This window comes from uncultured Prevotella sp. (assembly GCF_946407605.1).
GTDB lineage: Bacteria > Bacteroidota > Bacteroidia > Bacteroidales > Bacteroidaceae > Prevotella.
Genome location: NZ_CAMJOS010000008.1, coordinates 1 through 57,671, shown reverse-complemented (window position 1 = coordinate 57,671; position 57,671 = coordinate 1). Strand labels below are relative to the sequence as shown.

Annotated in this window: 54 protein-coding genes and 5 pseudogenes (1 of these 59 running past the window's edge); 23 read left to right on the top strand and 36 right to left on the bottom strand. The window is 50.8% G+C overall.

Translation table 11 applies throughout. The features are described 5' to 3' along the window. Positions 1 to 988: the 5' portion of a signal recognition particle protein gene (ffh, locus tag Q0R57_RS05455; protein WP_294744421.1), read on the bottom strand. Its footprint begins 356 nt before the window's first position; 988 of the gene's 1,344 nt are visible here — the first part of the coding sequence; its start codon is at positions 986 to 988; the stop codon falls past the left edge of the window. 196 nt (positions 989 to 1,184) lie between these two features. On the opposite strand from ffh, the gene Q0R57_RS05450 reads away from it, so the two are divergent. Beyond that, positions 1,185 to 2,600, top strand: a complete 1,416-nt coding sequence (locus Q0R57_RS05450; protein ID WP_294744419.1) for an alanine/glycine:cation symporter family protein — start codon at positions 1,185 to 1,187, stop codon at positions 2,598 to 2,600. A gap of 44 nt (positions 2,601 to 2,644) precedes the next feature. Here Q0R57_RS05450 and Q0R57_RS05445 read toward each other — a convergent pair whose 3' ends face one another. The 5 genes and pseudogenes from Q0R57_RS05445 to Q0R57_RS05425 form a co-directional block, all read right to left on the bottom strand. Continuing rightward, the gene (locus Q0R57_RS05445) at positions 2,645 to 3,199 is read right to left on the bottom strand and encodes a 5-formyltetrahydrofolate cyclo-ligase (protein WP_366516830.1); all 555 of its coding nucleotides are present in this window, start codon (positions 3,197 to 3,199) and stop codon (positions 2,645 to 2,647) included. Positions 3,200 to 3,235: 36 nt separating this feature from the next. Then, positions 3,236 to 3,802: pseudogene (locus Q0R57_RS05440) on the bottom strand (epoxyqueuosine reductase QueH); the annotation flags it as partial. A gap of 17 nt (positions 3,803 to 3,819) precedes the next feature. Beyond that, positions 3,820 to 4,587, bottom strand: a complete 768-nt coding sequence (locus tag Q0R57_RS05435; protein WP_294744417.1) for a TerB family tellurite resistance protein — start codon at positions 4,585 to 4,587, stop codon at positions 3,820 to 3,822. Positions 4,588 to 4,611: 24 nt separating this feature from the next. Continuing rightward, entirely contained in the window at positions 4,612 to 5,232 is a 621-nt protein-coding gene (locus Q0R57_RS05430) for a cytidylate kinase-like family protein (RefSeq protein WP_294744415.1), read from the bottom strand. A gap of 73 nt (positions 5,233 to 5,305) precedes the next feature. Then, positions 5,306 to 6,868, bottom strand: coding sequence for an FAD-dependent protein (locus Q0R57_RS05425; protein ID WP_294744413.1), 1,563 nt, complete (start codon positions 6,866 to 6,868; stop codon positions 5,306 to 5,308). 126 nt (positions 6,869 to 6,994) lie between these two features. Between Q0R57_RS05425 and Q0R57_RS14735 the strand changes: the two genes are divergently transcribed. From Q0R57_RS14735 to thrC, 5 genes are all read left to right on the top strand, one after another. After that, on the top strand, positions 6,995 to 7,390 hold the full coding sequence (locus Q0R57_RS14735; protein ID WP_366516828.1) for a zinc ribbon domain-containing protein: 396 nt from the start codon (positions 6,995 to 6,997) through the stop codon (positions 7,388 to 7,390). Between the two features lie 213 nt (positions 7,391 to 7,603). Then, positions 7,604 to 10,081 (top strand): bifunctional aspartate kinase/homoserine dehydrogenase I, encoded by a 2,478-nt coding sequence (gene thrA / locus Q0R57_RS05420; protein ID WP_294744411.1) that lies wholly within the window; start codon positions 7,604 to 7,606, stop codon positions 10,079 to 10,081. A gap of 121 nt (positions 10,082 to 10,202) precedes the next feature. Next, positions 10,203 to 11,438, top strand: coding sequence for a cofactor-independent phosphoglycerate mutase (locus Q0R57_RS05415; protein ID WP_294744409.1), 1,236 nt, complete (start codon positions 10,203 to 10,205; stop codon positions 11,436 to 11,438). A gap of 12 nt (positions 11,439 to 11,450) precedes the next feature. Then, positions 11,451 to 12,050, top strand: coding sequence for a porin family protein (locus Q0R57_RS05410; RefSeq protein WP_294744406.1), 600 nt, complete (start codon positions 11,451 to 11,453; stop codon positions 12,048 to 12,050). 39 nt (positions 12,051 to 12,089) lie between these two features. Further along, the gene (thrC, locus tag Q0R57_RS05405; protein ID WP_294744404.1) at positions 12,090 to 13,445 is read left to right on the top strand and encodes a threonine synthase; all 1,356 of its coding nucleotides are present in this window, start codon (positions 12,090 to 12,092) and stop codon (positions 13,443 to 13,445) included. Here the strand turns inward: thrC and Q0R57_RS05400 are convergent. Together Q0R57_RS05400 and Q0R57_RS05395 are read right to left on the bottom strand one after the other, a co-directional pair. Then, positions 13,434 to 14,162: an ABC transporter permease gene (locus Q0R57_RS05400; RefSeq protein ID WP_294744402.1), complete on the bottom strand. Its 729-nt coding sequence runs from the start codon at positions 14,160 to 14,162 to the stop codon at positions 13,434 to 13,436. The two genes, thrC and Q0R57_RS05400, sit on opposite strands and share 12 nt — an antisense overlap. 3 nt (positions 14,163 to 14,165) lie before the next feature. Then, positions 14,166 to 14,717 (bottom strand): ATP-binding cassette domain-containing protein, encoded by a 552-nt coding sequence (locus Q0R57_RS05395; protein ID WP_294744400.1) that lies wholly within the window; start codon positions 14,715 to 14,717, stop codon positions 14,166 to 14,168. Between the two features lie 85 nt (positions 14,718 to 14,802). On the opposite strand from Q0R57_RS05395, the gene Q0R57_RS05390 reads away from it, so the two are divergent. From Q0R57_RS05390 to bcp, 4 genes are read left to right on the top strand one after another with little or no spacing between them, the layout of a single operon-like run. Continuing rightward, the gene (locus Q0R57_RS05390; protein WP_294744398.1) at positions 14,803 to 15,786 is read left to right on the top strand and encodes an agmatine deiminase family protein; all 984 of its coding nucleotides are present in this window, start codon (positions 14,803 to 14,805) and stop codon (positions 15,784 to 15,786) included. A gap of 29 nt (positions 15,787 to 15,815) precedes the next feature. Further along, complete coding sequence (locus Q0R57_RS05385; RefSeq protein WP_294744396.1) at positions 15,816 to 16,673, top strand: carbon-nitrogen hydrolase; 858 nt, start codon at positions 15,816 to 15,818, stop codon at positions 16,671 to 16,673. A 10-nt stretch (positions 16,674 to 16,683) separates the two neighbouring features. Continuing rightward, entirely contained in the window at positions 16,684 to 17,004 is a 321-nt protein-coding gene (locus Q0R57_RS05380; RefSeq protein ID WP_294744394.1) for a TfoX/Sxy family protein, read from the top strand. Positions 17,005 to 17,021: 17 nt separating this feature from the next. Beyond that, positions 17,022 to 17,477 (top strand): thioredoxin-dependent thiol peroxidase, encoded by a 456-nt coding sequence (gene bcp, locus Q0R57_RS05375; RefSeq protein WP_294744392.1) that lies wholly within the window; start codon positions 17,022 to 17,024, stop codon positions 17,475 to 17,477. Here the strand turns inward: bcp and Q0R57_RS05370 are convergent. From Q0R57_RS05370 to rlmN, 14 genes and pseudogenes are all read right to left on the bottom strand, one after another. Further along, the gene (locus Q0R57_RS05370; RefSeq protein ID WP_294744390.1) at positions 17,471 to 17,977 is read right to left on the bottom strand and encodes an NUDIX domain-containing protein; all 507 of its coding nucleotides are present in this window, start codon (positions 17,975 to 17,977) and stop codon (positions 17,471 to 17,473) included. The two genes, bcp and Q0R57_RS05370, sit on opposite strands and share 7 nt — an antisense overlap. Further along, positions 17,967 to 18,251 (bottom strand): TIGR03905 family TSCPD domain-containing protein, encoded by a 285-nt coding sequence (locus tag Q0R57_RS05365; protein ID WP_294744388.1) that lies wholly within the window; start codon positions 18,249 to 18,251, stop codon positions 17,967 to 17,969. The genes Q0R57_RS05370 and Q0R57_RS05365 overlap by 11 nt, the downstream gene beginning before the upstream one ends. A 15-nt stretch (positions 18,252 to 18,266) precedes the next feature. Continuing rightward, on the bottom strand, positions 18,267 to 19,040 hold the full coding sequence (locus Q0R57_RS05360; RefSeq protein ID WP_294744386.1) for a TIGR03915 family putative DNA repair protein: 774 nt from the start codon (positions 19,038 to 19,040) through the stop codon (positions 18,267 to 18,269). A gap of 493 nt (positions 19,041 to 19,533) precedes the next feature. Beyond that, positions 19,534 to 20,844, bottom strand: a complete 1,311-nt coding sequence (locus Q0R57_RS05355) for a putative DNA modification/repair radical SAM protein (protein WP_294744384.1) — start codon at positions 20,842 to 20,844, stop codon at positions 19,534 to 19,536. Beyond that, the gene (locus Q0R57_RS05350) at positions 20,838 to 21,476 is read right to left on the bottom strand and encodes a uracil-DNA glycosylase family protein (RefSeq protein ID WP_294744382.1); all 639 of its coding nucleotides are present in this window, start codon (positions 21,474 to 21,476) and stop codon (positions 20,838 to 20,840) included. The genes Q0R57_RS05355 and Q0R57_RS05350 overlap by 7 nt, the downstream gene beginning before the upstream one ends. Before the next feature lie 15 nt (positions 21,477 to 21,491). Further along, positions 21,492 to 22,280 carry a cytochrome c biogenesis protein CcsA gene (gene ccsA / locus Q0R57_RS05345; RefSeq protein WP_294744380.1) on the bottom strand — a complete coding sequence of 263 codons (789 nt, stop codon included), beginning with the start codon at positions 22,278 to 22,280 and terminating at the stop codon, positions 21,492 to 21,494. Next, complete coding sequence (locus tag Q0R57_RS05340) at positions 22,277 to 23,143, bottom strand: cytochrome c biogenesis protein ResB (RefSeq protein WP_294744378.1); 867 nt, start codon at positions 23,141 to 23,143, stop codon at positions 22,277 to 22,279. The genes ccsA and Q0R57_RS05340 overlap by 4 nt, the downstream gene beginning before the upstream one ends. 29 nt (positions 23,144 to 23,172) lie before the next feature. Continuing rightward, positions 23,173 to 24,030, bottom strand: a complete 858-nt coding sequence (locus Q0R57_RS05335) for a hypothetical protein (RefSeq protein WP_294744376.1) — start codon at positions 24,028 to 24,030, stop codon at positions 23,173 to 23,175. A 93-nt stretch (positions 24,031 to 24,123) separates the two neighbouring features. Further along, positions 24,124 to 24,498, bottom strand: a complete 375-nt coding sequence (secG, locus tag Q0R57_RS05330; protein WP_294744374.1) for a preprotein translocase subunit SecG — start codon at positions 24,496 to 24,498, stop codon at positions 24,124 to 24,126. An 8-nt stretch (positions 24,499 to 24,506) separates the two neighbouring features. Then, complete coding sequence (locus tag Q0R57_RS05325; protein WP_294744372.1) at positions 24,507 to 25,271, bottom strand: tetratricopeptide repeat protein; 765 nt, start codon at positions 25,269 to 25,271, stop codon at positions 24,507 to 24,509. Between the two features lie 38 nt (positions 25,272 to 25,309). Next, positions 25,310 to 25,765 carry an LptE family protein gene (locus Q0R57_RS05320; protein WP_294744499.1) on the bottom strand — a complete coding sequence of 152 codons (456 nt, stop codon included), beginning with the start codon at positions 25,763 to 25,765 and terminating at the stop codon, positions 25,310 to 25,312. Positions 25,766 to 25,795: 30 nt separating this feature from the next. Further along, positions 25,796 to 27,007, bottom strand: a pseudogene (locus Q0R57_RS05315) (sigma-54 dependent transcriptional regulator); the annotation flags it as partial. A gap of 60 nt (positions 27,008 to 27,067) precedes the next feature. Further along, a complete protein-coding gene (gene pdxA / locus Q0R57_RS05310) occupies positions 27,068 to 28,177 on the bottom strand; it encodes a 4-hydroxythreonine-4-phosphate dehydrogenase PdxA (RefSeq protein WP_294744370.1) in 1,110 nt (369 codons plus the stop codon). A 14-nt stretch (positions 28,178 to 28,191) separates the two neighbouring features. After that, a complete protein-coding gene (gene rlmN, locus Q0R57_RS05305) occupies positions 28,192 to 29,265 on the bottom strand; it encodes a 23S rRNA (adenine(2503)-C(2))-methyltransferase RlmN (RefSeq protein ID WP_294744368.1) in 1,074 nt (357 codons plus the stop codon). Positions 29,266 to 29,392: 127 nt separating this feature from the next. Between rlmN and Q0R57_RS05300 the strand changes: the two genes are divergently transcribed. From Q0R57_RS05300 to Q0R57_RS05285, 5 genes and pseudogenes are all read left to right on the top strand, one after another. Next, positions 29,393 to 33,031, top strand: coding sequence for a DUF4922 domain-containing protein (locus tag Q0R57_RS05300; protein WP_294744366.1), 3,639 nt, complete (start codon positions 29,393 to 29,395; stop codon positions 33,029 to 33,031). 1 nt (position 33,032) lies between these two features. Then, positions 33,033 to 33,530: pseudogene (locus Q0R57_RS14730) on the top strand (MFS transporter); the annotation flags it as partial. Between the two features lie 516 nt (positions 33,531 to 34,046). Continuing rightward, positions 34,047 to 34,826 (top strand): annotated as a pseudogene (locus tag Q0R57_RS14725) (MFS transporter); the annotation flags it as partial. A 6-nt stretch (positions 34,827 to 34,832) separates the two neighbouring features. Continuing rightward, positions 34,833 to 36,011: a hypothetical protein gene (locus Q0R57_RS05290; RefSeq protein WP_294744364.1), complete on the top strand. Its 1,179-nt coding sequence runs from the start codon at positions 34,833 to 34,835 to the stop codon at positions 36,009 to 36,011. A gap of 84 nt (positions 36,012 to 36,095) precedes the next feature. After that, complete coding sequence (locus Q0R57_RS05285; RefSeq protein WP_294744363.1) at positions 36,096 to 36,689, top strand: hypothetical protein; 594 nt, start codon at positions 36,096 to 36,098, stop codon at positions 36,687 to 36,689. A gap of 37 nt (positions 36,690 to 36,726) precedes the next feature. Here Q0R57_RS05285 and Q0R57_RS05280 read toward each other — a convergent pair whose 3' ends face one another. Continuing rightward, positions 36,727 to 37,635 (bottom strand): serine acetyltransferase, encoded by a 909-nt coding sequence (locus Q0R57_RS05280; protein WP_294744362.1) that lies wholly within the window; start codon positions 37,633 to 37,635, stop codon positions 36,727 to 36,729. A gap of 109 nt (positions 37,636 to 37,744) precedes the next feature. On the opposite strand from Q0R57_RS05280, the gene Q0R57_RS05275 reads away from it, so the two are divergent. Further along, positions 37,745 to 38,314, top strand: a complete 570-nt coding sequence (locus Q0R57_RS05275) for a M15 family metallopeptidase (protein ID WP_294744361.1) — start codon at positions 37,745 to 37,747, stop codon at positions 38,312 to 38,314. Positions 38,315 to 38,360: 46 nt separating this feature from the next. Here the strand turns inward: Q0R57_RS05275 and Q0R57_RS05270 are convergent, their stop codons facing one another. The 4 genes from Q0R57_RS05270 to pelA form a co-directional block, all read right to left on the bottom strand. Beyond that, on the bottom strand, positions 38,361 to 40,568 hold the full coding sequence (locus Q0R57_RS05270; protein WP_294744360.1) for a glutamine synthetase III: 2,208 nt from the start codon (positions 40,566 to 40,568) through the stop codon (positions 38,361 to 38,363). Between the two features lie 90 nt (positions 40,569 to 40,658). Next, complete coding sequence (locus tag Q0R57_RS05265; RefSeq protein ID WP_294744359.1) at positions 40,659 to 43,829, bottom strand: efflux RND transporter permease subunit; 3,171 nt, start codon at positions 43,827 to 43,829, stop codon at positions 40,659 to 40,661. A gap of 13 nt (positions 43,830 to 43,842) precedes the next feature. Further along, complete coding sequence (locus Q0R57_RS05260; RefSeq protein ID WP_294744358.1) at positions 43,843 to 44,961, bottom strand: efflux RND transporter periplasmic adaptor subunit; 1,119 nt, start codon at positions 44,959 to 44,961, stop codon at positions 43,843 to 43,845. 151 nt (positions 44,962 to 45,112) lie between these two features. After that, the gene (gene pelA, locus Q0R57_RS05255; protein WP_294744357.1) at positions 45,113 to 46,246 is read right to left on the bottom strand and encodes a pectate lyase; all 1,134 of its coding nucleotides are present in this window, start codon (positions 46,244 to 46,246) and stop codon (positions 45,113 to 45,115) included. Between the two features lie 234 nt (positions 46,247 to 46,480). On the opposite strand from pelA, the gene Q0R57_RS05250 reads away from it, so the two are divergent. Beyond that, on the top strand, positions 46,481 to 48,574 hold the full coding sequence (locus Q0R57_RS05250) for a PP2C family protein-serine/threonine phosphatase (RefSeq protein WP_294744356.1): 2,094 nt from the start codon (positions 46,481 to 46,483) through the stop codon (positions 48,572 to 48,574). 112 nt (positions 48,575 to 48,686) lie between these two features. Here the strand turns inward: Q0R57_RS05250 and Q0R57_RS05245 are convergent, their stop codons facing one another. Both Q0R57_RS05245 and Q0R57_RS05240 read right to left on the bottom strand, forming a co-directional pair. Further along, entirely contained in the window at positions 48,687 to 49,304 is a 618-nt protein-coding gene (locus Q0R57_RS05245) for a CatA-like O-acetyltransferase, family 2 (protein WP_294744355.1), read from the bottom strand. 2 nt (positions 49,305 to 49,306) lie between these two features. Beyond that, the gene (locus Q0R57_RS05240) at positions 49,307 to 51,625 is read right to left on the bottom strand and encodes a glycoside hydrolase family 3 N-terminal domain-containing protein (protein ID WP_294744354.1); all 2,319 of its coding nucleotides are present in this window, start codon (positions 51,623 to 51,625) and stop codon (positions 49,307 to 49,309) included. Positions 51,626 to 51,900: 275 nt separating this feature from the next. Here Q0R57_RS05240 and Q0R57_RS05235 point away from each other — a divergent pair, with 275 nt between their 5' ends. The 5 genes from Q0R57_RS05235 (at position 51,901) to Q0R57_RS05215 (ending at position 54,106) form a co-directional block, all read left to right on the top strand. Continuing rightward, the gene (locus Q0R57_RS05235; protein WP_294744353.1) at positions 51,901 to 52,203 is read left to right on the top strand and encodes a DUF4160 domain-containing protein; all 303 of its coding nucleotides are present in this window, start codon (positions 51,901 to 51,903) and stop codon (positions 52,201 to 52,203) included. Between the two features lie 12 nt (positions 52,204 to 52,215). Next, a complete protein-coding gene (locus tag Q0R57_RS05230) occupies positions 52,216 to 52,464 on the top strand; it encodes a DUF2442 domain-containing protein (protein WP_294744352.1) in 249 nt (82 codons plus the stop codon). 172 nt (positions 52,465 to 52,636) lie between these two features. Beyond that, on the top strand, positions 52,637 to 53,149 hold the full coding sequence (locus Q0R57_RS05225; RefSeq protein ID WP_294744351.1) for a hypothetical protein: 513 nt from the start codon (positions 52,637 to 52,639) through the stop codon (positions 53,147 to 53,149). A gap of 157 nt (positions 53,150 to 53,306) precedes the next feature. Continuing rightward, positions 53,307 to 53,459, top strand: a complete 153-nt coding sequence (locus Q0R57_RS05220) for a hypothetical protein (RefSeq protein WP_294744350.1) — start codon at positions 53,307 to 53,309, stop codon at positions 53,457 to 53,459. A 203-nt stretch (positions 53,460 to 53,662) separates the two neighbouring features. Continuing rightward, positions 53,663 to 54,106: a GAF domain-containing protein gene (locus Q0R57_RS05215; RefSeq protein ID WP_294744349.1), complete on the top strand. Its 444-nt coding sequence runs from the start codon at positions 53,663 to 53,665 to the stop codon at positions 54,104 to 54,106. Here Q0R57_RS05215 and Q0R57_RS05210 read toward each other — a convergent pair. From Q0R57_RS05210 to Q0R57_RS05180, 7 genes and pseudogenes are all read right to left on the bottom strand, one after another. Next, the gene (locus tag Q0R57_RS05210) at positions 54,103 to 54,885 is read right to left on the bottom strand and encodes a ZIP family metal transporter (protein WP_294744348.1); all 783 of its coding nucleotides are present in this window, start codon (positions 54,883 to 54,885) and stop codon (positions 54,103 to 54,105) included. The genes Q0R57_RS05215 and Q0R57_RS05210 overlap by 4 nt on opposite strands. Before the next feature lie 107 nt (positions 54,886 to 54,992). Next, positions 54,993 to 55,154, bottom strand: a complete 162-nt coding sequence (locus Q0R57_RS05205) for a rubredoxin (RefSeq protein WP_294744498.1) — start codon at positions 55,152 to 55,154, stop codon at positions 54,993 to 54,995. A 90-nt stretch (positions 55,155 to 55,244) separates the two neighbouring features. After that, a pseudogene (locus tag Q0R57_RS05200) lies at positions 55,245 to 55,871 on the bottom strand (MBL fold metallo-hydrolase); the annotation flags it as partial. Between the two features lie 67 nt (positions 55,872 to 55,938). Then, complete coding sequence (locus Q0R57_RS05195; protein ID WP_294744347.1) at positions 55,939 to 56,100, bottom strand: rubredoxin; 162 nt, start codon at positions 56,098 to 56,100, stop codon at positions 55,939 to 55,941. A gap of 142 nt (positions 56,101 to 56,242) precedes the next feature. After that, positions 56,243 to 56,413 carry a transcriptional regulator gene (locus Q0R57_RS05190; RefSeq protein WP_294744346.1) on the bottom strand — a complete coding sequence of 57 codons (171 nt, stop codon included), beginning with the start codon at positions 56,411 to 56,413 and terminating at the stop codon, positions 56,243 to 56,245. Between the two features lie 13 nt (positions 56,414 to 56,426). Continuing rightward, entirely contained in the window at positions 56,427 to 56,825 is a 399-nt protein-coding gene (locus Q0R57_RS05185) for a pyridoxamine 5'-phosphate oxidase family protein (protein WP_294744345.1), read from the bottom strand. Between the two features lie 27 nt (positions 56,826 to 56,852). Next, positions 56,853 to 57,314, bottom strand: a complete 462-nt coding sequence (locus tag Q0R57_RS05180; protein ID WP_294744344.1) for a ferritin-like domain-containing protein — start codon at positions 57,312 to 57,314, stop codon at positions 56,853 to 56,855. 170 nt (positions 57,315 to 57,484) lie between these two features. On the opposite strand from Q0R57_RS05180, the gene Q0R57_RS05175 reads away from it, so the two are divergent. Next, positions 57,485 to 57,671, top strand: a 187-nt coding sequence (locus tag Q0R57_RS05175) for a hypothetical protein (RefSeq protein WP_294744343.1), incomplete at its 3' end; no start/stop codon positions are given.

Sequence of the window (57,671 nt, the reverse complement as noted above, 5' to 3'; positions counted from 1 at the left end):
TGAAGTCGAACTTGTTCTTGCGGATCTTCTTCTCCAACTCGCGGGCCTGCTTCTCGTCGAACTGCATCTGAGCACGTTCTACCAGCGATACCACGTCGCCCATACCCAGGATACGGTCGGCCATACGCTCGGGGTGGAACACATCGATGGCCTCCATCTTCTCGCCAGTACCCACAAACTTGATGGGCTTGGTGACTACGGTGCGGATAGAAAGGGCAGCACCACCACGGGTGTCACCATCGAGTTTGGTGAGCACCACGCCGTCGAAGTCGAGACGGTCGTTGAACTCCTTGGCAGTATTCACAGCATCCTGACCCGTCATCGAGTCTACCACGAACAGCGTCTCGTCGGGGTTGATGGCCTGCTTCAGGTTCGATATCTCGTTCATCATCTCCTCGTCGACAGCCAGACGACCAGCGGTATCGACGATGACCACGGTATAGCTCTCCTGCTTGGCCTTGCGGATAGCATTCTGAGCAATCTCAACGACGTTCTTGTTGCCTTCCTCGGTATAGACATCCACGCCAACGGTCTCGCCCACCACCTTCAACTGCTCGATGGCAGCAGGACGATAGACGTCGCAAGCCACCAGCAGGGGCTTCTTGTGCTGACGTTCCTTGAGCATCTTGGCCAGCTTTCCTGAGAACGTGGTCTTACCAGAACCCTGCAGACCTGACATCAGGATGATAGCGGGACGGCCCTCGAGGTTGAGCTCTGCGGCCTTGCCACCCATGAGTTCTGTCAGCTCATCGTGCACAATCTTCACCATCAGCTGGCTGGGCTTGATAGCTGTCAGAACGTTCATACCCATGGCCTTCTGCTTCACGGTATCCGTGAAGTTCTTGGCCACCTTGTAGTTAACGTCAGCATCCAACAGGGCACGACGCACGTCTTTCAGCGTCTCGGCAACGTTAATCTCGGTGATTTTTCCCTCACCTTTCAGTATCTTGAACGACCGTTCAAGTCTCTCAGATAAATTCTCAAACATATTATACTAGTTTATTTGGGCTGCAAAATTACACAAAAAAAATGAGACCCACAAATATTGGGTCTCGTTTTTATTTTAAAATCTTTTGGTGTTTCACTCACTTATTCGTATCTTTGAGCTTCGCTCTAAAATACTCACGCTCGAGAAAACTCAAAATTCTTTTGGTTTTCTTCTCGCTTATTCGTATCTTTGCAGCATGAATGAAGTGATTACTGCTATTAACGATGCACTGTGGAGCTATTTGCTGATTGGTGCGCTGATAGGTTGTGGCGTGTGGTTTACATGGCGCACCCGCTTTGTGCAGTTCCGCATGGTGGGTGAGATGCTGCGTCTGCTAACGGACTCGGCTGTGGATACTATAGAGACACAGGTGAAAGAGAAAACAAGGAGTCGCCACATCTCCTCGTTTCAGGCCTTTGCCGTGAGTGTGGCCACACGAGTAGGAACGGGCAACCTGGCTGGTGTAGCTTCGGCAATAGCCATTGGAGGTCCTGGGGCTGTGTTCTGGATGTGGGTCATCGCCCTCATCGGCTCGGCAACGGCTTTTGTGGAGTCTACACTGGCGCAGCTCTTCAAAAAGCGACACAAGGACTCGTTTATCGGCGGTCCTGCCTATTATATAGAAAAAGGTCTGAAGATGCGCTGGCTTGCCGTCACGTTTGCCGTGCTGATAACCTGTCAGTTTGGTCTATCAAACAACTCCATCCAGGCCAACACCATCTGTGGCGCTATGCAGGAGGCCTTCGGCTTTTCGCCTGTCTGGGTGGGAGCCGTCTTGGCGGCAATGGGTCTGTTCATCGTGTTTGGCGGCATTCAACGCATTGCCCAGGTGAGTGCCGTCCTAGTGCCAACTATGGCTGTAGGATATGTCATACTGGCGTTGGTCATCATCGTGATGAACATCGACATGATTCCCCATGTGCTGAAGGTGATTGTGGAAGATGCCTTCGGCATTCATCAGATAGCTGGCGGCGGCATTGGCGCTACGATTATGTATGGTGTGAAGCGAGGCCTGTTTTCTAACGAGGCTGGCGAGGGTAGTGCGCCCAATGTGGCGGCAACGGCCTCAACATCGCATCCTGTGAAGCAGGGGTTGATTCAGGCGCTGGGCGTGTTTACCGATACTCTGTTGGTATGTTCGTGTACGGCATTCATCATCCTCATCAGCGGCCTCTATCAGGTGCCCGAGCTCAACGGCATCGCCCTCACGCAGTCGGCCCTGCAGGGCGAGGTGGGCGCCGCTGGTCCTGTGTTCCTGGCCATCGCCATCTTCCTCTTCGCCTTCTCGAGCATCATCGGCAATTATTATTATGGTGAGGCCAACATCCGCTTCATCACACCCAACACGAAGGTGATGACCGTCTATCGCATCTTCTCGGCAGGAGTGATGGTAGTCTTCGGCGCCCTGGCCAGCTTCGAGCTAGTGTGGAACATTGTGGACCTCTTCATGGCATTCCTCACAGCCTGCAACCTGGTGGCCATCGTGCTTCTGGGCCGCTATGCCTTCCGTCTGCTCGACGACTATCGCCAGCAGAAACGGAGGGGCATCAAAGAGCCCGTCTTCCATCGCAGCACGTTGCCTGAGATAGAAGACGAGATAGAGTGCTGGTAACCAACATACCAACGACAGAAACACACGAATACTGATAGTCCGTGTTAAAGGACAGAAGCATCCATCAGGACATCATGCGATTCGGACGGCACCTCAGCAACACGTTGGAAGGGGAAACAAATACCTATCTTATAAAGATGAGGATGAGCGCTAAGGAAGCGGTCATAATAGCCTTTGCCGCGCCCTAAGCGATGGCCGGCAGCATCGAAGGCCATACCCGGAACAAGGGCTACGTCAATCTTTTCGTAGTCATCAAAGACTTCTCCTATAGGTTCCATGATATGAAAAGCTCCTTCTTGAAGATCGGCACGAGATGTGTAGCGACGAAGTTCCATCGTCTCATCACCAGTCACCTTAGGCAATAATACCGTTTTTCCTTCTGCCACCAGTTGGTCGATAAAAGGACGTATATCCACTTCATCGGGCAGAGGCCAATAAGCCAAGATGATTGAAGGTTTGAGATTTCTTGCCTTGCAAGCGTCCTTCGGCCGAGCGGAGATTGGAGATTTGAGATTTGAGATTTGAGTTTTGAGTTTTTCCACAACCTCTGCCGACATATTAGCCAACTGGGCCTGATGCTGCTTCTTCGCCTCTCTCATCTGAGCACGCAGCAAGGGCTTAGTGTTCGCGCCGTTTCTGGCCGAGAACTCACATCCGCAATACTGCTGATTATAAAAGTGGTTCTCTTTGAGCAATTGATTACGACGTTCCTGCAAGCCACCCTTGCGCCAGTTCTGTGCCCAAAATACTGTTCCGGGCACTTCGGACATTGCTTTCTGTCCTGCACGTTCTATCTGTTCCAGACTCTTCCAGCGACTGGAGGCCAACGTGGTGGCGAAATAGCGGAAGCCCAGCTCTTGAGCCTTACGAGCCGTCTCGGAGAGTCGCAACGTGAAACACTGTTCACAGCGAAGTCCCCGTTCGGGTTGGTTCTCCAACCCACAGATGTCACTACGCCATGCTTTGTGGTCGTAGTCGCCGTCAATCCAACGGATGCCCAGACTCTCGGCATGACGTTTGCTCTCGTTTTTTCGAATCTCGTACTCCTCACGAGGCCAGATATTAGGGTTATAATAGAATATGGTGGGGCGCACGCCATTGTTCATCAGCCACTCAACAATGGCTGAAGAGCATGGTGCACAACAAGCATGCAATAGCACCTTGTCACAACCTTCAGGAATCAAAATAGATGGCTGTTTCAAATCTCAAACCTTAAACGTCAAAGCCCACGGGCCTTCCATATACGATCCTTGGCGGCATTAATCTCCTGGAATTTCTTTTCTGCGGCACGACGCACATCATCGCCCAACTTGGCCACTCTATCAGGATGGTGCTCCAATGCCAGTTTACGATAGACTCGCTTCAACTCAGCATCAGAGACATCAGGACTGACACCCAGTACCTTATAAGCATCCTCGAGCGAGTTGCCCTCCAAGTGCAACATAGCATCGACCTCCTGAGGCGACATCTGCATCCATTGTGCTACCTCTTTCAGGGCTTGAATCTCCACCTGGTCAACACGGCCATCGGCCTGGGCTATCATCACCAGGAAGTTGAGCAGCTGCAGGCGACCCGAATAGTCGACATGATAGGCTATCTGCTGACAGGCCTGCTGAATGTTCTGACGATAGACGTTGGTGCCCTGCCTGTCCTGCTCACGAAACAACTGGCGCATCATCTCATCGCCCTGCTGGGCTGCATCCTCGCCAAAGTTCTGGCGCAGCATGCCGCGCACCAGTTCCATCTCAGAATGCATCACCTTACCGTCGGCCTTGACGATATAGGCCGCCAGCACCAGCATGGAGATAAAGAAACTATTGCGATTGCCTTGTTGCGACTGCTCGTCAGTAAGGCGCATGGTCTCACCATCGCCGTTACGCTCGGTAGCCACATCAAACAAGGCCCCAACCACAAATCCGATAATACCCCCGAGGGGTCCAAAGGCGCTCCATCCGAGATAGCCGCCTATCCATTTTCCAAAAGCCACTTTCTTAAGAGTAATAAATTAAATTCAGCCAATGACATTCATCAGGAAGTCAACGGCCCCGTTCACCCCGAACTGCTTGACGTTCAGCGAGATGTCGTAGTTGCGAGCATCCTGCCAGTCGCTACCTGTGAAAGTCTTGGTGTAGAGCTCACGGCTGTAGTCGTTGTCGACTATCATGGCGGCAGCATCGTTCTCGGCAATATCGTATTTCTTACCGATACGCTTCTTACGACAGTCATCATCGGCATGAATAAAAATCTTCAATGCGTTGGGGTGATGACGGAAAATATGGAAGCCACAGCGACCGATGAGCACACACGACTCCTGAGCAGCAATCTTGCGGATGACCTCGGCCTGCGCCTCGAAGAGCTGACGCGAGGTCTGGTCGTGTTCCTGTCCGTTATACTCCACACCAGCCATATACGAGCGATAGAACTGGGTAAAGTCATCGCGCCACAGCGGATTGCGGGCTTCGATCTTCTCTACGGCCTCCTCTACAATATTATATTTACGGGCCATCTCGTTCAGTATCTGCTTGTCCAGCAGCTTCACGTTGAGCCTACGAGCCAACTCGGCCCCAATCTCGTGTCCACCAGTGCCGAACTGTCGGCTGATGGTGATGACAAAATGTTCCTCCCTATTCATAAGCGTATAGATTTAGTTGGTTTCTAACTTCTTTTCGGCAAAGATACGGAAAAAAAATGAAATGCACAAGCATTCAACCAATTTTTTCCATATACAAGGCACACATTTCTGCACAACGCTCACCATCGACGCCTGCCGACACGATACCTCCAGCATAGCCGGCACCCTCACCACAAGGAAAAAGTCCCTCAACCTGAACATGTTGCAACGTCTCATTATCACGAACGATGCGGACAGGCGATGAGGTGCGCGTCTCGACAGCAATCATCACAGCTTCGTTGGTAAGGAAGCCATGCGCCTGCTTGCCAAAGGTTCGGAAGCCCTGCTGAAGACGTGAGGAGATAGGTTTTGGCAACCAAAAATGCAGGGGTGACGACACCAGGCCTGGGGCATACGAGCTGCGAGGCAGGTCGTAGCTGAGCTTGCCATTCACAAAGTCGGCCATACGCTGGGCGGGGGCTGTCTGCTTCATATTGCCCTGTTGCCAACACGTCCGCTCCAGTTCTTCTTGATAATGCATCATAGCCAGCGGGTCATTGCTCATTCCACTTTCAACATCTTCCGGGCGAATTTCTACCACCATCCCCGAGTTACTCCATCGTGTACCTCTATTAGCGGGACTCATGCCATTGACCACGATCTGCTCAGGACCTGTAGCAGCAGGAATGACGAAACCACCAGGACACATACAGAAGGAATAGACGCCACGACCATCGGCCTGCGTCACAAAGGAATATTCGGCAGCAGGCAACCACTGGCCCCTACCCTCCTTACGATGATACTGTATCTGGTCTATCAGCTGTGAGGGATGTTCCAAGCGCACACCCACAGCGATACCCTTTGCCTCAACATGAATCTGAGCCTCTGCCAGATAGCGATAGACATCGCGTGCCGAGTGACCCGTTGCCAGAATGACGGGACCATGATATGCTTTCTCACCAGCCACACAACCTATCACCTTCTGTCCTTCAAGCAGCAGCTGTGTCATCTTTGTTTGAAAGTGCACCTCACCACCACAACGGAGGATGGTGTTGCGCATGGCTTCGATAACCTGAGGCAGGCGGTCGGTACCGATATGAGGATGGGCATCAGCCAAGATATTGGTCGAGGCACCATGCTGACAGAACACACGGAGAATCTTTTCCGTGTTACCGCGTTTCTTCGAACGAGTGTAAAGCTTTCCGTCAGAATAGGCACCAGCGCCACCTTCACCAAAACAGTAGTTGCTCTCGCCGTCTACCTGTTGGGTACGACTGATATTGGCCAGATCTTTCTTACGTTCATGCACATCCTTGCCCCGTTCCAAGACAATAGGACGATAACCTAACTCGATGAGGCGCAAGGCGGCAAATAAACCACCAGGACCGGCACCCACCACGATGACCTGCGGACGCTGGCTGACATCCTGATAGTCAACAGGTTCGAACTCATTTTCAGTAGGCATCTCGTTGACGTAAGCACGCACTTTCAGATTGACGAAGATGGTGCGCTGACGGGCATCGATAGAACGTTTCAAGATGCGCACAGCCTTCAAAGCGCCTAACGCCAGTCCATATTCGTCGGCCACATATTTCCTCAAAGCATCCGCGCTGGCCGCCACCTGCGGCAAAACGCGTAGTTGGTATTCATTTGTCATAGAATGCAAAATTACAACTATTCCACCAAAAACTATCGCCTTTTAACTCCCTTTAACTCCTTTTATGACGTTATCTCCTCGGAAATGTTGTATCTTTGCACCATTATTATATAATAGTAACTGCTTATGAAATGTCCTAAATGCTCGCATCCCAATGAAGAGGGTGCATTGTTTTGCAACCATTGTGGTTCCAGTCTGATTGAAGGAAAGAAGGATTGGAATAGTATTTTATTACTGGCATGGTGTGTCTCACTGATTTTCTTTTTTGTCGCTCACTTTATCAACAGCTGGCTTATCACTCCCTATGTTTTACAAAACTATGACATGACAACCGGTATCAAATATATCCAGATATCCCAAACTATCATCAGCATCTGTTCTACATTGACTAGCTTGATCATTCCTTTTGCCATTCCAAAAATGACTTATAAGATTATTGCTTTCATAATAGTTATACTGACAGTTATTGGTAGCATCATTGTAAATTGTGCCAATCTCTCTGCGTATTTAAGCAACTATTAAGCAGATTATAAGAAAAAAAACAACTTTTTTCTTTGCATTTTGCTCAGTTTGCACTACCTCTGACCTTCGGTCGAAGGTAGGCTGCATCTCGGAAAAACAAAAAAATTCGAGATTTTCTTGGTTTTTCGCTCGATTTGCACTACCTTTGCAGCGCCAATGGAGTAAGCCCCGCTTGTTGAGGGGTACCGTTGGAAAGATAAATTGCATAGGAATATGAAAGTAATGAAATTCGGCGGAACGTCCGTAGGTTCCGTAAAAAGCATTTTGAGCTTAAAAGAAATTGTGGAGGCAGAGGCTCGGACGCAACCTGTCATTGTAGTAGTAAGCGCACTCGACGGCATCACGGATAAACTGATTGCGATGTCGCAGATGGCAAAACAGGGCGACGAGCACTATCGCGAGGAATTCGACGCGATGGTGAGACGCCACCACCTGATGATAGACACTATCATCCATGACATCAAAAAGCGCGTAGACTTATTTAATAATGTAGACCAGCTCTTCGACCAGTTGAAGAGCATCCTCTACGGTGTGTACCTCATTCACGACTTGTCGGAGAAGACTGAGGACACCATCATCTCGTATGGTGAGCGTCTCAGTTCGCATATCGTGGCTGCTATGGTGAAGAACGGCGTTCGTATGAACAGTCGTGACTTTATCCGTACTCAGAAGAAACAAGGCCATCATGTGCTCGACTCCGACATCACCAAGCAGTTGGTGAAGAAAGCATTCAGTTCTGTACCTAGCAGTGACACAGCATCAAACAAAATCTACGTTGTGCCTGGATTCATTGCCCGCGACAGCAACAGCAATGAGACCACCAACCTGGGACGTGGCGGTTCTGACTATACTGCATCAATTATTGCAGCTACGCTCGATGCCGACATTCTGGAGATATGGACTGATGTGGACGGCTTTATGACGGCTGACCCGAAGGTTATTAAGAGTGCCTACACCATCAACGAGCTGTCGTATATAGAGGCCATGGAACTCTGTAACTTCGGTGCCAAGGTCATCTACCCACCGACCATCTATCCTGTCTGCGTCAAGAATATACCTATTAAGGTTAAGAATACCTTCAACCCCGAACACCCGGGAACACTTATCAAGGCTAAGATTGAGAACGACGAGAAGCCCATCAAGGGTATCTCAAGCATCAAGGGCACGTCGCTGATTACTGTGACAGGTCTGTCGATGGTGGGTGTGATTGGTGTGAACCGTCGTATCTTCACCACCCTTGCCAACAAGGGTATCTCAGTATTCATGGTGTCGCAGGCTTCGTCAGAGAACTCCACCTCTATCGGTGTGCGTGACGAAGATGCCGCTGCAGCAGCCGAAGTGTTGAACGCCGAGTTCGCTAAGGAGATTGAGACGGGTGCCATGTTCCCCATGCAGGTGGAGAGTGGTCTGGCCACTATCGCCATCGTGGGTGAGAACATGAAACAAACACCAGGTATTGCCGGTAAGCTATTCGGAACGCTCGGCCGTTCGGGTATCAGTGTGATTGCCTGTGCCCAGGGCGCTTCCGAGACGAACATCTCGTTCGTGGTTGACGGTAAATTCCTGCGCAAGTCGCTAAACGTGCTGCACGACTCGTTCTTCCTGTCAGAATACAAGGTTCTGAATATTTTTATCTGCGGTATTGGCACCGTGGGTGGCATGCTGCTCGAACAGATTCGCACCCAGCAGCAGTTCTTGATGCAGTCGCGCCGTCTGAAGCTGAACGTGGTCGGCATTTCGGATGTCGACAACTTCGTACTCGACCGCGATGGCATCGACCTGGACAACTACGAGAAGATTCTGCGTGCCGGCTTTGCTGCCAACACAGAGCATATGCGTGATGAGATTGTGAAGATGAACATCTTCAACAGCGTCTTCGTAGACTGTACTGCCAGTCGTCAGATTGCGCAGCTCTATCAGACTTTCTTAGAGCATAACATATCAGTTGTAGCAGCCAATAAGATTGCAGCTTCAAGCAACTACGACAGCTATCTGAAGTTGAAACAGACCGCTCGCGACAAGGGTGTATGGTTCCGCTATGAGACCAACGTAGGTGCTGGTCTGCCCATTATTGGCACCATCAACGACCTATGTAACTCAGGTGATAAGATCCTGAAGATTGAGGCTATCCTTTCTGGTACGCTGAACTTCATCTTCAACGAGATTGCTGCCGATGTACCATTCTCAGAAACTGTGAAGCGTGCCAAGGAACAGCGTTACTCAGAGCCTGACCCACGTATTGACCTCAGCGGCACAGACGTTATCCGTAAGCTGGTCATCCTGACCCGTGAGGCCGGTTATAAGGTAGAGCAAGATGATGTGGAGAAGCATCTCTTTGTGCCCGACAGCTATTTCGAGGGCTCTATCGAAGACTTCTGGGCTAAGCTGCCAGAACTGGATGCCGACTTCGAAGCTCGTCGTCAGGTACTCGAAGCCGAAAACAAACGCTGGCGTTTTGTGGCTACGATGGAGGCCGACGAGAAGGATCCGTCATCGTTCAAGACGAGTGTAGCCCTGAAGGAAGTACCTTACGGTCATCCCTTCTATGGACTGGAAGGCTCGAACAACATCGTGCTGCTCACCACCGAGCGCTACAAGGAGTACCCCATGCTCATCCAGGGCTATGGTGCTGGTGCTGCCGTAACAGCTGCTGGTGTGTTTGCCAACATCATGTCAATCGCAAATATTTAACAGCCCACCCCAACCCCTCCCCAAGGGAGGGGCTTTTTATACAAACTCAGACTATGAAGTTATTTTCAATAGACAATGTAACTAATCACCCCTCCCTTGGGGAGGGGAAGGGGGTAGGCCTATGAAACATATCATCATTCTTGGGGACGGCATGGCAGATCACCATGTAGCACGTCTTGGAAACAAGACGCTGTTACAGTATGCACGTCCAGAATATATGAACCGTTTGGCAAAGGCAGGACGCACAGGACGACTGATTACTGTACCAGAGGGGTTCCCTCCTGGCAGCGAGGTTGCCAACACCGCCATCCTCGGCTATGACCTGAACAAGGTGTACGAGGGACGAGGACCTTTGGAAGCTGCATCGATAGGCTATGAGATGGCTGATGATGACTTCGCCATCCGTTGCAATATCATCACACTCGAGAACGGTAAGATTATTACGCATAATGGTGGTAATCTGGAGACAGAAGATGCTCGTGTGCTCATCGATTACCTGAACGAAAACCTCGCCAAGCTCATCAACGAACGAGAGGGATGTGAGCGAGTAAAGTTCATCACTGGCATCCAATATCGCCACCTGCTGGTTATCAAGGGCGGCAACAAGCACATTGTCTGTGCCCCACCCCACGATCATCCCAATGAGGAATGGCGTCCGTTGTTGGTTAAGGCAGAGATACCTGAAGCGCAGGAAACAGCGGATTTGATAAACGAACTGATTCTGAAGTCTCAGGAACTGCTGGCTAAGCATCCATACAATCTTGCGAAAGCTGCCAAAGGTGAGCGCCAGGCCAATAGCATCTGGCCTTGGAGCGGTGGCTATCGTCCTTCGATGCAGACGCTGATGCAGCAATACCCTCAGGTAAAGACGGGTGCTGTCATCTCAGCTGTCGACCTCATCCAAGGCATCGGTAAATACGCTGGTTTGCGCATCATCAAGGTACCTGGCGCCACAGGACTGGCTGACACGAATTACGAAGGCAAGGCTCAGGCCGCTATCGAAGCCCTGCAGAAAGATGACTTCGTCTTTGTTCACGTAGAAGCTACCGACGAAGCAGGACATGATGGTGACCTCGACTTGAAACTCAAGGCCATCGACTACTTGGATCAGCGTCTTATCAAGCCCATCTTCGAGGCTACAGAGCAGATGCAGGAGTCCGTTTGCATCGCAATCCTACCCGATCATCCTACCCCCGTTGAGCAGCGCATCCACGTTAACGAACCCGTACCCTTCCTTATATATTATAAAGGTATAGAGCCTGACGAGGTAGAATACTACGATGAGGAGTCGTGTGTCTCGGGTGGCTACGGACTGCTACGCCTTCAGGAGTTTATGCAGGCATTTATGAACAACTAATTCTAAAACGATATGAAGAAACTATTATTACTGGCCATCGTCTTGCTGTCATCTGCAGGCATCATGGCCCAAGAGAGAGAAGGAACGTTGACTGTCCAGCCTCGTGTGGGAATGAATCTCTCAAGTATGACCGACTATAATAAGATGAAGTTCGGCTATGCCTTTGGCATGGAGATGGAATATCAGATAACTGACATCTTCAGCCTCTCTGCCGCTTTAATGTATTCTGACCAAGGTGCAAAAGATGATGAGACGGGAACAGACGAGATTCTCGATATCGACTTTGTCAACGTGCCCATCATGCTCAACTGCTATGTGGTGCCAGGTCTGGCCGTAAAAGCAGGTGTACAACCTGCATTCCGCACGAAGACCACCGTAAAATATGATGGTATGAAGATGGACGTTGACTGGCTCCTCAAGCAATATGGCACCGACACCGAGATGAACAAGTTCATGCTGTCAGTACCCGTTGGCCTTTCGTATGAATACAACCACTTTGTGCTCGACGCTCGATACAACATCGGCGTCACCGACCTGTTCAAAGGTGAAGGCATTATGCGCAACAATGTAATTCAGCTGACGCTGGGTTATAAGTTTGAGGCAAATTTCTAATCTCATCCATCACATCTCAGAAATAAAACGAAAAGAATCATGCAATACTACAGCACCAATGGAAAAGCCCCTCTGGCCGATTTAAACAAGGCCGTCGTCAAGGGTCTGGCTGAAGACCGCGGACTCTATATGCCCGAAGTGATTCACAAGTTGCCAAAGGCATTTCTTGACGATATGCCAAAAATGCGCTTTCAGGACATCGCTTTCAATGTGGCTAGCGCCTTCTTTGGCGATGATGTAGACCTTGACGCCCTACAGGACCTGGTCTACGACACATTGCAGTTCGACTGTCCTGTCGTAAAAGTTAAAGACAATATCTATTCACTGGAGCTATTTCACGGTCCCACACTGGCCTTCAAGGACGTAGGTGCCCGTTTTATGGCACGCCTGCTGCAGTATTTTCTGCGTCAAGGTAGTTCTGTTTGTGGCTGTGGCACAGCCATATACTCGACAGTTAACGTGCTTGTGGCTACCAGCGGCGACACTGGCAGCGCCGTAGCCAATGGTTTCCTTGGCGTGGAGGGCATCCATGTGTATGTGCTCTATCCGAAAGGAAAGGTGAGCCCCATTCAGGAGTGCCAGTTCACCACATTAGGAAAGAATATCACAGCCATTGAGGTCGATGGTGTCTTCGACGACTGTCAGGCACTGGTGAAGAGCGCTTTTATGGATGAGGAACTGAACAAGCATATGATGCTGACTTCTGCGAACTCGATTAACGTAGCACGCTTCCTGCCTCAGGCTTTCTATTATTTCAACGCTGTGGCTCAGCTCATAGCTCAAGGACACAAACCCGAGGATATCGTCATCTGCGTGCCCAGCGGAAACTTCGGCAACATCTGCGCCGCTCTGTTTGGTCATCAGATGGGCATGCCGGTGAAGCGTTTCATCGCCGCTAACAATGCCAACGACATCTTCTACAACTACCTGCAGACAGGACAGTATAACCCCAAGCCCTCGAAGCAGACGCTGGCCAATGCGATGGATGTAGGCGACCCATCCAACTTCGCCCGCATCATCAACCTCTATAGCCAGAACGGTAAACTGTCACCCGAGGAAACACACAAAGTCATCACCAGCCTCATCAGCGGTGCTACCTATAGCGACGAGCAGATTAAGGAGACGATGAGAAAATGCTACAAAGAGACGGGCTATATTCTCGATCCTCACGGTGCTTGTGGCTATCAGGCTCTCGAAGATAGTCTGCAACCAGGTGAGATTGGTATATTCTGTGAGACAGCCCATCCGGCTAAGTTCAAAGAGAAGGTCGATGATATCCTTGGTATCGATGTAGAGATACCTGAGCGCCTCGCAGCCTTTATGAAGGGCGAGAAGCAGAGCGTCCCCATGACGAAGAACTTCGAGGACTTCAAGAAATTCTTGTTAGCAAGATAATTTGGAATAGAGACCGACGGCAACAATGCCTGCTACGATAGAGGCTACGAAAGCAGCTACCATCAGTAGCAATAGCACGAAGACACCTGCGACAGGCGACGCGCCGCCCAATAACATTCCGGCAAACAGCAATGGCATGGCCACCAACAGGGGCTGTGCCATTGTTCGTAACTGCGGTTGAATACTGGCTCTCAGAGCACGACGTATGCCTGGCATCAACGACTCAAGCTTGGTGGCGCCATTGGCTTGCAGATACAGTCGATGCGACTCTGTATGATACAAACAACGCTGATAGGTCTGAAGTGTGAGCGTAATGGAGGTAATCATATAGGCCAGAAGCACACCAAAGACGGGTACGAAACAACGACCTGGCAACGTCAGCATCATGCTACCGCCAGCCACCAGGCAACCCGCCACCAAGGCAGCCGCAAGAGGTAACGCTAACTTTTTTACCTGCCACTTCATCTCATACAGACACCAGGCTCCTGACAGCGCGAGCATTATGAGAAGCCATAGGATGTCCATCCACCAGCCATCCACCTTATAGACAAGCCACACACCAACGCCTGCCAATATCATTTGACCCAATGTCAGGCCAAACACCTTCAATACGCGCATCATCTCGCGACGGTCAATCAACAGGAATAATGCCACAGCCAACGCCATGAGCACCACCATCAGGGCTACGCCCCATAAGGAAATATCGGTTATCTGCATACTCTATATCTCTATTATTTCGTCAGCCATATCAAGAATGGCTCTCTCTTCACTCGCCACCACCACGATACGACCATCTCTAGCCAAGCCTTTCAGGTAGCCAGCCGATTCAATGGCAGGATTCTCCACCAACAAGATAGGACGCTGTCTTAACACAGCCATTGCCAGCAGCTGTGCCTTCTCCTGGGGGGCACACGTTCGTTTCATCTCTTCTGTCAGCAAGCCGTTCGAGATTGCAGCCTCACGGTTGTCCTTCAGCATAAAGAGGTCCTGAACGGAAGGTGGCTCATAGACCGTCACCTCTCCTTCTGCTCGCAGTTCCGATGGTACATAGGCCATCATCTTGCGCAACTTTTTCATGGTCTGTCGTTCCAAGGGCTCGCCATCAATATTGACGAAGCCGCTTTTCACAGGCACCAGTCCCAGTATGGCCAACAACAGATGCGAACGCACCTGAGCCGTGCCTCCAGTGAGACACGTCATTTGTCGCTCCTGCGCCATCATTGACACGGTATTTGCGGCACCTTCCACCAGCACTTCGTTCAGTTCCAGCATCTATTCATCTTATTTTGTTTGCAAAGATACAAAAAATTATCAATTATCAATTGTCAATTATCCTTTTTTTTATAACTTTGCAGCCATGAAAGCAAAAAAGAGACGCATGCTGGCAGAATGGGAGCAGCAAAGTGCTGTACAGTTGACGTGGCCCCACAAGGACACAGACTGGGCTCCAATACTGCCTGAAATCACAGCGGTTTACGAAGAGATGGCTCGCGAGATCAGTCAGCGAGAAGACCTCATCATCGTAGCCCCAGAAGGCTTTGTTAAACCAGTTGCCAAATGCCAATTAGTTATTGTCAAGTCTAACGACACCTGGGCACGCGACCATGGCTTTATCACCGTTAAAGAGAACAGTGGCGAACTTATCCTCCTGGATTTCTGCTTCAATGGCTGGGGTGAGAAGTTCGAAGCGAAGCTCGACAACGAGATCAACGGCCATTTATACGAGCAGGGCACCATTAAGGGCCACTACGAGAGCCATCTGGACTTTGTGCTCGAGGGCGGCTCCATCGAGAGTGATGGTAAAGGAACGGTCTTCACCACTACCTGCTGTCTGATGGCACCTCATCGCAACCAGCCCCTCACACAGGCTGAGATAGAGTCTCGACTGAAGGATAATTTAGGAGCCGAACGCATCGTATGGCTTAACCACGGTTCACTTATTGGCGATGATACCGACGGACATATCGACACGCTGGTGAGCATATGTCCTGAGGATACCATTCTTTATACGGGGGGAGATGCCAGCCATCCTGACCTGATGCTGATGGAAGAGGAGCTGAAGACCCTGCGTACCCTTGACGGTCATCCCTATCGTCTTTTAAAGCTTCCCCTGCCCCGCCCCATCTATGATGGTGAGGACCGCCTGCCAGCCACCTACGCCAACTATCTGGTTATCAATGGTGCCGTACTGGTACCCACCTACAACCAGCCCGACCTGGATGCTGATGCGCTCCACATCATTGGCGAGGCCTATCCCGATAGAGAAATCATTGGTATAGACTGTCGTGCCGTCATCAAACAGCATGGTAGTCTGCATTGTTGCACCATGCAGTATTATTAATAGTAAAAAAGGAAATTAGTAAAGAAAATATGAGAGTTGGAATCATTCAACAGCATAACACAGCCGACATTAACGCTAACAAGGCGCGACTGGCTGAAAAAATAACGAAGCTGGCCCATGAGGGCGCTGAGCTCATCGTATTGCAGGAGCTGCACAACGGTCTGTACTTCTGTCAGGAGGAAAACGTGAATCTCTTCGACCAGGCAGAGCCCATCCCAGGCCCCTCTACCGAGTTCTATGGCAAGCTTGCCAAGAATTTGCAAGTGGTCATCGTCACCTCACTCTTTGAACGTCGTACTGCAGGGCTCTATCACAACACAGCCGTAGTGTTCGAGAAAGACGGCACCATTGCAGGCCTGTATCGTAAGATGCACATCCCCGATGACCCCGGATACTACGAGAAGTTCTACTTCACACCTGGCGACCTGGGCTTTAAACCTATCCAAACCTCTGTAGGCAGACTGGGCGTTTTGGTATGCTGGGACCAGTGGTATCCCGAGGCCGCACGACTCATGGCGTTGGCTGGTGCAGAGCTGCTGATCTATCCTACCGCCATCGGCTTTGATCCCAATGACACGAAGGATGAACAGGAGCGCCAGCGCATGGCCTGGCAGACCGTCCAACGTGGTCACGCCGTAGCCAACGGGCTGCCCGTCATTACCGTCAATCGTGTGGGCGACGAGGATGGTGTGCCTTTCTGGGGCACCAGTTTCGTAGCTGGTCCTCAGGGCGAACTTCTCTATGAGGCACCCACCAACGCAGAAGTAGAAACCATCGTCGAGGTTGATATGCAACGCTCCGAGCAGGTACGCCGTTGGTGGCCTTTCTTTCGTGACCGTCGCATTGATGCTTATGGCGATCTCACTCGCCGCTTGATTGACAAATAAAAGAAAAGCTATGGCAAGTAACGCGGATTTTGTTCAGTATATCACCGACCAATGTTCTGGTGCGGGTGAGATAGTCGCCAAGAAGATGTTTGGTGACTATGGGATTTATTGTAATGGAAAAATCTTCGGACTGATCTGTGATGACTGTTTCTATCTGAAACCGACGGAAGCAGGAAGAAAGCTGCTAAGAGTTGTGGATATGCGTCCGCCATACGAAGGAGCGAAGGACTATTTCTATATTGCCGACGTGGATGATCGCGACTACCTCTCAGAACTGGTCAGCACGACGTGCAGGGAGCTACCAGAGCCGAAACCTAAGAAGAAAAAGTAACCCTAAAACATATCGAAATGAACATTGGAGACAAGGCACCCGAGATACTGGGCAAGGACGAACAGGGACGAGACATCCGTCTAAGTGACTACAAGGGTCGTAAGTTGGTGTTGTATTTCTATCCGAAGGACAACACAAGTGGCTGTACCGCAGAGGCTTGCAGCTTGCGCGACCATTATAGTGAGTTACAGGGCAAGGGCTACGAGGTAGTTGGCGTGAGTAAAGACTCTGCCGCCTCGCACGTTAAGTTCAAGGAGAAATATGAGTTACCGTTTCCCCTGATTGCCGATATCAATCACGATCTTCTGGAGGCTATGGGAGCCTGGGGTGAGAAGTCGATGTATGGCAAGAAGACGATGGGTACCATCCGCACCACCTTTATTATTAATGAGGAGGGTATCATCGAGCAGATCTTCGCTGGAAAACAGGTGAAGACCAAGGAACACGCCGAGCAGATACTGGGGGCTTATTGATTCAAGAAGAAACGCTGAAACTCACTCTCGAAGTTTGGTGTCAGCACCCCATGCCCTATTGTCTCGCGAATCTCAGACATTGACCAGAAACGACCTCCGTCGAGCTCTTCGGCTGAGGGACGGATGGGACCGTCGTAGATGGTGCGGTTCACATATACCAGCTCGCTTTCGCGTTTGCTCTCAAAGACATACTTACCAACAAACTCTGGTGTAAAAGCCGTGATGCCCAACTCTTCACCTACCTCACGACGCAACGCATCCTCTGGTGTCTCACCATAGTCGATGTGTCCACCCACGGCCGTGTCCCACTTGCCAGGCTGGATATCCTTCCACTCTGGTCGCTTTTGCAAATACACCTCTCCCTTCGCGTTAAAGACGTGCAGATGCACCACAGGGTGCAGCAAATGCGAGCCGCTATGACACTCGCCACGTGTGGCCTGTCCTATTACCGTTCCCTCTTCATCAACAATCGGGAAACGCTCATTCTCATTATCTTTCATCGTTCTCAACAAGTGGAGCTGATTTCAACTGTTCTAAAGCACGGCACAACTGGTCAGGACACGAGGTGCTCTTGTTGCCGCAACGGATACCATTGATACGCTCTATTACGTCATCAATCTTCTGACCCGTCACCAACTTACTGATACCCTGGAGGTTTCCATGACATCCTCCAAGGAAGAACACCTGCTGAATCACATCATTCTCATCGGCACTCACGTCAATCAATTTCGAGCAAGTACCCTGTGTTTCGTACTGTACATGTTTTGTTTTCATAATCCTATTGTTTAATTATCCATTTTTCTCTGTCATATATTTCCAATAGCGACGAGGCATGTCGCTGAGCTGCTTCTTAGGGTTCATACGTTCCTTGATACAGATAGCCTTGAAATAGGTGCGCCAGAGGTCCTGGAACAGTTTGTCGTTCTCACTCAGCACATCAGTATCGAGTTTCCCATTCGATAAATCGAAGGGCACAGTGGCTTCGTCCTCGAAGGTCACATGAATGACGGTTTTGCCGTCATAATAATACCCGTAGTGCCGCTTCGCATCGTATATCAGCCAGGGTTGATCGTTGAACCGATCCTGGAAATGATCGATGATGATGGGCAAGACATTATGATCGGGTGAGACAACAGCGAGATAGGTGCCGTCCTTCGCCTTTTGAAAACGGATGAACTGTTTCATGCGTAACTGCTCGTGCAGCACGCGACGGGCAATGTTCGTCACGGCGAGCACATCGGCATCAGCGAAGTTCCGCGAGATATCGCCCAACTTAAAGACTTTACATATATATAGAAACAGCGGCGTGTTCAGTTCCCGCTGTTCCGACAGCCAACTGACGGAAATCAGTCGCAGGGCCTCACGCGTCAGCTTCTTCTCCAGTCCAGTCCACACCCGTCGTGCTTTCTCCTCGTCTGTCGTTACGTGATAGGTATGGTCGCAGAACAACGGCAGCGCGTCGCCCTCCGCCAGCAACTCCTCAGGCTCTTCCTTCAAAAGGAATGCGTCGAACACCGCCGTCAGCAGCCCGTCCATCGTTCCGTCAAACACATATACCGTCATAATTGATGACAAAGGTACGAATAAGTGAGTGAAATACCAAATTTATTTGAGTATTTCCAAGCGAAAGTACCTTCGAGCGAAGCTCAAAGTACGAATAAGCGAGTCTTGGTTGGGGGCTCTTGGGTCTGAACTCTTTCCTCTTTCCACCTTCCTCTTTCCTCTTCACCAAGGAGATGCCTTCTTACATCGTAAGGGATAGGACTTTTACCCCCTAAGGGATGATACTTTACAATGTAAAGTGCCATTCCTTACAGTGTTGGAGATTATCTCCGTCACCCTTGGAAGGCATCCCTTACAATTTCACAGTCAATTTCATGATTTCTCGTTTTTCAATGAATTTCATTTTTACCCTCACATACTCACATAACCCCTCTCATATGCCGATGTACAAAGGGCTGGAGGCACGTGAGGGATATTCGTTCTCCCTCACGTCTCCCTCACATTTTCACTCCCTTATCCTCACGCAGCCTTCAACGTTCAAATTTTTTAATAATTAAGCCAAGTCAGAAGGGGTATCGTCTTTGAAGTCAAGAGAGAGTTGCTGCTCAGCGACGGCACGCTTTTGTTGGGCCTTACTGATGAGCAGAGGACGGAGGCGTTCTGGATGCAATTCATTGATGCCGATGATGGGCTGTGAGAACGAAGATGTGAGCTCGCCGCAAGTGATAAAATATTTGGCCTTCTTCATCACCACACCCATTTTCTTGAGATGATAGGACGTGATGCGGTTGAAGCGACGTGAGTTGACGATAAGCATGGCCGACTTGACCCCAATGCCTGGTACACGAAGGATTTCTTCGTAGGATGCGCTGTTTATATCAACAGGGAAGAATTCTGGGTGGCGCAAGGCCCAGCCCAGTTTTGGATCGACATCGAGATCAAGATGGGTGTGCATCTCGTCGACAATCTCGTCGACGCTAAAGTGATAGAAGCGCATGAGCCAGTCGGCCTGATAAAGACGGTTCTCACGTACCAAGGGAGGCTGCTTCAAGACGGGCAGTCGAGGGTCGTAAGTGTTGACGCTGACATAGCCCGAGTAGTAGACACGCCGCATGGTGGGCTGCTGATACATTGCGTTTGACATCGTCAGGATATCGAGATCGCTCTCCTTTGTAGCACCCACAATCATCTGCGTAGACTGACCAGCAGGCACAAAACGGGGAGCATGTCGGAACTTCTTTCTGTCTTCTTTATTCTCAAGCACGCCCTGCTGAATCTGTGACATCGGCAGTAAGATGCTTTGATGGTCCTTTTCTGGTGCCAGCGCCTTGAGCGATTCCTCCTTAGGAATCTCGATATTGACGCTCATACGGTCGGCATAGCGGCCAGCTTCTTGCAGAAGTTCCTGTGAGGCACCAGGGATGGTCTTCAAATGGATGTAACCATTGAAGCGATGTACATTACGAAGGTCACGTACAATGGCTGTCAGGCGTTCCATCGTATAATCAGGATTACGCACCACCCCACTACTCAAGAACAGTCCCTCAATATAGTTACGACGATAGAACTCCATGGTGATTTCCTCGAGTTCGGAGACGGAGAGCGTGGCCCGTGGGATGTCGTTCGTACGACGGTTGATGCAGTAGGCACAATCGTACATGCAGTAGTTCGTCAGCATCACCTTAAGTAATGAGATACAACGTCCATCATCGGCAAACGAGTGGCAGATGCCCACGCCGCCGACAGTAGAGCCTACCATGCCTTCCTTCCCCTTACGCACAGTACCACTCGACGAGCACGATACATCGTACTTTGCCGACTCTGCGAGAATCCGCAGCTTCTCCATTGTTTTCTCCGTCAGCATGGGCTCAGAAATTGTTCAAACATTCGTTTATAAGCTTCCACTTTTTTATCGAAAGCCAAGGGATAGGCACGCGATGATGAGGGAAGACGATAAAGGACTATCGACTCGCCATCGGTATTTAATCGTTCTGGAATAGTCACAAAGGTGTTGACCTTAGGGCCATGGGGTATCTGGAGCGAGGAACAGATGGTGTCAGTAGCCTTCTCGCCTGTGGTAACGATGGCCCGCAGATGGGGTAGCTGCTGTATCAAGGCAGGTATATCGGTAGGTTCCACCACCTCGAGGAATTTGTCGGAGGCGTTGTCTTGCAGACGACGGACAGCCGTTGATGTATCGTAGAAAGCTAGCCCTTTCTCCCTGCAGAAGTCCACGATATTGTCAAGTAGGAAACGTTTGGCATCTTGATCAACGAAATGATTCCTGTCGCCAAAGAACACCTGGCCCTCGATGCGCCAATGGTCGTTGATGAAGTTGGGATAGAAGAAGTCCATGCTCCAGCGCTTGCGCTGTGGCGGGAAGCTACCCAAGAACAGCAGCCGTGCATTCTCTGGCAGAAAAGGACGTAGCGGATGGTACTCTACCCCATCGGTACTACATGCTATATGCTCTGTATTCAGAAAAGATTCCTTCATAGAGACAACATTAGTTTATTGCATGTTGTAGGTATGAACGCTGGAACCTTGTGCAGATGGCAAGTAGTTAATGCCCCACCAGCACATCTGTAAGAGGATGAACGAGAAGATAAGCAGCCACATTGCCAGACGAGGCTTGTGGTTTGGCAAGCGACGATAGTGAATATAAATAAGGTATGCGAACCAAGTGATGGCAGCCCATGTCTCTTTTGGGTCCCAAGACCAATAGTGTCCCCAAGCTTCCTTGGCCCATAGAGCACCAAAGAGCATGCCGAAGGTCATAAAGGCGAGACCGACATAGACAAGGTTGTCCAAAGAAGATTGAGCATTGAGGTTGGAGGCGTGAGTTTTCTTGAAAAGCAAATAGATTGCCATCAGCGTGCTGACCCCAAAGACGGCATAAGCAAACATATAGACGATGACGTGGGGGGCGAACCATGGACTCTGTAGGGCAGGCATCAATGCCTTGGAATGAATCTCTGGTTTAAAGAGATTGACGCAGATAAACACCAATGCCAGCATGGTAGAGAACGATAGTATCCACTTATATTTCCAACGCGAATAGACGATGATGCCTGCTAAGGGCAGAAAGAATGAATACCAAAGACGTGTCTCTCCCATCGTACGCAATGGCGGACGTTCCAACGATATCCACAACGAAATGATAAAGGAGAGGAACACGAACAGGCCAAGCGCAGTGGTAACATAGGCCAGCGTTGTCTTGTTTTTCCAGGCAGCCAATGCTCCAACAACCCACAGCAGTACTGCAGCTATTGCGAAATAGATGAATTGTTCCCAGCTCATTTCTTCTTTCCTCCAAAAATAAACATACAAACGGCTCCTGCCAGCAACATATAAATGCCAGTATATACCAACGGCAGCCAAGGGTCGCTCACCAGTTCCAATATCGAGATCTGGCTTTGCGGTCCCATCTGCGTATCGTAACTATATTGGTAAATCTTCCAGCCATCCACCTCGACAGGCTTGTTCACGTCGATAGTAGTCTGTATCTCTTCATTATCTTTCGTACGTACCAAGATATCTGAGGCAAAACGCTTGGGCGAGCCGTCATCATAGGTCTCCATGATAAACTGCTTCAACTCAATCGTCATGGGCATCTCTTGAATAGTGCCATACGACGTCACTGCACGCCATTCCTGTTCTCCTACCGTCGTCACCATCTTCAAACGCTGCATGTCAGCATTACCCAATGTGGCAGTAGTCATGGCCAGGAAAAGTCCCATATGAGAGAGAAGTGAGAAATGAGAAGTGAAAAGCGAGAAGTGAGAGAGGACGGTTACAAGTTGACGAACAACCACCACACCCAGAATCAACGCCATATAGACATAAATGAGCACGAAAGGCCAGAACACCAACATGTTTTCGAGCCATTTACCTTCAGGGTTCTGACGTATCAGGCCCATGACGATAGTCAGCAAGACGGCATAGACTAATGCAGGAATAGCCGCCTGATATGTGCCCACGAATCGAAATACTGACGCCTTCTTCCTAAACAGATAGCAAACTGCTATCAGCAATAAGAAGGCTATCATCACAATACCGTTGACAGGCCACGCGAGGGCATCCCACACCACAGGGCCGACGCCAAGTTGCAGCATCAGCCCCAAAAGAATAAAGCCTCCTCCTATCAGGAAGCCCTTTCTCATAGTTTAACTCCTTTCTTCATTGAATCTCTTTAAAGCAGTTTCTTGACAATCTTCATCAAACGGGAAGAAGGTTGGGGTTCAGTTTTCACCGGCACCAGATACCAGCGCACCGTCCATTGCAGTTCGCCATGAGGCTGCAGCGTGGTATAAGCACCTTGACTTTCAAGTTCAATGTAGGTCTTACCACGATTCACATAGACCTGAATCTCTGCTTCGTTAGGTGCAGGTTGTGAGGGCTGCAGGTCCTCAAACTTCTTAAGCAGCAGTAGCCCCTTGTCAACAAAGGCGAGCCAGCCCTTACCATCGGCATTTATCTTGCGGTTGGCATTGGTTTCGTCAGTCTGATACCACACAGCGCCATTGGCTTCTGCGAAAGTCATCAGGCCAGCAGGTGTGATGCCATCGAGCGGTGCATCAAAGAAAATGATACCACCATCATTGGGCACACGAGTAATCTCCCATGGAGCCACTTGACGCACCTCGTCGCTCTCGTTAATAATAGAATAGGTAACAACAATAGCTTTATCTTTTGCATCGGTAGCAAACTCCTTGCGGACACGATATTTCAAGCGGGCCGAAGGCTGACTGGTCAAAATGAGACGACCATCATGCTCCTCGATGGTATAAGGCTGCTTGTCAAACTCTTGTACAGGAGGCCAGTTCCATTCTTTCTGAGGACTGGTCCAGAAAGTGCTGCCAAAGGCCTCTGGACGAGGCGACTGGGAGATAACCTCCTGATCTTTGTACTTGAGCGATAGGATTTTACCGCCCTTCTCGGGATTTACAGTCATGGTGACATCGCCCACCGTGATTTGCTTACAGTTTTCCGTTTGATCGGCCGTTTGTGCATTTGCCGTCATAGCGGCCAGCGCGATCATTAAAGTCATGGTTGTTGTTTTCATACCTTCTTCTTTTGATAAAAAGACCCTTGCTGCTCCCAAGAAGGGAGTGCAAGGGGCCTATACGTTTTTTATTGAGGTTTATTGATTCTCAGCTGGTGCAGCTGCTTCTGCAGGTGCAGCGGGCTGCTCCTCCTGAACGGGGCTTGATACAAGACCGTTAGAATTAGCAGGGCTTGTCATAGGAGCCTCTACAGCCTGATCGAGAGCATTTGAAGCATTATCGTTCTTAGGAGCCACATAGGCACACACGATACTGACTACAACCATGAAGGCTGCAAGTCCCCAAGTAGCTTTCTCGATGAAGTCGGTGGTCTTACGTACACCACCAATCTGATTGTAAGAGGCGAAGTTTGAAGCCAAACCACCACCCTTTGATTCCTGAATCAAAACAATGCCCACCATGAGAATGGAGGCAATCACGATAAGGATAACTAAAAGAAAATAAGTTCCCATTTTGTTAATTATTTTTTATTACTATTTATTATTAATTTTTCTAAGAAACGCATTTGGTCTGCAAAGTAAGCATTTTTTTTCGGATTATCCAAACTTAATTGCTGAATAATTTCTAAAGCTTTGGAATAATTCCCCTGTTTGATGTAAATTCTGGCTAAAGTTTCGGTAAAATACCCTTCTTCGCCTTCTTTTTGCCTATCAACCGTGTCGGCATCAAGATCAGGTTTGAGTGTGGGGTTCTCATTGAGGATTATCTTACCTTTGTCATTATTTATGAATGAATCAATAAGGCTCTGACCTATGAGTTGTGGCACCTCTGCGGCCTGCTCTCGGTCTTCATCACTCTCGCTTTCAAGAAGGTATGCTACATAGTCTACGGCAGCATCGGCAGGTGTAGGTTTGCGCTTGCCTTTTTTCTCCTGCTGCGACTCATCCTTAGGCAGCGAATCCAGGAAGTCATCAATGAGTGAAAGGGTACGGCTGTCTCTGTCGTCGGCATCAAGTCTGTCGACAAGCTCAGGCTGTGTATTCTGAACCTTCAGCTGATAATGGGCAGCCTCTATCATCTGGAAAAGTACCTTACGGTCAGTGATATAGATAGCTGCCTGACGCAACTCCTGGTCGAAAGAGGGGTCGTGAAGCAGGTAGAGGTTCTGAAGCATCAACAGGCGGGCCGTCTGGAAATACGGATATAAAGCCAATAGCGACCGCAACTCATAAAGGGTGTCGCGATCCATGCGCTCAGGATGTTCGATAAGTTCAACTATATCCATTCTTTCCTTGTTTTATTCTTTCACATTTTGCCATCCCTTTACCAATCTGCCACAGTGGCATTGAATATCTGATCAATGATATCCTTGGTCATCTGCGTAACCAGTTCTTCCTGAACAGAGTTAAGCGACTGCGTAGTCTCGTAGGTGGTTGAAGAGGAGAACTGGCGTTCAAAGTCCTTCTCATGGTTTTTATTGTTGGTAAAACGCACATTAACTGTCATCGTCAGTTCCGTCTGAGCAGAATAGCCTTCGCTACTGACAGACTTGTTACGCTGTTCATAGCGAGTAATCTCACCGTCCAGTTTCAAGTCGCCATTACGTTTCACCTGAACGAGTTTGGTATGGTCGGCATATTGATCCTTCAATGCAGTATTAAAGATATTGGCCATTGGTCCCCATACATAATTAGAACGAATGGGGAATTCAGTAATCTGTATGGTCTTTGTCTTCGTATAATCAATGCTGGCACCGTTAAAAGTATAACATGACGACATGAAAAGCGAGGCCATAAAGAGTACCAACATCAAACCATATTGCTTGAGACGACGATAGAGGGTGCGATCACTGATGCCCAGTTCCTGTGCCGCCTTCTTGCGGTTGCCGTTATTACGCTCTAACGCTTTCTCCAGCATCTGACGACTTAGGTCATTAAGATTCAGGTTCTCCTGCTCAGGCGTCGGCTCAATATACTCTTCTGCCTCAGCTTCTTCGAGCGGAGGTATCGAACTGATAGGACCTATGGGGCTGATAGGACCTATAGGACTGATGGATGAAGCTGGTGAGGCTTTCACATCCTCCATTTGTTTCTTGAGTTGACTCATCTCGCGACGCATATCGTTCACGTTGCCGCGCAATTCGAAAAGAATCTTATAGAGAATCTCGCGCTCATTTTCAAACGAATGGTCACTGTTGGGGGTGCCTACGACTGCTAACTGTGTCGTCTCCTTATCCTGAGGGATGAACTTTGCCAGAATCTCGGGCGTGATAGTACGCTCTTTACTGAGCACCGATATCTGTTCCGTGATATTCTTCAGCTGTCTGACGTTGCCCGGCCATTTATAGCGCATCAGCATGTGCTTGGCCTCATCAGTCAGTACAATACGCTCCATGCGGTATTTCTCAGCCATCTGCATGGCAAAGAGACGGAACAGCAGAATGATGTCCTCACCACGTTCGCGTAGCGACGGCATCTGGATAGGAATACTGTTCAGACGATAGTAAAGATCCTCACGGAAACGCCCTTCGCTGATAGCCAGTCGGATGTTGACATTCGTAGCAGCCACGATACGCACATCGGTCTTACGAATCTCTGTGCCGCCCACAGGGATATATTCGCCTGTTTCGAGCACACGCAGCAGACGGGCTTGCGTGGCCAACGGCAACTCTCCCACCTCATCGAGGAACAGCGTGCCTTTATCGGCTACGCCGAAATAACCTGGCGAGTCGTTGACAGCTCCCGTATACGAACCTTTCACATGTCCGAAAAGCTCAGAGTCAATTGTTCCTTCAGGGATAGAGCCGCAGTTGATGGCAAAATACTTTTCGCGCTTACGAGGTGAGTTATCATGAATCACACGTGGTATAATCTCCTTTCCCACGCCACTCTCGCCGATGATGAGAACGCTCAAGTCAGTAGGTGCCACCTGTAAGGCAACATCTAATACATGGTTCAGCGCATCGCAGTTGCCCACGATGTTATACCTCTGTTTGATGCGTTGTAGTTCGGCACTATTCATAATTGGCTGACAAAATTACACATTTTTTTTGAAACACCTGCAATTTTGGCAGAAATTAACTCATTTACGAGGTTCTTTGTTGCGTGAGTTCTCATCGCTCGACGAACGGAAGCGCACTTTCTCACTGTCGTCGCGTTTCTCGTGATAGAGCTTTGGCAGGGGATGTTCCATAGGCTCGTCATAGTTCTGACGGTTACGCCACACATCGATAGCTTCGTAGATGGCATTACGCAGCGACTGTTCGTCCACCATGTCCTTTCCAACCATATTGAAACATGCGCCATGAGCCGGCGCAGTACGAATCAGCTTCAAACCGGTAGTGAAGCGTACACCATTCTCGTAGGCCACAGCCTTGAAAGGCGTCTGTCCCTGGTCATGATACATAGCCAGCACGCCATCGAAATGATAGTAGGCGCTACGACCGAAAAAGTCATCGGCAGCATAGGGACCAAAGACCTGAATGCCCTGCTCTGCCAGTTCATTGATGGCCGGTGTAATGATAGTCTGCTCTTCATCGCCCAAGATGCCATCCTCGCCGCAACGGGGATTCAACGCCAGCACAGCAATACGTGGGCTCGACACTCGCAGGTCGCGCTTCAATGCCTGATAGAAGCAACGTGCCTTCTCAACAATTTTCTGTTTTGTGATAGCCTCGGCCACATCCTTGATAGACACATTATTAGTGACCAGCGCAACACGCAGATCATCGTTGGTCAGGATGGTGAGGCCCTTCTGACCGTCACCCAGTGTTTTCTCAATATAGTCCGTATGACCATTGAAGTTGGGGATGCTGTTCTTGCTGACGGGAGCCGTTACCAGAACATCGAAGAGTCCTTCCTTATAGTCGGCCAGCGCCCTGTCGAGAGCTGCCTTGGCAGCCATGCCCGACTCAGGCGTTGAGATGCCCAGATCCACCTTCACTTCATCATCAACAGCCGCAAGCATGTTCAGACGGGCCTCACGGGCCTCGTTGGCATGATTGATGGTGGTAAACGGCGTTTCAATGCCGAGGGTCTTACTGTAATAAGAGGCCAACTTGGGTGAGCCGTAGACGATAGGGGTACACAGCTCCAACATAGTAGGGTCTGCAAAGGTCTTGAGAATTACCTCATATCCAATGCCGTTGGTATCACCATGCGTAATAGCTACGCGTATTTTTCTTTCTTCCATATCTTTATCTAATTTTACTTTTTTACTTTTCCGTCTTTTACCGCCGTACTCAGCAGGCCGCAAGCCGCAAAGATGTCCTGTCCGCGACTGGCCCTAATGGTGGTGAATACGCCATGCTGGGTAAGATAGTCACGCAACTGCTCCATACGTCGTTCGTCAGCACCAGGCAGGTCCACATCTGGAATCTGATGAAAACGAATCAGATTGACTCTGCACTCCAGCCCCTGCAGCAGATTGACGATGGCCCGTCCATGTTCCAGGCTATCATTCAGTCCACTGAAACAAATGTATTCGAACGAGCAGCGACGCTGATGCGTAAAGTCATATTGCTTCAGCAGCGCCACCGTGTCGGCTATCGGCATAGCCTTCTCGGCAGGCATTAACGACAAGCGCTGGTCAGGCTGGGGTGAGTGCATGGAGATGGCCACATGACACTGGCTCTCATCGAGGAAACGCTTTAGCTTGTTCTTCACGCCCACGCTACTCACAGTAATGCGCTTGGGACTCCAAGCATAGCCATCGTTGGCCGTCAGGATGTCAGTAGCACGAAGCACGTTATCTAAATTATCCATCGGCTCACCCTGCCCCATAAACACCACGTTGGTGAGGCGCTCGCGTTCGGGCAGCGCATAAATCTGGTTCAGGATGTCGGCAGCACTCAGGTTGCCCTCAAAACCCTGTTTACCAGTCTGACAGAACAGGCAGTTCATTTTACAGCCCACCTGACTGGACACGCAGAGTGTGGCACGGTCGTCATCGGGAATAAAAACAGTCTCAACGAACTTTGTTTCGTTTGTTGCCGTGTCACAGCAACAGACAGAGCTACATCGCACGGGAAACAGATACTTGATAGTGCCGTCCACGCTACGCTGACAATCGATAGGCTCCATGGCGCCAACACAGTATTTCTCTGCCAGCCGTTCGCGGTTCTGTTTCGAGAGGTTGGTCATCTCATCTATACTCCTGACATTTTTCTCATACAGCCACTTGGCTATCTGTCCGCCGGTGAAGGCGGGCATACCCAACTCCTGCGCAACCTGCTTCAGTTCCGCCGTTGTCAGTCCAAGTAACACTTTCTTGTCAGTCATACCAATCTCTGCTGATTACATACTAAGGTGCAAAGTTACAAATTTTTAAGGAAATGGCAAAATGTTTCTATGGAATTTTGTTTACTGACATAATTTTATTACTTTTGCAGGAAAATTTACGAAACTCATGAAACAATATCTTGATATCTTTCTGCCCGATGTCGAAGAAGCATGGGCTGAGACACTGAGAGAACAGCTGCTAACCAGCACCCTAGTACAAAATGTGTATCCCGTGAAGGGCATCCGCTCCAGCGAGGCACTAAGACAAATGGCCGAGCAGACCTCGGCCTCGTTTGTAGCGTTAGTGGTGAAGGACGCGGCATTAGAACTTGGATCAGGAGCCTTAGAACGCATGGTTCAGGCCGCCTGCGACAGCAACGCCGCCATGGTCTTTGCCGACCGTTACGAAAAAAAGAGGAACCAAGACCAATGGATAATAGAGCGGCATCCCGCCATCGACTATCAGTTAGGCTCTATCCGCGACGATTTCGACTTCGGCTCATTATGGCTGGTTCGTGGCGATCTCTTTCGACAATGGGCCCACGATGCCACCAACACCCATTATATATATGGTGGACTCTATGACCTGCGGCTTTATCTGAGTCGTCAGGGTGAGTTGCTCCATCTGAACGAGTTGCTTTATACTGAAGTAGAGCGCGACGTGAGAGCCTCTGGCGAGAAGCAGTTCGACTATGTGAACCCTGCCAACCGCGAGGTGCAGATAGAGATGGAACAGGTGGCCACACGCCATCTGGAGGCCATCGGTGCCTTGGTTGATACCAACAACCTGCTAACCGTTGACTACGACGAGCAGCCTTTCGAGTGCGAGGCCTCGGTCATCATCCCCGTCTTCAACCGCACCAAGACCATTGCCGATGCAGTGAAGAGCGCCTTGGAGCAGGAGGCCTCATTCCAGTATAACGTCATTGTGGTGGATAACCACTCCACTGACGGCACTTCCGACATCCTGTTCAGTCTGTCCCAGAACAACAGCGACAAACTCCACGTCATCACCCCAGAGCGCACCGATCTGGGCATCGGCGGCTGCTGGAACATGGCCATCAACGACACCCATTGCGGACGCTTTGCCGTACAGCTGGACAGCGACGACCTATACTCCTCACCGAAGACGCTGCAGACCATCGTCGATGCGTTTTACAAACAGAACGCTGCCATGGTCGTGGGCTCGTATCGCATGTGCGATTTCGACCTGAACACATTACCGCCGGGACTCATCGCCCACAAGGAATGGACTGAAGAAAACGGGCCTAATAACGCACTGCGAATCAATGGTTTAGGTGCACCGCGTGCATTCTTCACTCCACTACTCCGTCAGGTACAGTTACCCAACACCAGCTATGGTGAGGACTACGCCATGGGACTATGGTTCTCGCGTAATTTCCGCATAGGCCGCATCTATGACGAGCTTTATCTGTGTCGCCGTTGGGGAGGCAACTCCGATGCTGCTTTGAGCATCGATCGCATCAATGCCAACAACCTCTATAAGGATCGTCTGCGTACCATGGAGATCAAAGCCCGTCAGGCCAAGAACTCTCAGCTATCATCTTTCAACACTCCCCTCTCATCACTCGACCGTTTTTTCGATCGCCAGCTGCGCTTGTGGCCTGAGACGCGTGAACGCTATCGTGAACTGAGTCATGTGGAGACCCGCGAGCTGAACGTGGGAACGTCGACCTTCGAAGTGCAGTTCAACCCCGCCCGCATCCGTTCTACCGGCGCCACCATCACTAAGGAGGCGGTAGCCGCCCGTCCCTGTTTCCTCTGCCGAAAGAACCGCCCGCAGGAACAGCTGACCAAGGTGCAGGATGTGGACTATGAGTTGCTGGTCAATCCCTACCCCATCCTGCCGATGCATTTCACCATCCCCGCCCGTCGTCATCACACACAACAGATTCGTGGAATGTACGGCGAGATGATACAACTGCTGAATCATTATCCTGAGCTGATGGTGTTCTACAACGGTCCACTCTGTGGTGCCTCGGCACCTGACCATGCCCACCTACAGGCTGGCACATCGGGCATTCTGCCTTTGCAAAAAGAGTGGCAACGTCTGTCACGCAACCTCACCGAGGTGGCCCGCCGTGGCGATGATGCCACGCTCAGCGTCATCGAGGATTATCCCTGTTCTGCACTTGTCATCAGGGCTCGCAACCGTCGTGGTAGCGAACGCATGTTTGCCACGCTCTACCATGCCTTGCCCAAGATGTCCGATCAGTCAGAGCCTATGATGAATATTGTGGCCTGGCATGTTGACGAGGAGTTTATATCCGTGGTGTTCCCTAGAAAAAAGCACCGTCCCGACTGCTATTATAAAACTGGTGACGAACAGTATTTGGTGAGTCCTGGCGCCTTGGACATGGCGGGTTATCTGATTACGCCGCGCCACGAGGACTACGAGCGTATCACTCCCGAGGTGGCCGAAGACATTCTGAAAGAGTGCGCTTTGTCTGCCGACGAGCTCGAGACGCTGAAAGAGCGCCTTGCCAAGACGGTTATAAACGTGAAGCGTCCCTCCTCTATGGGCGAGGAGCCACAAGTCACAGTGGGCATTGTGAGTGCTCAGAAGATAGAGTTCTGCCTAAACGGCAATTATACGGCCAAAGGCGAGACCATTACGGGCTTGCAGACGGTAGAGCTAGCCGAGGGTGGCTTGCTGTGGCGCGGACAGAACTATCGCGAGCTGCGCTTCCAGCCTCAAGGCGATGATGTGTCGTTCACGCTTCGTGATGTCACCATCGGTGTGGGCTTCCATTGGGAACGCCAGGAACATCAGACCTTCCGCGGCACGCTACGTTTGGTAGTTGAAGCCGATAAAGTACTGGCCATCAACGAGTTGCCCGTAGAACAATACCTGGAGAGTGTTATCTCCAGCGAGATGAGTGCCACCTCTTCACCTGAATTATTGAAAGCTCATGCCGTTATCTCTCGTTCGTGGCTGCTCTATCAGATGAAGAAGCGTGAGGAAAGTGTGAAGAGCAAAGAGGAAAGAGGGTTCTTCTCGTTTGTGAAGAAGGAGGACGAGCTTTTGCGCTGGTATGACCGCGAGGACCACACGCTGTTCGACGTCTGCGCTGACGACCATTGTCAGCGTTATCAGGGTATCACCCGTGCCTCATCACCCGCTGTGGCCGAGGCTATCAAGGCCACCCGTGGTCAGGTGCTCACCTATGACAATGAGCTCTGCGACGCCCGTTTCTCGAAATGCTGCGGCGGTCAGACGGAGGAGTTCCAGTATTGCTGGGAGAACATCAAGAAGCCCTACCTCGTATCTGTCAGCGACCCGTTCTGCCACACCAACGACAGTCGCATACTGTCGCAGGTGCTCAACGACTACGATCAGGAGACACCCGACTTCTATGAGTGGCGGGTGGAATATACACAGGAGGAACTGTCGGAACTTGTTAACCGCAAGACGAAGCTCGATCTGGGAGACATCATCGACATTATCCCTCTCGACCGCGGCAAGAGCGGCCGTATTTGGAGGTTGCAGCTAGTGGGCACCAAGCGTTCGTTCATCATCGGTAAGGAGCTGGAGATTCGCAGAGCCCTGAGCGAGACCCACCTTTACAGCAGCGCTTTCAAGGTTAAGAAGTGCGATGGCAAGTTCATCATCAAGGGTCGCGGCTGGGGCCATGGTGTGGGGCTCTGTCAGATTGGTGCCGCCGTGATGGGCGAGAAAGGCTACGACTACGATGACATCCTGCTATATTATTATAGAGGTGCAGAAATAAAACAAGAATATTAACATGGATAAAAAACGTAATCCCTGGGCGTGGATACCAACGCTCTACATGGCAGAGGCCCTGCCTTATGTGGCCGTTATGACCATTTCGACCATTATGTATAAACGTCTCGGTATCTCGAATACTGACATCGCACTCTATACTGGCTGGCTCTACCTGCCGTGGGTCATCAAGCCCTTCTGGAGTCCCTTTGTGGACCTGATGAAGACCAAACGTTGGTGGACGGTAACGATGCAGTTTATCATCGCCATCGGCTTTGCTTGCATTGCGTTCTCGCTGCCCACATCGTTCTTCTTCCAGCTGTCGCTGGCAGCCTTCTGGCTGGTAGCCTTCACCTCGGCCACCCACGACATTGCTGCTGATGGCTATTACATGCATGCCCTCGATGACCACGAGCAGTCTCTCTATGTAGGTATTCGTAGCACCTTCTATCGCATTGCCACTGTAGCAGGTCAGGGATTGCTGGTCATACTGGCAGGAGTTATTGAGATGAATAGTGGCTTGGAACCAGTTCAGATGGAGGTGAAAGCCAATGAACATCAGATAGAGATAAACACGATATCACCTGTGAACGACGATGCACCGTTCTTTTACTTCACATCAATAGACTCAGTGACTCCTTCTGCCTCTTATGTAAAGGAACAGAACGAGGAAAATGGCTTTGTAGAAAAAGAAGTAGAACAGGCTGTTGTAGAAGAAGATGCTACAGGGTGGATGGATCAAGAACTGGCATCGTTTACAGAATGGGTACGTGAGACTTTTGGAGAAGCACCACGCGAAGTGTCGGCATTGTCACCTCGACAGCAGATGGTTGGTGTTTCGTTGTCAGAACAGCCACAGAATGGTGAACCAGTGATCCTAAATATAGCCTTCAAGAGTGGCGATCAAAGCATCTCGTTGGATGGCAAGTCACCTCGCTTCGAGTTTACAAAAGACAACTGGGACAAGCAGGCTTTATTACTGGTGTCTGTTGATCCCAAACTCAAGGGTGAGACTGTTGCAACATTCGAGGGACTATCTGGAAATATCCCCTTTGCATGGTTGGTGGTGTTTGTTGTCATGTCGGTGTTGTTCTTTTTGGCTGCTGTCTATCATCAGTTTATCCTGCCGAAGCCTCAATCAGACCATCCTGCCAAGGATGTTACGGCTGGAACCATCGCACGCGAGTTTATAGAGACTTTCCGAACCTTCTTTACAAAGAAGAATGTGCTGATAGCCATTCTCTTTATGTTGCTCTATCGCTTGCCAGAGGCACAGTTGGTAAAACTCATCAATCCCTTTATGCTCGATCCCGTTGACAAGGGCGGACTGGGCTTGACAACGGGCGACGTGGGATTTGTCTATGGCACCGTTGGCATTATCGGACTGACTATTGGAGGTATCCTTGGAGGAATTGCTGCAGCACGGGGTGGCCTGAAGAAGTGGTTGTGGCCTATGGTGATGGCCATCACGCTGCCCGACTTGGTATATGTCTATCTGAGTTATGTTCAGCCCGACAGCATGTTCATCATCAATAGTTGTATCTTCGTCGAACAGTTTGGCTATGGCTTTGGCTTCACGGCCTATATGCTCTATCTGATATACTTTTCTGAGGGAGAGCACAAGACCGCCCACTATGCTATGTGCACCGGTTTCATGGCCTTGGGTATGATGTTGCCTGGCATGATGGCCGGCTGGCTACAGGAAACTATCGGCTATCAGCATTTCTTCATCTGGACCATCCTATGCTGTCTGGTTACCTTTGCCATCTGTGCCTTCCTAAAGATTGATCCGGAGTTTGGAAAAAAGAAACTATAAGTGTCAATGAGCAGTCAGGGCAGCACCTCCATTTGGCTCTCCTCTTTGTTTTTCGCAAAGGGCATGCCCCGCGTGGTGGTATTCGTCATCGTGCTGCTCCTGTTCAAGCAGATGGGGCTCGGTGCTTCCGAGGCCCTGTGTAGCGTGTCGCTGTTTTATCTGCCGTGGGTACTCAAGGTGTGGTGGAAGCCCCGTATCGCATCAAAATACTATCGACTGCTCATTCTCACTACGCAGTTTCTGTTGGCACTCACCTTTGCCTTATTAGCCTTCCTGCTCACCTCGTTGTGGCTCACCATCAGCCTGCTGGTGCTCCTGTCGTGGCTCACCGCCATCCATAACGTAGCAGCCGACAACTTTGCACGGCTCTGCCCTCTGTCCTATCATCACTCTGTGGTGCAGGAGCTCTTCCGCAAGTTCGGCCTCATTGTCAGCCAGGGCGTGTTGCTGGTACTGGCCGGCAACCTGCAGGTATTCTTCCGTCACGACATCTTCTACTCTTGGCGCGTGCTGTTCTATTTTCTCTCAGGTATCTACCTACTGCTGTTCTTTTGGCATGTATGGAAACTGACCCGCAGGCTCAGACCTTCCGACAATACAATCACTTCGCCTCTCACTTCTATTCAGGGCGGCTATGTGACGTTCTTCCTGCTGGCCTACGCTTTTGCCCAAGGCATGACGGGCAAGGCCAGCATCCTCTTCCTTATCGACACCTATAGCCGTGGTGGCGTGGGGCTGTCGCCTCAGGAGTTCGGCTTTGTCATGGGTATCGTGGGCATCGTAGGTCTCACCATTGGCGGGCTGCTCGGCACCAAGGCGATCACGCGTTTCGGACTATCCAGCTGTCTGTGGCCTATGGTATTGAGCATGATGGTGCCCTGCATCGTATATGTGGCCCTTAGTTACTGGCAGCCGCGCGAGCTCATCCATATTGGCTCCGGCGTGCTATTAGAGCAGTTGTCTTACGGCTTTGGATTCGCCGCCTATCTGTCAATACTCAAACAGATGACTCGTCGCGAACAGGGAAAGTCACTCATGGCGCTCTCGTTCCTGCTGTCGTGCCTCGTCTCTGCGCCCCTACTCTCGCTTCTAGACTACAACGCCTTCTTCGTACTCACGCTGGTGCTGTCGGCTCTTACGCCCTGTGCCGCCTTCCTTATCAGCAAGGTCCCTATAGAGAAATAAGTGGAAAAAACTTGTAGATTCAAAAAATAATGATTACCTTTGCAGCCAATAACTCTTTTAAACATTAATCATTAAATATTCAAAATGATGAAAATGATGTACACCTACACCAAACTGATGATTGTTGCCCTAATGGCGATGACAGCTTTTACCAGTTGTTCCAGCAATGATGAAGACGGCTATATCGCCTCAACCCTACGCAATCACGACTGGGAAGGAACTATCAGCGAGTACTACAAGAGTCGCTGGGGTTTCTCTGGTTCCGAGTATTCCACTGTGATGCGTTTTGAGTCAAAAGACGCCTACTACACCAGCGGCCGTGGCTACGAGTTGGACTGCAACCTCTCATCACCACGAGAGAATTATGCTTTCTGTTCCTTCAAATGGTTCATCGTCGACGGCGACATCACCATCATCTACGACGATGCCAAGTGGGATCCCGTCTATATCATAGACTACGAGTTGAACAGCAATAACTTCTACGGATACATCTACAATGGTTCCAACAGCAAGATCCTGTTCGACTTACAGAGCGCCACATTTGAGGACTGGGACTACTACAGGAGGAAGGGCTATCGTGACTTCACAAATACTTATAATGCCCGCGAATTGGCAGAACCGGATGGCATCAGCGTAGCCAGCGGCATTTTCGCAGAAATATTAAAGAGCAAGGAATAACCCTTACTCTTTTTCATTATATAATATAAGCATTTCCTTAAATACCGAGACCGCCTTGGAACGAGGTATCAACAGCCTTGCTCTGCTGGATGCGTGAATAAGGCGGTACGTCATTGGTGACCCAGATATTGCCACCGATAACGGAGTGATGGCCGATGGTGATGCGTCCAAGGATAGAGGCGTTAGAATAGACGGTGACATGGTCCTCGATGATGGGGTGACGGGGAATGTTAAGCATGTTGCCGTTCTCATCATAGCGGAAACTCTTAGCACCCAGGGTAACACCCTGATAGAGGGTGACGTGGTTGCCAATGATGGTGGTCTCACCAATAACGACGCCAGTGCCGTGGTCGATGGCGAAATACTCGCCTATCTGGGCACCTGGGTGAATATCGATACCTGTCTTAGAGTGAGCCTGCTCTGTGATGATGCGGGGAATGACGGGCACCTGCATCTGGTGCAACAGATGGGCCAGACGATAATGAGTCATGGTGTTCATGACGGGATAGCAATAGATGACCTCACCATAGTTCGAGGCGGCAGGGTCGCTGAGGAACATGGCCTCAACATCGGTATAGAGCAGACGCTTGACCTCGGGCAACTGGTCGATAAACTTCAGAGCAATCTCCTCGGCAGCACTCAGCACGTCGTTCTCATTACACTCCTCGCAGAACTGCAGGCCACGGGCCACCTGACGGCGCAGCAGGGTGTAAAGCTCGTCCATGCTCACGCCGATATGGTGCGAACGCATCTGTTCGTCACTCTGCCGCTTGTGGAAATAGTCGGTGAAGATGATGTCCTTGCATAAGCTGACTATCTGACGTACCTCATCTACCGATGGTAATGGTGCGGTACCCTTGGGCATCATCTCGCGCTCACGCTGCGACAATTTTGATAGCTTGGCTACGTTACGCAGTAGCACTTCGTCTAATCGTTTCTGTTCCATATCGGCTGCAAAAATACTAATAATTAGTGAAAACACCACATAAATCGGAAATAAATTTGGTTTTTCGGTCAATTTGCACTATCTTTGTCAGCGAAAAAGAAGACGACGTATGAAAAAACTACTGATATTGCTGACTATAGAATGTTTGGCAGGCTTTTTCATGCCCCAGGCGGAAGCACAACCTGCGGGGGTGGTACTCGACACGCTGATGGTGCCTTACGTGGACGGCAAGGGTTCCAACCACGAGGGTGTGATTATCTGCAACAAGAGCATAACAAAAGACCTGCGCGAGATTTTTGAAGAGTTGTATCGCGCCAAATATCCCATAGAGCGCATACGTCCCATATCCGAATACGACAATGACGACGAGCGGTCGATGCAGGCTAACAACACCTCGTGCTATTGCTACCGTAAGATTGCAGGCAGCACAAAACTATCGAAGCATGCCCAAGGTCTGGCCATCGACATCAACCCGCTTTATAACCCCTGCGTGACACGCAAAAAGGATGGCACCCTTCTGGTGGAGCCCTCTACTGGTAAGCCCTATGCCGACCGCAACGCCCAGAACCCCTATAAGATTACGAAGGGCGACCTGTGCTACAAGCTGTTTATCAAACACGGGTTCAGCTGGGGTGGCGAGTGGAAGTCAAAGAAAGACTACCAGCATTTCGAGAAATAAATATTGAGAAATAAAAAATCGGAGCCTGCGGGCCCCGATTTTTGTTTTATCGAATGAAGAGGAGTTCACGGTATTTGGGCAGCGTCCATAGGCCGTCCTCCACGATGAGTTCCAACTTGTCAATCTGCTTGCGGATGGCCTCCATGTGGGGGCATACGGTGTCATGATAGGCAATGGCACGCTGGTGGATATCCTCAATGCGGTTAGCCACACGACGGGCCTCGGTGAGGTCGTCGACCCATTGTTCAATCTTCTCCGTGCGCTCTGCAATCTCCTCGATGAGCTTCATATTACGACTCGACAGGCGCGTGGCCTTCTCGGTATTGAAGATTGCTGTCGAGAAGATATCCTTCATGCCCTGCACGTTCTTGATGAGCTGGCTCTGATAGTGCGTGGCCACAGGGATAATATGGTTCATAGCCAGATCGCCCAGCACACGAGCCTCTATCTGTACGGTCTTCACATACATCTCCCATTTCACCTCGTTGCGAGCCTCCAGCTCTTTATGGTTCATCACCTTGGTGCTCTCAAACATCTTGATGCTTGAATCGTCGAGGTAATGCTCAAAGATAACGGGACATGACTTCTCCACATCCAGTCCACGACGTGCAGCTTCCTTCACCCATTCCTCCGAATAGCCGTTGCCATCAAAACGGATAGGCTTACAGGTCTTCACGTCATCCTTCAGCACCTCGAGGATGGCGGGCAGTTTCTCTTTACCCTCAGCAATCTTGGCATCAACTCGTTCCTTGAACGATGCCAGACTCTCTGCCATTGCTGCGTTGAGGGCTATCATGGCGCTGGCGCAGTTCACACTTGAACCTGGAGCACGGAACTCGAAGCGGTTACCAGTGAAGGCGAAGGGCGACGTACGATTACGGTCCGTATTATCTACGATGAGGTCGGGAATCTGTGGAATGTCAATCTCCATACCCTGCTTGCCCTTCAGGTTAAACAGCTCATTGGTCTCCGACGTCTCAATATGGTCGAGCAGTTCGGTGAGCTGCGTGCCCAGGAAGCTGGAGATAATAGCTGGCGGAGCCTCGTTACCACCCAGACGGTGGGCGTTGGTGGCACTCATGATTGATGCTTTCAGCAGTCCGTTATGCTTATAAACCGCCATCAGCGTCTCCACGATGAAGGTCACAAAACGCAGGTTCTCCTCTGGCGTCTTACCAGGTGCATGCAGCAGCGTGCCATTATCGGCTGACAGACTCCAGTTGTTATGTTTTCCTGAACCGTTGATGCCATCGAAGGGCTTTTCATGCAGCAACACGCGGAAGCCGTGGTTCCTTGCCACCTTCTTCATGAGCGACATCAGCAGCATGTTATGGTCAACAGCCAGGTTACACTCCTCAAAGATGGGTGCCAACTCAAACTGGTTGGGAGCCACCTCGTTATGGCGCGTCTTTACAGGGATAGCCAGTTCCAGAGCCTGAATCTCCAGGTCCTTCATAAAGGCCTGCACACGATCGGGGATGGTGCCGAAGTAGTGGTCGTCCATCTGCTGGTTCTTAGCACTCTCGTGACCCATCAGCGTACGACCCGTCATCAGCAAGTCGGGACGAGCCGAGTAAAGACCTTCGTCCACCAGGAAGTACTCCTGCTCCCAGCCCAGGTTCACCTGCACCTTGGTCACATCGTCGTAGAACAGCGAGCACACATCGGTGGCAGCCTTGTCCACGGCATGCAGCGCACGCAGCAACGGTGCCTTATAGTCGAGGGCCTCGCCCGTATATGCAATAAATATGGTGGGGATACACAGTGTGTCATCAATGATAAAGACAGGACTCGTGGGATCCCAGGCCGAATAGCCTCGTGCCTCGAAGGTGTTTCTGATGCCGCCGTTGGGGAAGCTCGATGCGTCAGGCTCCTGCTGTACCAGCAGTTTCCCGCTGAACTTCTCTATCATGCCACCCTTGCCGTCGTGCTCTACAAAAGCATCGTGTTTCTCGGCAGTACCTTCTGTGAGCGGCTGGAACCAGTGTGTGTAGTGTGTCACGCCCATCTCCATAGCCCAGCGCTTCATGCCCTCGGCCACGGCATCGGCAATACTACGGTCCAGTCGTGCACCATTGTCAATCACGTCAACCATGACGTCATAGACATTCTTCGGCAGATAACGGTACATCTTCTCCTTGTTGAACACGTACTTACCGAAATACTCCGACGGACGCTCCTTAGGTGTCTTCACCTCCAAGGCCTTCTTCTTAAAGGCCTCAGCCACTACCTGAAATCTCAAATTGTTTGCCATCTCTATATCTTTTTACCTTTACGAAATCATTCTTATTTTACGCTATTTCGTATTTTCGGGTGCAAAGTTACGAAATTATTCTCTAATACACTAATTCTTGGGCTTAAATATCTGTTTTACCTTTTCCTCAATGGTCTGGAACACCACGAAGAGCACGGGAACGATAAACAGCAGGGCGATGGTTCCAATGACCATACCGCCAATGGTGCCCACACCCAGCGAGTGGTTACCGTTGGCGCCCACACCTGTAGCCAGCGCCAGAGGCAACAGTCCGAAGACCATCGTCATCGACGTCATCAGGATAGGACGCAGACGCACGGCAGCCGCATCAAGTGCTGCCTCCACGATACCCAGTCCCTGACGGCGGCGAGTGGTGGCATATTCCGTCAGCAGGATGGCCGTCTTCGACAGCAGTCCAATCAGCATAATCAGTCCCGTCTGCATGTAGATATTGTTCTCCAGTCCCCACAGGTTGGCAAAGAGGAACGAGCCCGCCAGTCCGAAGGGTACACTCAGGATAACGGCCATTGGGATGAACAGACTCTCGTAGAGGGCACAGAGAATCAGATAGATGAAGATGATACAGAGCACAAAGACCAGCGCCGTCGTGTTTTGCGACGATGCCTCCTCACGCGTCATACCGCCAAACTCATAGCCATAGCCCTCGGGCAGCACCTCAGCCGCCGTCTTACGGATGGCGTCGATGGCCTGACCACTGCTATAACCCTCGGCGGCAGTACCTCCCACCTGTATCGACGGGAAGAGGTTGAAGCGCGAGAGCGTCTCGGAGCCATAGACACGTGTCAGCGTCAGATACTGACCAATAGGCGACATCTCGCCGCTACTGGTTCTCACAAAGATATTATTCAGCGACTCGGCATCGAGACGGTATTCAGGCGAGGCCTGCACCATCACACGATAGAGCTTGGTGAAGCGCACGAAGTTCGAGGCGTACGAGCCGCCCACATAACCACTCAGCGCCTGCAGCACATCGCTGGGACTCACGCCGCGCCGTTTGCACAATGCGGCATCCACCTCCACACGATACTGCGGATACTTCAACGAGAAATTGGTAAAGGCCCTACTGATCTCTGGCCTTTCATTCAGGGCAGCAATCAGTTTGTTGGTATAGTCGTACAGCTCCTGGATGGTGCCGCCATGCTTGTCCTGCACATGCAGCTCAAAACCATTGATACGTCCGAAACCCGGCAGCATATTCTGTGTGTTCACCTGAATCTTCGCATTGGCAATGTCGGCCGTCCTGCGGTATATCTCCTGCACAATGCTCTGATCATCATCGCCCTTGCCGGTGCGCTCGTCCCATTTCTTCAGTTTCAGCGTGAAGTTACCATTCGACGAGGACTGCTCAAAGCTGTTAGAGTTGCCCGCAACGAGCGAGTAGATGCGCAACTGCGGCAGGTCCTTGATGCGTGCCTCCACCTCCTTGAGGATGCCGTAGGTCTGCTGCAGACTGCTACCTGGCGACGCCTGCACATTAATAAATACAGTACCCATATCCTCGTTGGGCACCAGTCCTGTACGAGTGGTTTTCATCATCCAACCCAAGGCCACAAGGGCGAGAACCACAAGTAGGGCAGCCACCTTCTTATAATGCGTAAAACGACCTACAGCACCTTTGTATTTTGCAGAGAACGCCACAAACACACGGTTGAAGGCGGCCTGGAAGCGGTTCAGCTTCGAGTCGCGCATAATGATAGCCGAGAGTGCCGGCGAGAGGGTCAGCGCATTGAACAGCGAGATGGCTACGGCGATGGCCATAGTCAGTCCAAACTGCGTATAGAACGTGCCCGTGACGCCACTGATGAAGCAGACGGGCACAAACACGGCCATAAACACCAGCGTCGTAGTAATCAGGGCGGAGGTAATATTCTTCATGGCCTCCTCTGTCATTTGGTGATTGGTGACAGGTGAAGGGTGAAGGGAGGATAGTTCTGACGATGATTCTATTCTCCCGTCACCTTTCACCAAACTCCCTTCACCCCTTTCAAGCCTCGTCTGCACCGCTTCCACCACCACGATAGCATCGTCCACCACCGTACCGATGACCAGCACCAGCGCGAAGAGCGTCAGCATGTTCAGCGAGAAGCCGATGGCGTAGATAACGGCCAGCGTGGCTATCAGCGACACCACGATGGCGATAGCAGGGATGATGGTTGAGCGCCAGCTGCCCAGAAACAGCCACACCACCAGGATGACCAGCAGCAGGGCTTCGAGCAGCGTCTCCACCACCGAGGCGATGCTAGCGTCGAGGAAGTCCTTCTTCGACTCCAGGTCCTCGATGACGATGCCTGGCGGTAGCGAGTGACGTATCTCCTCCACCTCGGCGTCAATCTGCTTGATAATCTCGTTGGCATTAGAGCCGGCCACCTGATTGATGCTGATGTTGACACCCGGACAGCCGTTGGTCTCGGCAATGATGTTATAGTTCTGCGAACCCAGCTCCACACGGGCAATGTCGCCAATGCGCAGCACGTCTCCATCGGGCAGCGAGCGTATCACCAAGTTGGCATACTCCTGCTCCTCCTCATAGCGACCTCGATATTTCAGCACATACTGGAACGTATTGTCGCTCTCGGCGCCCAGCGTACCTGTGGCCACCTCCACGTTCTGTTCGTTCAGCACCTGGGTGATGTCGGCAGGCGTCAGTCCGTACTGCGCCATCTTCAGCGGGTCGAGCCAGATACGCATAGAGTAGTCGGCACCCATCACGTTAACCTCGCCCACGCCGGGTATTCGGCTCAGACGCGGCTCAATATTAATCTTGGTATAGTTGGCCAGGAAAGCACGGTCGAAAGTGCTGTCGGGACTATAAACGGCCATCTGCTTGATGTTTGAGGTCTGACGCTTTCTCACCGTCAGTCCGCTCTTCACCACATCACTCGGCAGTCGGCCCTGCACGGTGGCGGCACGGTTCTGAACGTTCACCATCGCCATGTTGGGGTCGGTACCCTGACGGAAGAAGATACCTATCGAGGCAGTACCATTGTTCGAGGCGCTCGACGTCATATACATCATACCCTCCACGCCGTTGATGGCTTCCTCCAGAGGCACCACCACGCTCTTCTGCACCGTCTCGGCATTGGCACCGGTATACGAGGCCATGATTCTCACCGTGGGTGGTGCTATCTCAGGAAACTGCTCCAGCGCCAGCCTGCTCAGTCCGATGATGCCCACCAGCACCATCAGCACGCTTATCACTCCGGAAAGGATTGGCCTATCAATAAATGTCCTAACGTTCATCACCTTTCACCTTTCACTTTTCACCTTTCACCTCAATCCCTTCTTTCAGCAGTCCTGCACCCTCGGCAATGATGGTGTCACCCACCTGCAGGCCCTCGTCCACGATATACTCCTTACCGTTGTTCTGCGGATAGAGCGTGATGGGCGTAGCCTTCGTCTTGCCGTTGACCACCTTATACACAAACATACGGTTCTGCAACTCATAGGTAGCCTCCTGCGGAATGACGATGCAGTCCTTGCGGTGCGTGGGCACCACCACCGTACCACTGCCACCATGATGCAGCAGTCCACCCACATTGGGGAAGGTGGCACGCAGAGCTACGGCACCCGTCTTGTCGTCCACCGTACCGCTCACGGCGCTGATGCGTCCCTGCTCGCTATACAACTGTCCGTTGTTCATACGCAGACTCACCATCGGCGCCTCGGCAATGAATTTCTCTATGCTGCCATATTGCGTCACCAGGTCCAGGGCCTGACTCTCGCTGATGCTGAAATAGACATAGACCTCCGAGTCGTCAGCCACCGTGACCAGCGGCTCTGAAATGCTGCTGCTCACCAGCGAGCCCACATGCCAGGGAATCATCGATGCCACGCCACTCACGGGACTCTTCACCTCGGTATAGCTCAAGTTGTTGCGGGCGTTCACCTCCTGCGCCTTGGCCTGTGCCAGGGCAGCCTGAGCCTCCAGCAGGGCGTTCTGCATGGTCTGCACCGACATGTCGGCCACCACGCGACCTTCCTGCAGCAGCCGCTCGTTGTCGTAGTTCATCTGGGCCGTAGCCAACCGGGCCTCGGCACTCTTACGAGTAGCCACCGCCACCTCAAGGGCTGCGCTATAGGGCACCTGGTCGATGACAAACAGCGTCTGCCCTTTCTTCACGGCCTCGCCCTCGCCCGTCAGGATGCGGGTGATGCAGCCCGACACCTGCGGACGCACCTCTACAATCTGCTTACCCGTCAACCGCGCCGAGTACTGTCGCTCGAGCACCATATCTTTCTGGCCCACCACCATGGTCTGGTAGTCAGCAGCCTGCTGCTGTCTCTGCTGCTTCTCCTCGCCACACGAGGCACTCAGCACCACAGCCATACCCACAGCAGGCAGCACCAGCCAGTCAGTCAAAAATCTTCTCATATTATTATCTTTGTTTTTGTGGGGACAAAGGTAATAAAAAAATGTGTAACGCCCAACAAAAGCGAAAAAAAACAACTTTGGCAGGGACATTTCTTCTTCATGCCCCTGACAAGCTGGATATCATTATCACTATTTGACTTAACTAACTCCTTTATTGACGATTATGAATAAAGGACACTCTGTTTGCTATTCTGTTTTTCTCTGCCCACATCTCGTACATACTGTACAGTTCCTTAGGCTTATCGTTATACCAGGCATAGCCGGTGCGGCGCTCATATCCGATATCCTCCAGACGGCGCTTGGGCTTCCCGTCACGGTCGCAGAAGAACGGTTCGCCTTTTTCCAAATCATAGAAGCGCGCCCATAGCGGCCCTGCATCATCATCCCTTACAATGCGGACATCCTGCTTTCCGTTTGCCCAGAAGTGCTCCAGCCTGTAGCCGGTAATCATGTGGTCGTCATACCATTTCATAGCGCCATTGACGGCTCGGACGATACGCTCGTCGGGGGTGGGAATCTGCATGAGCATGATGACGAGATGGGCACTCTCCATCGCACAAAGCGACGGCAACTCATAGGCACGGGCTTTGGCAGGCTGCAGCGTCACGGCATCGTGCTGCTGGCACCATACCGTAGGTTCTCCGTTGACCACTATCTGCGTGGCCAGGATGCAGTCGATGCCTTTGTTGAAAGCCGTTGCCGTACGCTCTCGCATCTGACTGTCAACCAAGCCGTTGCCATAGGGTTCGCTACCATTCATGACATCGCGGATAAGCTTGAGCACATTGACCATCGCATTGTCATTATAAGTAATGTGTACCTGATAATGATGGTTCTTGGGCCAGAACTGGGGCCATCCGCCATTGTCATATTGTCCGCTGAACAGAAAGGCCATAGCCTTGCGGAACGACTCACGATAGCGGTTGTCATGAGTCTGCTGAAACAGACGTGCCAGAAACGTCATCTGCATCGTCGTGGCCTTATTGTCGATAGTCGAATCGTCAAGGCGAACCTTTTGCCGTCTGACGCTGTCCTGCTGTTCACTCGTCAACGGCCTCACCATATTGACATTCTTCGGCCATCCGCCAGTGTCTCGCTGATAAAGCAACAACTGCTCACCTACCCTACGGGCTTCTGCCGACAGGAAGAAGGCGCTGTCCTTCTGCTGCAGCACCTGATCGTTTGTCAGCGTTTGGGCCTGCAAGCTGAAACAGGCAGCCACGAATACCGCGAGAGCCAACGCTCTGCCTCTCACCGCCAACAGGCTTCCACTATTTCCTAACAATCTTCTGGTTGTTTTGAATGAGAATACCATGTAAACAAATTCTTTTTCATATTTCCTTCCATCTATTCGCAAATGGTTGTTATTTGTAAACAGACGCGTTATAATTAGTTAGTACTCAATTTGAGGCAAAGGTACAAAATAAGAACGAATCAAAAGAAGAAATAGGAAAAAAAGTGAAAAAACATGATAATAATCGGAAATTATGTTTATCTTTGCAGAAAAATAAAGATAAACATGAAAAGACCGATATTCTTTTGGATGCTATCTGCTTTGCTGCTGTTTTCATGTGGAAACGACAAGAGTCACTTTGAACAGATACATGAGAGAAGCGAGGACACAACGATGAAAGACCCCGAGGACAACGAGGCCTGCAGAATGGTTATTGACCTGTTAGATGGTGAAGACCACCAGCGCACCCTGTTCGTCGTAGATAGCCTTGAAAAGGTCAAGGCTCTGTCGGCAATGGCGGCAAACTACTATCGTGGTTTGGCCTATAGCAAGAATAAGCAGCTGCGCACTACCGAATGGTGCTGGCAGAAAAACATGATAACCCAGAACCCGTCGCCTAAGGATATCTACTTTTATTACCAGTCGGCGGCATCACTGTCTAACCTGCTGGTGAACAAGCACAACTATGAGGGTGCCCTGCGTATTGCCTTGCCTGCTGTCACAAAGATGGAGGAGACCAACAGCAACCTCGACCTTGTTCATGCCATCCTGCACGAGTCTATAGGCCAATGTCAACTGAATCTGGGAAGACACGACAATGCTGCCGTCAGTTACGACCTGGCTTTCAAGAAATACATGCAGGTGGCCGAGGCCGACAGCACCGCCAATGGACTGCGACATGCTATCGTCGATGCCTTCAACACTGCTCTGGGCTATCTGCACGCAAAACACTACGATGAGGTGCTCGTATGGACAGACCGTACTGACAGTCTGATAGCGCCCTACAAAGCAAAACAGGGAGCCAGCGAGGCCTTTGCCAATCATGTTCAGACTCGTCTCAGCTTGCAATATGCGGTGGCGCTGCAGGCCCTGGGACGTGAAGACGAGGCTGCGGCAGCCTATAGTGCCTACAAAGCCACCGACTATGGGCGGAGCAGCTATGGACGCATTGACGCAACAGGCTACCTGATGGCCACCAACCGCTATGCTGAAGCTGCCGACAACTACCGCAATCTGGACGGCGTACTGAATGAGTGGGGCATGGACTATTCGCTCGACAACATCCAGGGCTTCCTCGCATCGAAATATTTTGCCAACCTGAAGTCAGGACGCAACGACTCGGCATTGGCGGTAGCCACACAAGCCTTCGAGTTGCTCGATACCGCCATTGCACAAGCCAAACAGAGCGATGCCGCCGAACTGGCCATCATTTATGACACACAGCAGATGGAGCGAGAGATTGCCAATCAGCAGGTAAACCTGACGCGCCACAGGCTGATAGGCACCATAGCCGTATCGCTGCTGGTCACGGTCTTCTTCATCTTCTACATCATCCATCGCCGCAAGGCACAGCGACGCTTGCAGGCCACCTTCAACGAGCTGCAGACGGCCTATGACCAGTTGCGCGAAACCACAGCTGCCAAAGAGCGCATCGAGAGCGAGCTCATCATTGCTCGCGGCATACAGATGTCGATGGTGCCCAGCGTATTCCCCGACAGACCGGGTATCGACCTCTATGCCTATATGCAACCGGCTAAAGAAGTGGGCGGCGACCTCTACGACTATGTCCTGGTGGACGACTATCTCTATTTCTGCGTGGGCGACGTCTCGGGCAAGGGTGTGCCAGCCTCGCTGGTAATGGCTCAGACCACTCGTCTGTTCCGCTCGCTAGCCACGCAGGAGAAACAGCCTGCCCAGATAGCTCAATGCATCAATGCCGAGATGACCGACGAGAGAGTGACACACGGCATGTTCGTCACCATGTTCATCGGCCTGCTCGACCTGAAGACAGGACGGCTGGTGTTCTGCAATGCAGGACATAACCCCCCCGTGTTGGGCGGCGATGATGCAGGTGGCACTATCCTTGACATCGAACCTAACGCTCCGGTGGGGCTGTGGCCTGAACTGGAGTATGTAGAGGAGGAAATAGCATGTATCAAGGGACGTCCGCTGTTTGTATATACCGATGGGTTGACAGAGGCAGAAAACGCCAACTTGCAGCAGTTTGGTGAGGAACGTATGTTGGAAACGCTACGCCATACGCAGTTCAAGAATTCACAGCAGGTGATAGAGGCACTACGGGTGGAGGTGGAGAAGCACCGCAATGGAGAGGAACCCAACGATGACCTGACTATGCTATGCCTGCGCATTGACCTCTAAGTTCGTTCAAGGTACTCTCATCAGAAAATTTTCAAATAAATATTGGGAACTGAGAACAGGACAATTCCATATATTCTGCATGACGAGTAGTGCTGGGGTAGCATCTGGTTCATCATATCGTGTTGATAGTTTTTTGCAGTTCTTCCAAGAACCGGGCAGCGTGCGAGCCGTCCATCTGGGCATGATGGAACTGGAAGGAGATGGGCAAAGTTACTTTGAACCAATGCTTGCGATAACGGCCCCAGGCCAGGAAGGGATTGGTGAAGATGCCGCTATACTGGTTGGTGATGCTGTCGAGCTCCGTGTCTGTGACGGCTGATGTGCCAACGATAACGGCTTCCTCGTCGAGGATGTCCTGACAGGTCTTGCTGATGGTCTCTGTCAGATGCAGGTAGTTGGCATTAAACGCCTCCAGGTCGTCGCATACGGCCACGTCGCAGAAGCTGAGTCCGCCCTTGACGTTGTCAGCTATCACGTTGATGGCCATACGGTCGTATTTGTACAGTTTCCCGTTTTGGGGTAACATGTAAAACTCCTCTATCCTTGATGCTGCCCTGCCGATGCACCAGCAGAGCAGCATGTTGAACTTCATGCCGCGCTGACGACTCACCTTACGCAGTCGCGTCACATCGAAGGTCTTCGTGAATGTCACCATCGGCATGGGCGACTTCGTCCACAGTTCGAAGGCGATGGCTCTTTTGGTATCCTTGGGGTTGATTTCCTGTTTCATCGTTAGATATTTGGTTCGTCCCAGATCTTTGTCTGTGTGCACGCAGTACCTACGGTCTGGTTGCCCACCTTCAGGATAAAGTCGCCCTCCTCAAGGGTCCACTTACCATCGGCACCTACAAAGGCTAAGCTCTTGGCAGGCAACTGGAAGGTAACGGTCTTCACCTCGCCTGGCTGCAACTCAATCTTAGTGAAGTCGCGCAAACGCTTGTTGTCTGGTACGATAGATGCCACGAGGTCGCTGCTGTAAAGCAGTACAGCCTCCTTACCGGCCTTGGCGCCAGTATTCTTTACATCCACGCTTACTGTCAGCACGTCAGCGGCAGTAAACTGCTTCTTATCTACCTTCAGGTTCGAGTACTCGTAGGTGGTATAGCTGAGGCCATAGCCGAAGGGCCACTGCAGCGACACCTTCGCGTCGTAGTTGTAAGCGCCAGCCATCGTACCCACCTCTTCTGACACCTTATAATCGTAGGTGTTCAGCGAGTTAATTTCGCGAGGATAGGTGTAAGGCATCTTGGCAGAGAAGTTGGCATCGCCAGCCAACAGGTTAGCCAGTGCGTCGCCACCGTAGTTACCAGGAATCAGGATATCAACCACAGCCTTTGCCAATGGCTCGATGTCAGCAATCAAGCGGGGACGACCCTCGTTCAGCACCAGCACGATGGGCTTGCCAGTCTTGGCGAGTGCCTTTACCAGGTTGCGCTGATTCTCCGACAGCCACAGGTCGCTCAGGTTACCAGGCGTCTCAGTATAAGAATTCTCACCGATACAAGCGATGATGACATCGGCATTGGCAGCAGCGGCCACAGCCTTGTCAATCTGTGGCTCGTTCTCCTTATCGTATGAACCATTCTCGTTATAGGTCACACCCTGCTCCAGGATGATGTTCTCTTTACCATACTTATTACACAGGGCCTCGTAGATGGTGTTGTACTTCTCTGAGAGATCCTCTGCACGTGAACCCTGCCAGGTGTAGCTCCAACCACCATTCAGACAGCGCATCTGGTTGGCGTTAGGACCAGTAAGCAGAATCTTCTTTCCCTTAGCCAGAGGCAGGATATTGCCCTCGTTCTTCAGGAGGACGATGGACTCCTCGGCGGATTGGAGGGCAGCGGCGGCAAACTCGGCGCAACCATATTTCTCGAAGCCCTTGCCACCAGTGTTGGGCTTCTCGAAGAGGCCCAGACGATACTTGGCACGCAGGATGCGGCGGACGGCATCGTCGATACGACTCATCTTCACCTTACCCTCCTCTACCAGCTCCTTCAGCAGGATGCAGAAGTCAATGCTGTAGGGGTCCATCGACATATCGATACCAGCATTGATGGCGATGCGGATGGCATCCTTCTTGTCCTTAGCCACATGCTCGCGCTGGAACAGGTTGTTGATGTCGGCCCAGTCGGTAACCATGAATCCGTCCCACTGCAGGTCTTCCTTCAGCCACTTGGTCAGGTACTCGTAGCTGGCGTGAACAGGCACGCCGTTGATTGACGACGAGTTGACCATGATGGTCAGGGTGCCAGCGAGGGCAGCCTGCTTGAATGGCTCGAAATATTTCTCGCGGATCATCTGTGGCGATAGGTAAGCTGGGGTACGGTCCTTACCCGACCAGGGGGCACCGTAAGCGAAATAGTGCTTGGTGCTGGTACCTACATGATACTGGTCGATGTGGTTATTATCATCGCCCTGATAGCCTCTGATCTCAGCCACCACCATCTTCGCGTTGACGATGGCATCCTCGCCAAAGCTCTCATAGACACGAGGCCAGCGTGGGTCGCGACTCAGGTCAACCACTGGGTTATACACCCAAGGACAGTTGGCCGCACGACTCTCGTAGGCTGTAATCTCAGCGCCTCTGCGAGCCAGCTCGGTATTGAACGACGCACCCAGGTTGATGGGCTGTGGGAAGAGCGTGCCGTCCTGAACATAGGTCACACCATGGTTTTGGTCCAGTCCGTAGATATCAGGAATGCCGAGATACGTCATCGACTTCTCCTGAATCAGCCGAATCCACTGCTGCCACTGGGCCACACTCGCGGCACGGGTGCCAGGGGCGTTGAGGATAGAGCCCACCTTCCACTTCGAGATGAGGGTGTCGAGCATCTGCTCGTTCAGTTTCCACTTACCTGTAGCGTCGTAGCGACCCATGATGTCGAAGTTCAGTTCCAACATCTGACCTATCTTCTCGTCGAGTGTCATCTTGGCCAGCGTCTTCTCTACCTTCGCCTCCAGCGCCGCATCACGGGGGATGCCAGGCTTCTGTGCTGCAGCCATGATGCAGGCACAGATCATTGCAATCGATAAAACTGTTTTCTTCATAAACGGTGTTGAGTTATTGATTTCTGACTGCAAAGATACGCATAATTGTCGAGACTGCCAAACATTTGGGATAAACAGCACTGATTTGTGACAAATGGTTTGATTAAGCGAGTGCAAAGCCGAATAAATTCGAGCTTTGCCGAGCGTGAAAACCATCGAGCGTAGCTCAATTGCACGCGCTTTACGTTAAATGTTGTTACTTTTTAAGAAATAATGCTGATTGTTTGCAAAAATATGTGTATATTTACCGACGTAAACAACAAAACGAAAAGATTATGCCAAAGATATTCGAATACTTCGGATTCATATTCTACTTCTACTCCAACGAGCACGAGCCAATACACATCCACGTGCTCCACGGGGGCAGGGAGAGCATCTTCGACCTCATCATGATGAACGGCGAGCTGGCTGAGATACACGTGCGCGAGAAGCACGGAGCCGAGCCGCTGACGGAGAAGGACAAGCGCACGGCAGAGGCTTTCATTCGCAAATACCATAAGAACATCATCGATAAGTGGGTAAAGTTCTTCATTCTGAAGCAGAGCGTCCGCAGTACGAACATCAAGAAGAAACTATAGGGAGGAACAGACATGGAGAGACTTTTCATCACCAAGGCGGAGAACATGGGCAACCTGACCGTCAGCCTGACGTTCAGCGACAACACCGTGCGGACGGTGGACATCGGCGACTTCATCCGCCGCCATCCCCACCCGCAATACAACAAGTACCTCGACCCCCGCAAGTTCAGCCGCTTCACCATCGACAACGGCAACATCGTGTGGGGTAAGAACTGGGACATGATTTTCCCCGTCGAGAATTTGTACGCCGGGAGGATATAAACAACAACGAACAACGAAATGAAAGGCTACGTGTAGGCGCGGGAACCGCGGGAATGCGGATAGACCGACCGACATAGAACGACATAAGGAAGCGTTGACTGCCGTTCAGGCGAATTTGCAATTCGCCTGCCGTGAGTATAAGAATTTGTAATTCGATTAAATATCAGAACATATGAGAAGATTACTACAGCTAACATTATTTCTACTCATCGCTAGCACAGGATGGGCACAGGATTCTCAAACTGTGGAGCATTTGTTCAAAGCATTTTATTATGACAAGGACAGCATCCGAATAGTTATTCCAGAGAATGAGCATGCTTCCACAAAACTTACCGGTTTCATGGCACACAAGGCCAAGATAGTTTTATTCGGTGATAAAGCCAAAACGAAATTGACCAATACAGACGACATCTTCATAGAAGTCATGGACACTTTACAATTGAAGCCACAGTTTTTTAGAGTGATGAAACTGAAAGTTAAAAAAGGCAACCGAGAGGCAACTTGCTGGTCAAGCTCTCCGTTAGGTGTCAAGGACAGCTCAAGCGATTTCATACCTACAACGCTTTATCCTATCAAGGAAAATATCTATCGCATTAACATCAAGGACTTGCCGAAAGGTCACTATTTTATCATTTACCAAGAAGGCTTGAGCACGTTGATGGAGCCATATGATTTTGATAAGTAGCACTATGACTCCCCTCACCACAACCCTCTACTTCACTACTTCAACGGTCATCGACTGGGTGGACATCTTTTCGCGCCCGACGTACCGCCACGTCGTCGTGGAGTCGCTCGACTACTGCCAGCGGCAGAAGGGGCTGAGGATTTACGCCTGAGTGCTGATGACGAACCACCTGCACATGGTGGTCTCAGCAGAGGGCAAGCAGACGGTAGGCGACATCCTGCGCGACTTCAAGAAGTTTACGAACAAGAAGATTCTGAAGGCGCTGGGGCAGCACAGATCATTGCAATCGATAAAACTGTTTTCTTCATAAATAATGTCGAGCTTTTGATTTTGACTGCAAATATAGATAAAACTTTTTAAAATCCATCCTTTTTTGGTAATTTTAATTTGGTTTTTTAAATGCTCTTTAATAATCTCACCGTTTTCACAAAACATATTAAATCTGCGTGTAAAGTTATGAATTATTCTTCATTATTTCGTAACTTTGCCCCAAGTTTTAAGAAATAATAGGATATGAAGGAAGAGCAATATAAGTTACTGGTCAGCCAGATTGCATCACTCATCGAGGGCGAGAAGGACATAATAGCCGTTATGAGCAATGTGGCAGCGGCCATCCACCAAACCATGGGATTCTGGTGGACGGGGTTCTATCGAGTCAACAATGAGGAGTTAGTGCTTGGCCCATTCCAAGGCCCCGTCGCCTGTATGCACATCCCATACGGCAAGGGCGTGTGTGGCACAGCCTGGCAAAGAGCAGAGACCATCATCGTGCCAGACGTTGAACAGTTCCCTGGTCATATAGCCTGCAGCAGCGAGTCGAAGTCTGAGATTGTAGTGCCTGTATTTGGCAACGACGGCAAGGTGATGGCGGTACTTGACATCGACAGCGAGCGGTTGGCTACATTCGATGACATAGACCGCAAGTATCTGGAGGACATCTGTAAACTTCTGGCCTAACCCATCACCACATCAAGCACCATCATCAGGACGAAGCCAATGGCAAAGCCGATAGTGCTGAGATTAGAGTGCTGACCGCTGGAGGCTTCAGGGATGAGTTCCTCGACTACCACATAGAACATGGCACCAGCGGCAAAGGCCAGCATGTAGGGCATCATAGGCAGCAGCAGGGATGCCAACAGCAGAACAGCAATGGCGCCTACGGGTTCTACGGCGCCACTCAGCGAACCAATCAGGAACGAGCGCCAACGCGAGTTGCCTGCTGCTCGCATCGGCATAGAGATAATAGCTCCCTCGGGCACGTTCTGGATGGCGATACCCAACGACACGGCGACGGCACTGGCAAGGGAGATATTCGTCACGCCGCTGTCGGCACCAGCAAACACCACACCAACAGCCATACCTTCAGGCAGATTGTGAATAGTTACTGCAAGGGCCAGCATTGCCGTCTTCGACAGGTGCGAGCGCATACCTTCTGGTTTATCAGTACCAATGTGCAGGTGCGGCGTCAGTTCGTCGATAAGCAATAGGAAGCCCATACCCAACAGGAAACCCACAGCCGCAGGCAGTACACTCCATTTGCCACTATCTGCTCCCATCTCCATTGCAGGAATCAGTAGCGACCATACCGATGCCGCCACCATTACACCCGATGCGAAGCCCAGCAACGTCTTCTGTAGCCGCATCGACATCTCGCCTCGCATGAAGAACACAAAGGCTGAGCCAAGCATCGTGCCCAGCAGCGGAATCAACAGTCCTATAATCAATGTCGTTGTCATCGTGAGCTACTTCGCGCAGTTTTACTGCGCAAAGATACAACTTTTCTTTGGATTATGCAATACTTAAATAAGATGAATTGCAAAAGGAGAGCCGAAGCCCTCCTATTTTATGCCGGATTAAACTTCTCCTTCGGCTGCTTGCAACGAGGACAACGCCAGTCGTCGGGCAAGTCTTCAAAGGCCACGCCATCGTGCTCTGCGGGGTCATAGACATAGCCACAGATGGAGCAGACATACTTGCCAGAAGCTTCCTGCTTGGAGAAGTCCACTTCGGCCAGAATAGTTGGCACAGGATTATCCAGATCCATCACGCGCTTGGCCTCCAGATTCTCATAGCCCTGTGGGGTGTGAGTGCCGCAATAAACGGTGGGGTGATTGCGGATGAACTCACGGATGCGATTCTGCGTCTCGCGGGCTGCTGGCAGGTCATCATAGACCACAGACAGTTTGTCTTCGTAGAGAGCCTCATCCACATAGGTGATATCGCCGTGAAGCATATAGAACAGGCCTTCGTTCTCGACAATAATGATGCTGTTGCCCTTGGTATGCCCCTTAGCCTTGATAAGGTAGATGCCATCTTGAATTTTCTGAGCCTCAGGGAAGTTGTAATATGGTCCATCGGTGTAGGTGACTGGCACGATGTTTGTTAGTCCCTGCAGTTCGGCAGCATCTGTCTCGTCCTGATTCACATAGACCTTTGCATTCGGGAAGCTTTTCAGTTCTCCACTGTGGTCTGCATGGCGGTGAGTGAGCAAGATCTTCGTCACCTGCTCAGGCTTATATCCAAGAGCCTCGAAGGCCTCCATATAGGTGCAGATGTCCTTGCCAGTAAAACCGAATGAGTTCTCATCGGGAACTTCTTCTGGTGTACCTGCGGGGATGCCTGTATCTACAAGAATAACTTCTGAACCAGTGTCAATCAGCCAATTCTGCAAACTGCCGCGATAGCGGATATTCTGATCAAAATCACCACCTTCGCCACCCATGACGAAAGGCTGAGTATAGAATCCGTCTTTTCTGAATTTTACTGCTTTGATATCCATAATTCTTGATTTATTCTTCTACTGGGGTGAATTTCTCTTTCTTACGCTTGCAGCGGGGGCAGCGCCATGTGTCGGGCAGTTCCTCAAAGGGAGTGCCGGGAGGGATATTCTGCTTAGGATCGCCCTTTTCGGGGTCGTAGGTGTATTTGCAGGGACATTTGAACTTTGTCATATCGTTCTTTCGTTTTAGGATTAAAAAAGGGCGGCAAGTATCGGTGTCTTTCAGCCCAAAGGCTCAGTCACCTTGCTTGCCGCCTGAAGAAAAAAGTTATTTGCGTCGCGGTGCAGATGCACCTATCGATGCCATGAGATGATCAGGCGGGCTGCCATTTGCAGCGCACGGGTGATACGATAGCACCTTCCTTCTTCAATTCTGCAAATGCCTTATCCACTTCCTTGCGGTCAGCACCCAACGCCTTAGTTACGTCACCGGCGGAAACTGGTTTTCCAGCCTCGCGCATAGCCTTTAATACTTGTTCTTTCATAGTCTGTTGCCGATTAGAAATTAACTGTTTCTACCAACTCCATCATCTTGAAGAAATCAGCCTTTGCATCCTTCAGATAATACATCACGCCGTTCTCGCCATTCTCACCGAGGGCAGGTTTCAGCACGGGCATCTTATCGACAAGTGCTCTGCCTATTTCAGGACGATTGTCCTCCACCAAAGTACATGCGATGCGGAGTGTCTGGCCCTTGAAGGCGCAGATCTCAGCCTTGGGATTGGCTGCAATCTGACGGGTGGCATTGGTCTTGCCAAATGCCATAATGTAGATTTTGTCCTCAAAGAACAACATAGCACCATAAGGACGCACACGGGGCTGGTCACCTTCCACTGTAGCCAAATAGAATGTTCCAGCCTTCTCTAAGAAATCATAAACTTTCTGAATTCCTTCCATAATTGCTTCTATTTTTTGTTTACCTGTTTACATCATCGCTGTGAGGAAGTTTTCGTAGCCCAGTTTCTCGATGTAGTTCAGATACTGTGCTTCCCAAGCCATGTGGTCCTTCTCGCCGTCAATCCACTTCTGGATCAGTTTCTGCGTGGGATAGTCGTCGGCGAAGGCTGCTGCCAAATCGCTCAGTTGCTTAATGGCGGTGGGCTCGTAGTCAGACTCTATCTGCTGCTTGGGATCATCGTAGAAGGGGAACTCCTGGGTCTTCATGGCCTCCTGCAGTTCAGCGGGCTTGCAGCCGAGCTCTACCAGGCGCTGCAGCACTTCCTCTGCCTCGTCCCATTCCTCTTCAGCCTCTTCCTTCCACTTGTCGGCCAACTTGTTCCAGCCCTGCAGACGGCAGTATGCCGAGAATGCGAAATGTTGCTTACTGTTGCCAAACCATACAGCGCCTAACTGAGCGAACTGTTTCAATGCTTCTTCTTTTGTCATAATCTGTTTTATTTTAGGTAAATATTAATGTTTGATAGTCATTTGGGGACAAAGTTACACATAATTATTTATACAATTGTAAACCTAAACGGAAGAAAAATTGATTGAAACGGAAATAACTCGCATTTTCTTTGTATATTTGCACCCGCAAACCATCAATCAATTGCAATATGTTCAGATTAGAAGCCACCTGGATGTGGCAATACGGCCACGACACCATCCCTGACTGGGACGGGAAACTGCTGATTATCGATACCGATCCGCACAACTCCCTGGTAGAAACCAATGCGCTGCCAGGAACTATTGCCGCCTACGGCTACACCATCGTGCTGCATGGATGGATGACGATGCTATTCA

Excerpts from the sequence above, each read along its gene's own strand:
- Q0R57_RS05450 (WP_294744419.1), top strand. The coding sequence starts at position 1,185 with ATGAATGAAGTGATTACTGCTATTAACGATGCACTGTGGAGCTATTTG.
- Q0R57_RS05445 (WP_366516830.1), bottom strand. The coding sequence starts at position 3,199 with ATGAGAGAGGCGAAGAAGCAGCATCAGGCCCAGTTGGCTAATATGTCG.
- Q0R57_RS05430 (WP_294744415.1), bottom strand. The coding sequence starts at position 5,232 with ATGAATAGGGAGGAACATTTTGTCATCACCATCAGCCGACAGTTCGGC.
- Q0R57_RS05425 (WP_294744413.1), bottom strand. The coding sequence starts at position 6,868 with ATGACAAATGAATACCAACTACGCGTTTTGCCGCAGGTGGCGGCCAGC.
- Q0R57_RS14735 (WP_366516828.1), top strand. The coding sequence starts at position 6,995 with ATGAAATGTCCTAAATGCTCGCATCCCAATGAAGAGGGTGCATTGTTT.
- thrA (WP_294744411.1), top strand. The coding sequence starts at position 7,604 with ATGAAAGTAATGAAATTCGGCGGAACGTCCGTAGGTTCCGTAAAAAGC.
- Q0R57_RS05415 (WP_294744409.1), top strand. The coding sequence starts at position 10,203 with ATGAAACATATCATCATTCTTGGGGACGGCATGGCAGATCACCATGTA.
- Q0R57_RS05410 (WP_294744406.1), top strand. The coding sequence starts at position 11,451 with ATGAAGAAACTATTATTACTGGCCATCGTCTTGCTGTCATCTGCAGGC.
- thrC (WP_294744404.1), top strand. The coding sequence starts at position 12,090 with ATGCAATACTACAGCACCAATGGAAAAGCCCCTCTGGCCGATTTAAAC.
- Q0R57_RS05400 (WP_294744402.1), bottom strand. The coding sequence starts at position 14,162 with ATGCAGATAACCGATATTTCCTTATGGGGCGTAGCCCTGATGGTGGTG.
- Q0R57_RS05395 (WP_294744400.1), bottom strand. The coding sequence starts at position 14,717 with ATGCTGGAACTGAACGAAGTGCTGGTGGAAGGTGCCGCAAATACCGTG.
- Q0R57_RS05390 (WP_294744398.1), top strand. The coding sequence starts at position 14,803 with ATGAAAGCAAAAAAGAGACGCATGCTGGCAGAATGGGAGCAGCAAAGT.
- Q0R57_RS05385 (WP_294744396.1), top strand. The coding sequence starts at position 15,816 with ATGAGAGTTGGAATCATTCAACAGCATAACACAGCCGACATTAACGCT.
- Q0R57_RS05380 (WP_294744394.1), top strand. The coding sequence starts at position 16,684 with ATGGCAAGTAACGCGGATTTTGTTCAGTATATCACCGACCAATGTTCT.
- bcp (WP_294744392.1), top strand. The coding sequence starts at position 17,022 with ATGAACATTGGAGACAAGGCACCCGAGATACTGGGCAAGGACGAACAG.
- Q0R57_RS05370 (WP_294744390.1), bottom strand. The coding sequence starts at position 17,977 with ATGAAAGATAATGAGAATGAGCGTTTCCCGATTGTTGATGAAGAGGGA.
- Q0R57_RS05365 (WP_294744388.1), bottom strand. The coding sequence starts at position 18,251 with ATGAAAACAAAACATGTACAGTACGAAACACAGGGTACTTGCTCGAAA.
- Q0R57_RS05360 (WP_294744386.1), bottom strand. The coding sequence starts at position 19,040 with ATGACGGTATATGTGTTTGACGGAACGATGGACGGGCTGCTGACGGCG.
- Q0R57_RS05355 (WP_294744384.1), bottom strand. The coding sequence starts at position 20,844 with ATGCTGACGGAGAAAACAATGGAGAAGCTGCGGATTCTCGCAGAGTCG.
- Q0R57_RS05350 (WP_294744382.1), bottom strand. The coding sequence starts at position 21,476 with ATGAAGGAATCTTTTCTGAATACAGAGCATATAGCATGTAGTACCGAT.
- ccsA (WP_294744380.1), bottom strand. The coding sequence starts at position 22,280 with ATGAGCTGGGAACAATTCATCTATTTCGCAATAGCTGCAGTACTGCTG.
- Q0R57_RS05340 (WP_294744378.1), bottom strand. The coding sequence starts at position 23,143 with ATGAGAAAGGGCTTCCTGATAGGAGGAGGCTTTATTCTTTTGGGGCTG.
- Q0R57_RS05335 (WP_294744376.1), bottom strand. The coding sequence starts at position 24,030 with ATGACTTTAATGATCGCGCTGGCCGCTATGACGGCAAATGCACAAACG.
- secG (WP_294744374.1), bottom strand. The coding sequence starts at position 24,498 with ATGGGAACTTATTTTCTTTTAGTTATCCTTATCGTGATTGCCTCCATT.
- Q0R57_RS05325 (WP_294744372.1), bottom strand. The coding sequence starts at position 25,271 with ATGGATATAGTTGAACTTATCGAACATCCTGAGCGCATGGATCGCGAC.
- Q0R57_RS05320 (WP_294744499.1), bottom strand. The coding sequence starts at position 25,765 with ATGTCGTCATGTTATACTTTTAACGGTGCCAGCATTGATTATACGAAG.
- pdxA (WP_294744370.1), bottom strand. The coding sequence starts at position 28,177 with ATGGAAGAAAGAAAAATACGCGTAGCTATTACGCATGGTGATACCAAC.
- rlmN (WP_294744368.1), bottom strand. The coding sequence starts at position 29,265 with ATGACTGACAAGAAAGTGTTACTTGGACTGACAACGGCGGAACTGAAG.
- Q0R57_RS05300 (WP_294744366.1), top strand. The coding sequence starts at position 29,393 with ATGAAACAATATCTTGATATCTTTCTGCCCGATGTCGAAGAAGCATGG.
- Q0R57_RS05290 (WP_294744364.1), top strand. The coding sequence starts at position 34,833 with ATGAGCAGTCAGGGCAGCACCTCCATTTGGCTCTCCTCTTTGTTTTTC.
- Q0R57_RS05285 (WP_294744363.1), top strand. The coding sequence starts at position 36,096 with ATGATGAAAATGATGTACACCTACACCAAACTGATGATTGTTGCCCTA.
- Q0R57_RS05280 (WP_294744362.1), bottom strand. The coding sequence starts at position 37,635 with ATGGAACAGAAACGATTAGACGAAGTGCTACTGCGTAACGTAGCCAAG.
- Q0R57_RS05275 (WP_294744361.1), top strand. The coding sequence starts at position 37,745 with ATGAAAAAACTACTGATATTGCTGACTATAGAATGTTTGGCAGGCTTT.
- Q0R57_RS05270 (WP_294744360.1), bottom strand. The coding sequence starts at position 40,568 with ATGGCAAACAATTTGAGATTTCAGGTAGTGGCTGAGGCCTTTAAGAAG.
- Q0R57_RS05265 (WP_294744359.1), bottom strand. The coding sequence starts at position 43,829 with ATGAACGTTAGGACATTTATTGATAGGCCAATCCTTTCCGGAGTGATA.
- Q0R57_RS05260 (WP_294744358.1), bottom strand. The coding sequence starts at position 44,961 with ATGAGAAGATTTTTGACTGACTGGCTGGTGCTGCCTGCTGTGGGTATG.
- Q0R57_RS05250 (WP_294744356.1), top strand. The coding sequence starts at position 46,481 with ATGAAAAGACCGATATTCTTTTGGATGCTATCTGCTTTGCTGCTGTTT.
- Q0R57_RS05245 (WP_294744355.1), bottom strand. The coding sequence starts at position 49,304 with ATGAAACAGGAAATCAACCCCAAGGATACCAAAAGAGCCATCGCCTTC.
- Q0R57_RS05240 (WP_294744354.1), bottom strand. The coding sequence starts at position 51,625 with ATGAAGAAAACAGTTTTATCGATTGCAATGATCTGTGCCTGCATCATG.
- Q0R57_RS05235 (WP_294744353.1), top strand. The coding sequence starts at position 51,901 with ATGCCAAAGATATTCGAATACTTCGGATTCATATTCTACTTCTACTCC.
- Q0R57_RS05230 (WP_294744352.1), top strand. The coding sequence starts at position 52,216 with ATGGAGAGACTTTTCATCACCAAGGCGGAGAACATGGGCAACCTGACC.
- Q0R57_RS05225 (WP_294744351.1), top strand. The coding sequence starts at position 52,637 with ATGAGAAGATTACTACAGCTAACATTATTTCTACTCATCGCTAGCACA.
- Q0R57_RS05220 (WP_294744350.1), top strand. The coding sequence starts at position 53,307 with ATGACGAACCACCTGCACATGGTGGTCTCAGCAGAGGGCAAGCAGACG.
- Q0R57_RS05215 (WP_294744349.1), top strand. The coding sequence starts at position 53,663 with ATGAAGGAAGAGCAATATAAGTTACTGGTCAGCCAGATTGCATCACTC.
- Q0R57_RS05210 (WP_294744348.1), bottom strand. The coding sequence starts at position 54,885 with ATGACAACGACATTGATTATAGGACTGTTGATTCCGCTGCTGGGCACG.
- Q0R57_RS05195 (WP_294744347.1), bottom strand. The coding sequence starts at position 56,100 with ATGACAAAGTTCAAATGTCCCTGCAAATACACCTACGACCCCGAAAAG.
- Q0R57_RS05190 (WP_294744346.1), bottom strand. The coding sequence starts at position 56,413 with ATGAAAGAACAAGTATTAAAGGCTATGCGCGAGGCTGGAAAACCAGTT.
- Q0R57_RS05185 (WP_294744345.1), bottom strand. The coding sequence starts at position 56,825 with ATGGAAGGAATTCAGAAAGTTTATGATTTCTTAGAGAAGGCTGGAACA.
- Q0R57_RS05180 (WP_294744344.1), bottom strand. The coding sequence starts at position 57,314 with ATGACAAAAGAAGAAGCATTGAAACAGTTCGCTCAGTTAGGCGCTGTA.